Source organism: Comamonas sp. CMM02 (assembly GCF_014851485.1).
Classification (GTDB): domain Bacteria; phylum Pseudomonadota; class Gammaproteobacteria; order Burkholderiales; family Burkholderiaceae_C; genus Comamonas; species Comamonas avium.
The window spans coordinates 401288-457043 of record NZ_JACUZW010000001.1; the positions used below are offsets into that span (position 1 = coordinate 401288).

The following is a 55756-nucleotide window of genomic DNA, read 5'->3' on the forward strand; positions in this document are numbered from 1 at the left end:
GTCTCTGCCTGGTGGGCGCTGGTGGGGCTGGCCATCACCACGTTTGCCTTCCTGGGCGTGAACATGTTCCTGTCAGGTCTGCACAGCTACGGCGAACTGTAAGAAGCAGCAAATAAAAGAGCTGCCAGCGCTCGCGGGTATTGCGTTTCAGTATCAATAGATACTGAAGTGCTTACTCTGCCAGCGCTGGCAGCTTTTCTTTTGGTAGCTGTCTGGTGCTGGCAAGCGCGAACGCCGCACAGCCCATCCTTGATTTGCGTTGGAGACGAGGCGCAAAGCCACAGACAGTACAGCCCCGTGCGGCAGGGCAAAGAAACGACGTATTCCAGCGGGTCTGAAGCCAGGGGCCATTCATCCCTGCCTTGGTGCGTTGTTGCAGCGGATGGCTTTGCTTGGTGGGTGCTGCTTGCAGCCATCCTGCGCCGCTCAGGTCAGTGCGCCGCGCCCATCTACGGTCAGCACGCATTCCACCACCCCGCCATTCAGACCGCCGCGCACGCCCACCATGAGGCTGTGCAGGTTGACCGTAGGGTCGCAGTGGCCGGGAATCAGCCACAGTGTCTCGCCCAGCACAGGCAGCCAGCCGCTGGCATTGCCGGCGGATGCATCAGGGTGCAGTACGCCGTGTTCGTCGCCACCATTGGCAAAGCGCAGCGCATGCTCGGCAGGCAGGCCGTGCACAGTGGGCAGGCCAGAATCAATGGCGTGTGACTTGTGCCCGGCATCGCACACTGCGTGCGTGGCGCTGACCGACATCACCTGCGTTTTGACGAACAGTGCATGCTCAAACACGGGCTGTGCGGGGTCGCGCTCGTTGGCTGCGTAATCGGCATCCATGAACAGAAACGAGCCAGTCTGCAACTCGCCATACTCGCCGCTGGCCGCTTCGTGGATGAAGGTGCCTGTACCAGCACCGGTGACCAGGGGGATGTGCAGGCCTGCCGCATCGAATGCACGGCGCGTGGTGGCAATGTGCTGCAAAGCCTGAGCGATGGCCGCCTGACGTGCAGCCGCTGTGCGCATGTGCTGGGCTGCGCCGTGGTAGGCCTGCAAACCCGCAAACAGCAGCGTGGGCTGGGCCTGCACCGCCTGTGCCAGGCGTACGGCAGCCGGGCCGGGCTCTGCACCGCAGCGGTTTTGCCCGACGTTAATTTCCACCAGCACATCGATGCTGGCAGGGGCTGCCCCGGCGGCCTGCATGGCGTGGGCCAGACGCGCAATGCCTTCAAGGCTGTCTACCGCCAGTGCCAGACGGCCCCCCTGCGCATGCAGCTGCTGGCTGAGCTGGGCCACGCGCGCCAGTTTGGCAGGGGCAATGACTTCGTTGCTGATGTAGATGTTGCGGATGCCGCCTGCCGCCAGCGCCTGGGCTTCACTGGCCTTTTGCACGCAGTGCCCGTGGGCACCGGCCCGCTCTAGCCAGTGCGCAATCTGCACACTTTTGTGCAGCTTGGCATGCGGGCGCCACAGCAGCTGGTGCTGCTGCGCAAAGCCCGCCATGCGCGCCATGTTGCGTTCCATGGCATCCAGATCAATGACCAGAGTGGGTGTATCAATCAGCGCAGCGCTTTGGCCCACAAGGGCGGTGAGGGTGCAAGACATAGGGCGGTGGTGGTGCGAACAAAACCCACAGCGTACCAAAGCACAGAGCTGTGTCTGGGCCAAGTGTGGGCCAAGTGAGGTGGGCCAGTGAACGAGGAGTGCAGCCGCCGCTGGCGATAAGACTGCATGCCCTGCAGCGCAGGCACTGCCTGAGATGGAGGAGGGAGTGCGGCGGCGTGCTGCATTGCGGTGCATGCAGCCCCGCACAGGGCAGCTGCGCGCTGAAGACGTGGGGCAATGAAGCCGCAGTCCGCCCAGTCAGCAGCGCAAAGGCTGCATGCAAAGCCGCTGCGGTTGGTGCAGACGGCGCTTAGGCGGGTGCTTGTGAAGGTGCTGCCCAGACGCCCACCTGCGCCGCTTGCATGCAGGCATACAGCTGGGTGCCACCGTGGCTTGCGCCCGGCCAGATGTTGTGCTGGCACTGCAGGCCTTGCACCTGATTCAAGGCAGCAGACAGACTGGCGGCGTTGGTCAGCCCGTGGCTCTGTGCGCGTGCCTGGGCCTGTCTGGCTGCGGCTTCACGCTCGGGGTTGGGCGTGCGAGCGGGGTCGCGCCGGGCCGACATTTCTTCGCTGCCCTGGCTGACATAGACATTCAAGGCCGATGGCAGTGCACTCTGACCTGAGGCATAGCGGTGCATGAACTGCACGGCTTCCTCCAGCACAATGCCGCCGCCCCACCACAGCGAAGGGCTGGCCGCCACATAGCGCTGGAACATGGCTGTGCGCGTGAACAAGGTGTGCAAGGTCAGCAGGCCACCGTAGGAGTGGCCCACCAGCGTCTGTTGCTGGGCATTGAGCGGCAGCTGCGATTGCAGCAGGGGTTGCAGCTGCTGGGCGATCCAGTCCAGAAACACATCGGCACCGCCTTGTGCGCGGCCCTGACTGTCGGGGCCTACCCCCGCGTAAGGCAGGGTGTAGTCGTAGGTGCGGGCCGCACGGTCATGTACTTCATCGCTGTCCGGCGGCAGCGCATGGCCCAGACCCACCACCACGGCGCTGCGGCCGCGCATGTCTGCGCCGCGCCCACCCCGGTTGTGCACCAGCTGGGCCACGATGGGGAACATCAGATTGCCATCCAGCACATAAATCACCGGCCAGCCACCGGCTGGGGCGCTGCCCTGTGGTACGTAGACCATGACGCGGTGCTGGCGTGCTTTGCTTGTGCCCGGCAGCGTGGGTGCGGGCAGGTCCATGTAGCGCACGCCTGGCATGGGCCAGGGCTGGCCCAGTGCTGGGGTGGCAGCTGCAGGGCTGGCGGCCACTGTGGAGTCGACCGCAGCGCAACCCAGCATGCTCAGACTGGGGACTGCCAGTGCGCTGGCCAGCCAGTGGCGGCGAGAGGTGTCGGGGCTTGGAGTGGCGGGGCTGGCGGACATGGCAGTGCAAAAAACTAAGAAGTCATGTAGTGTAGATGAGATTCATTCTCAAACATATCTCGCTGGCTGAAGTCGGATCACCCGGACTTATTGCGCCAGCGTGCATACTGGTCAGCTTGTGATCAAGGAGATGTACGCAATGACTACGACTTTCACCCTCCACAGCCCTGACATTCCAGCTGGTGGCACGATTGCGCCGGAATTTGAATCGGACATGTTTGGCTGCGGTGGGCGCAACGAATCGCCTGTGCTGCGCTGGAGCGGTGCACCGCAAGGCACCAAAAGCCTGGCACTGACCGTGTTTGACCCGGATGCGCCCACGGGCTGCGGCTGGTGGCACTGGATTGTGGTGGACCTGCCCGCCAGCACCACCGAGCTGAACGCCAACGCGGGCACCAAAGGCAGCACCAGCCTGCCCGCAGGTGCGCGCCAGATGCGCAACGACTACGGTATTTTTGCCTGGGGTGGCATGTGCCCACCTCCGGGTGACAAGCCGCACCGCTACATCTTTACCGTGCATGCGCTGTCGGTGGACAAGCTGGACATTCCGGACGATGCGACGGCAGCCATCTGTGGCTACATGATTAACGCCCACACGATTGCGAAAGCGACGTTCACGTCCACTTACGCCCGCGCAGCGTAAAGAAAAATTAAAAAATAGCGGTCAACGCTTGATGGCATTGGTTTTCAGATAGAAAACTATCTGAAAGATAAGCCATACAAGCGATGACCGCTTCTTTTTTTGAAGCCGCTCACGCCAGCCCGGACAGGTCGTTGCTTTGCCTTGTCGAACGCCTGCACGGACTGTCTTGGCCTGTGACTTTGCGCATCATGTCCCACGCAATCCCAAGATGCGCTGGGTGGGGGCGGCGGCTCCTGGTGGGTCTTGATAGTTCTTAAGGACTATTGCTGACTGTTAATGGGTTGACAGGCCCAGAAACTGCCGAAGCTCTGGCGTTTGCGGGTGGCCAAACAGCTGCTCGGGTGCACCCACTTCGTGCACCTTGCCCCTGTGCATGAAGACGACCTTGTCGCTGACCTTGCGTGCAAAACTCATCTCGTGCGTGACCATCATCAGCGTCATGCCTTGCTCGGCCAGACCCTCGACCACGCTCAGCACTTCGCCCACCAGCTCGGGGTCCAGCGCAGAGGTGACCTCGTCGCAGAGCAAAATTTCGGGGTCCATGGCCAGCGCACGTGCAATCGCTACGCGCTGCTGCTGGCCGCCAGACAGCTGCTCGGGCATGGCGTCAAACTTTTCAGCCAGGCCTACGCGCTGCAGCAGGCGCTCGGCGTTGGCGCGGGCGACGGCTTTGGGCTGGTTCATGACCAGCGAGGGGGCCAGCATCACGTTGCGGCCCACGCTCAGGTGCGGGAACAGGTTGAAGTTCTGAAAAATCATGCCCACGTTTTTGCGCAGCTCGCGCATGGCTTGCGGGTCACTGGCCCGCAAGGGCTGACCGTGCACGGTCAGCTGGCCTTCCTGAAAGTTTTCCAGACCGTTGATACAGCGCAGCAGTGTGCTCTTGCCAGAGCCGCTTTTGCCAATGATGGCCACCACCTCGCCGCGGTTGACCTGCAGGTCCACGCCCTTGAGCACTTCGTTGTTGCCAAAGCTTTTGCGCAGGCCGGCAATGTCTACCAAAGGCAGCGTAGAGGAAGAAGAAACAGTAGAAGACATGGCAGATTCCAAAACAGCGTTCATCGGTTAGCGTTGGGGGCGCATGCGGCGCTCCAGCCGCTGGCTCCATAGCGACAGCGGAAAGCACAGCGCAAAGTACAAGGCTGCTACGCAGCCATAGACCATGAAAGGCTCGAAGGTGGCGTTGGCAATCAGTTGCCCGGCTTTGGTGATTTCAATAAAACCAATCACGCTGGTCAGTGCCGTGCCCTTGATGATTTGCACCATGAAGCCTGCCGTGGGCGCAATGCCCAGACGCATGGCTTGCGGCAAGATGACGTGGCGCAGCTGCTCGGCAAAGCTCATGGCCAGGCTGGAGGACGCTTCCCACTGCCCTTTGGGTACTGACTCCACACAGCCACGCCAGATATCGCACAGGTAGGCAGCGGAGTACAGCGTCAGGCACACGCAGGCGGCCACCATGGGCGAGGTGTCAAAGCCCATCAAGGCCAGACCAAAGTAGGTCAGGAAAATCTGCATCAGCAGCGGGGTGCCCTGAAACACTTGCACATACACAGAGACGGCTCGCACCGCGCCCGGCAGTTTGGACAGGCGCAGCACCAGCAAAGCCAGAGCCAGCAGGCCGCCGCAGACAAAGGCAATGATGGACAGGATGACGGTCCAGCGCAGCGCCAGCAGCAACTGGTAGGCAATGTCCCAGAAAGTAAATTCAACCATGGGTGTCTCTCCGGGCAATTAACGGTGGCGGCCAAAGATGAAGCGTGGCCCAGCCCACACCAGCAGCTGGCGCAGCAAGATGGCCAGACCCAGGTAGCACAGGGTGACCACGATGTACGACTCAAAGCTGCGGAAGGTGCGGCTGGAAATCAGATTGGCGGCGTAGGAGATTTCTTCGGTAGATATCTGGCTGCACACGGCAGAGCCCAGCATCACGATGATGATTTGCCCCGTCAGCGCAGGCCACACACGGCCCAGTGAGGGCGGTAGCACCACGCGGGTGAAGGTCTGCCAGCGGTTCAGTGCCAGGCACTGGGCGGCCTCCAGCTGGCCGCGTGGCGTGGCTTCAATGCCTGCGCGAATCTGCTCACAGGCATAGGCCCCTAAATTGAGCGTCATCGCCAAGATGCTGGCGCTTTCTGGCGACATGCGAACGCCCAGAGAGGGCAGTCCAAAAAACAGAAAGAACAGCTGGATGATGAACGGCGTGTTGCGAAAAATCTCTACGTAGGTGGCCACCACGGCGCGTACACCGGCGCCGGCATTCAGGCGCAGCCATGCGCAGGCAATACCCAGCAGCACACCCAGCGGTATGGCAATGCCGGTCAGCACGAAAGTGAGCATCAGCCCTTGAAGCAGCATGGGCCACTGGGCCAGCACGGGGGCGAAATCCATTTCCATGGGGACAGTCCAAATTCAAGGCAAAACAAAAAAGCGGTGGTGCATCAGCGAGCGCTGGGGTGTGCCACCGCCCGCAGCCAAGGCCGTCGTTGCCGCTGAGGAAACGACGTGCAGCGGCGCAGGGTGGGCCAGATCAATCTGGCAGATTGCCCATGCTGCGGCCCAGCCATTTTTGGGAGTAGCCCTCGATGGTTCCGTCTTGCTTGGCGGTGCGCAAAATTTCGTTGACCTTGCTGAGCAGCGTGGTCTCGCCCTTGCGCACGCCGATGTAGTTGGGCGAGTCTTTGATCAGCAGCTTGTACTCGGCCTGCACTTTGGGGTTCTTTTGCAGCGCAGCCGCTGCCACGGCGGCACCCACGGCCACAAACTGGGTTTGCTGCGTCATGAAGGCGGCCATGGTGGCGTTGTCATCTTCAAAGCGCTGAATCTTCAGCGTCCTGGGTGCCAGAGCCTGCAGGGCATCGTCCTGAATGGTGCCGCGTGTCACCGCCAGCGTCTTGCCTCCCAGATCGTCAAAGCTCTTGATGGCGATGTCTTTGGGGCCAAACACCGCCTGAAAGAACGGGGCGTAGGAGGCGGTGAAATCGATCACCTTGGCGCGCTCTTCGTTCTTGCCCAGCGCCGAGACGATCAGGTCAATCTTTCTCGATTGCAGGTAAGGAATGCGATTGGGGGTGCTGAGCGGCACAAACTCCGCTTTCACGCCCAGCTTGTCGGCAATCAGCTGTGCTACGGCCACATCCACGCCGGTGGGCTTGAAGTCGGGGCCCATGTAGCCGTACGGTGGGTAGTCGGTGGGAATGCCCAGTGCAATGGATTTCTTGCCCAGAATGTTCTGCAGCGACTTGTCCTCTTGTGCCCAGACACCGGAGGACAGAGACAGGGCCACCGTGGCAACAGCGCTGGCAGCAAAGAGGCGGCGAGACAGGGACATAGAACACTCCTGAGGAGAAAAAGTTGCGGGTACGCCTTTTCAGCACATACCGTGCCAATCTGTGAAACATCTGTTTCTGCTGCATCGCTCTGTATTTCAGTGGTGGTATGCAATCGCGTGCGCGGGTGGTGGTAATGGCGCTGCTTGCAAGCGCATATGTTCTTTGTGTGCTCCTGTAGCGCGCAGGCCTCGCAAACAGGCACTGCTTTTGCAAGCAGGGTGATGAATGTGAAACGCCAGTGCCTGAATTTCAAATATTTGGCACTAATGTTTCAAAGATTGGTGCATCGACTCCCCAAGCTGGTGCGGCATTTACCCAAATGGAGGCAAAGGCTGGCAATGACAGAAAACCCCCACACATCCACGATGGAATCACGCATACGCCAGAGCTATGCCAGCCTGTCGCAGGCAGAACGCAAGCTGGCCGATGTGGTGCTGTCGCGCCAGCGCGAGGTGCTGGGCTATTCGGCCACGGAGCTGGCCTCGCTGGCGGGTACCTCCAAGTCCAGCGCGGCGCGGTTTTTTCGCAGTCTGGGTTATGCCGGGTACGACGAATTTCGCCAGGCGCTGCGTCAGGCGCAACTGCAGCAGTCACCTCTGGGGCGCATGGCCGGTGTGCGCCGCAAAGACAGCGTGGCCCAGCAGTTTCACGGCCATTTGCAGCTCGATGCGCAGCGGCTGCAGGAATGGGGTCAGGCGGTGCCCGAGGCACAACTGGAGGCCGCTTTGGCCCTGCTGCGCAAAGCCCGCAGGCTGTGGGTGGTGGGCTACCGGCACAGTTATGTCACGGCGTTTTACGCGCAGTCGCTGCTGGCACAGGTGCGCAGCGATGTCTGCATGCTCAATGATGCCGCCGGGCGCGAGGCCGATGTGCTGGCCTGCGCCAGCCCCAAGGACGTGGTGCTGGCGGTGGACTTTCGCCGGCGCAGCGCCCATTTGCCGCAAGTGCTGGCTGCTGCGCGCAGTGCCGGTGCCAAGGTGCTTGTGCTGACCGATGCCCCAGCCTCGGCGCTGGCCATGCAGGCCCAGCTGGTGCTGCGCTGCGGCGCTTGCAGCCCGCAGGGGCTGTTTGATTCTTACGTTTGCGCCATGAGTGTTGTTAATTTTCTGGCGGCCACGCTGGCGCAGCAACTGCGTGCCGGGGCGCAAAGCCGACTGGAGCGTATCGAGCGCCTGCACGTGGCGCTCAAAGATCTGGAGCACCAGCTGTAACCCCGTGTCCGCTGTGTGAGATTTGCCTTGTTTGAACCTGTGAAAGTGCTTATGAATACCGCCGTGCTTGCCCCTCTTGCCGTGGAATGTTTTGCCAATCGTGCTGCCAACCGCATGACGCCGTATGGCGCACGGCGCAGTGAAATCCTCAGTGCCGACGCGCTGGCGCTGGCACAGCGTGAACTCTCGCAATGGCAAGGCTATGCGCCCACACCACTGCACAGCCTGCCCGCCTTGGCGCAGGCCCTGGGCGTGGCCAGCGTGCAATACAAAGACGAAGGGGGGCGTTTTGGTCTGGGCAGCTTCAAGGCGCTCGGTGGTGCGTATGCGGTGGCACGGCTGCTGTGCCGCCAGCTCGGCGAGCGCCTGGGCCGCAGCTTGAGCACGCAGGACCTGCTGACCCCCGAGGTCCGCGCTCTGTGCGCCGGTATCACGGTCACTTGCGCCACCGATGGCAACCACGGCCGTTCGGTGGCCTGGGGCGCACAGCGTTTTGGCTGCGGCTGTGTGATCTATATCCACGCCACCGTCAGTGAAGGCCGCAAGGACGCCATTGCCCATTACGGCGCTCAGGTGGTGCGTACCTCAGGCAACTATGACGATGCCGTGCGCCAGGCCGATGCTGATGCGCAGGCACAGGGCCGTTTTGTGATTTCAGACACCTCCTACCCCGGCTACATGGATGTGCCGCGCGATGTGATGCAGGGTTACCAGCTGATGGTGCAAGAGGCGGCAGAGCAACTGTCACAGCGGCCCACGCACATCTTTGTGCAAGCCGGTGTGGGCGGTCTGGCGGCGGCGGTGTGTGGCTACTTCTGGGAGCGTGATGGCGGTGACCGCCCAACCTTTGTGGTGGTTGAGCCTGACAAGGCCGACTGCCTGGCGCAAAGTGCCAAAGCTGGCCAGCTCAAGGCGGTGACCGGAGATATTGACACCCTGATGGCGGGGCTGGCCTGCGGCGAGGTCTCGCACCTGGCATGGGAAATTCTGGAAAAAGGCACGGATGCGTATTGCGTCATCAGCGATGCAGCCGCCGTGGCGGCCATGCGTCTGCTGGCCCAGCCTCTGGGTGGTGATCCGGTCATCGTTGCCGGTGAATCCGCGGTGGCGGGTGTGGCTGCGGCCATCGCATCCAGCCAGAGCGTGCAGGCCCGTCAGGTGCTGGGGCTCAACAGCGGCAGCCGCATTCTGTTTTTTGGTTCCGAGGCGGCTACAGACCCTGCGCTGTACGCACAACTGGTGGGCGAAAGCGCCCAAGCCGTGGCCGCACGCGCCAAGGAGCGCGCATGACTAAGGCCCCATGGAGCGCACTGCGCGTAGATGGTGTGCGACTGCTGCAGCGCCTGCAAGACCTGGGGCAGTTTGGCGCGCTGGAAGGCGGCGGCACCAACCGTCTGGCCTTGAGTGATGCCGACAAGGCTGGCCGCGACTGGACGGTGCAGCAAATGCGCGATCTGGGTATGGCTGTGCAGGTGGATGCGATTGGCAACGTGGTGGGTACCTTTGCCGGCATGCAAGACTTGCCCCCGGTGATGACGGGCAGCCACATTGACACCGTGCGAACGGGCGGCCTTTACGACGGCAACTACGGCGTCATGGCCGGGCTGGAGGTGGTGGCCACGCTGCGCGCTGCAGGTGTGCGCACGCGCCGCCCCATTCAGGTGGCGTTTTTTACCAATGAAGAAGGGGCGCGTTTTCAGCCCGACATGATGGGCAGCCTGGTCATGGTGGGCGGCATGCCGCTGCAAGCTGCGCTGGCAACGCAGGCGGTCGACAACGCAGCCACCGTGGGCGATGAGCTGGCCCGTATCGGCTACGCAGGCAGTGCCCCTGTGGGGGCGCCGGTGGTCGACAGCTTTGTGGAGCTGCACATCGAGCAGGGCCCTGTGCTGGAGCAGCAAGACCGGCTCATTGGCGTGGTGCAGGGGGTGCAGGGCATTTGCTGGATGCAGCTGCGCTTTACCGGCACCAGCAACCATGCAGGCACCACCCCCATGGCCTTGCGCCATGACGCAGGCATGTGTGCCATGCGCTGCGCGGCCTTTATTCACAACCTGGTGGTGCGCTACGGTGGCAGCCAGCTGGGTACGGTGGGGGGGCTGCAGCTCAAACCCAATTTGATCAACGTGATCGCACAGGAGGCCGTGATGACGGTGGACCTGCGCAACACACAGGCGGCACCCCTGCGCCAGGCGCAGGCCGAAGTGCTGGCCTTTGCCTACCGCATTGCCAGTGAAAACGGGGTGCAGTGCGAGCACCGCCAGCTGGCAGATTTTGAGCCTGTGGACTTTGATGCAGACCTGGTGGACTGTGTGGAGCAGCACGCGCATGCGCTGGGCTTGAGCACCTTGCGCATGCCCAGCGGCGCGGGCCACGACGCGCAGATGCTGGCGCGCGTTTGTCCCACCGCCATGGTGTTTGTGCCCAGCCGGCAAGGGCTGAGCCACAACGTGCACGAGCACACCGACCCAGACCAGCTGGTGCACGGTGCCAATGTGCTGCTGCAGGTGTTGCTGCATCAGGCCAACCGTTAAGTTTTCCGTGCAACGGGCTGCCGGCACTGGCCTGTCAAGCGCTGGCAGCTCCCCTTCTAGAGATGTGAGAGCGTGATGAGCCGTATTGTGAATGTCGCCCTGGGTCAGCTTGGCCCGGTGCAAAAAATAGATTCGCGCGCCAGCGTGGTGCAGCGTTTGTGCCAGATGATGCGCGAGGCAAAAAGTCTGGGCGCAGATGTGATCGTCTACCCCGAACTGGCGCTGACCACGTTCTTTCCGCGCTGGTACATCCAGGACCAGACCGAGCTGCACAGCTACTACGAGCGCGCCATGCCCAGCCGCGAAACGCAGCCGCTGTTCGATCTGGCACGCGAGCTGGGTATCGGGTTTTATTTGGGCTACGCCGAGCTGGCCCAAGAGGGCGAGCAGCTGATGCAGTACAACACCGCAATTTTGGTGGACAAGAGCGCCACCATCATCGGCAAGTACCGCAAGATTCATGTGCCCGGCCACTTCGAGCATGAGCCGTGGCGCAAATTTCAGCACCTGGAAAAACGCTATTTCACGCCGGGCCAGTCCTTTGGCGTGTACCAGGGCTTTGGCGGCACCATGGGCATGGCACTGTGCAACGACCGCCGCTGGGCCGAGAGCTACCGCGTGATGGCGCTGCAAGGCGCAGAGATGATCTTCATTGGCTACAACACGCCGGTGCACAACGCTCCTGCACCGCAGCACGATGACCTGTCACTGTTTCACAACCAGCTGTCCGTGCAGGCCGGGGCTTACCAAAATGGCTGCTGGGTGGCCAGTGTTGCCAAGGGGGGGCTGGAAGAGGGGGTGGACAGTATTGCGGGCAGCTTGCTGGTAGCCCCGTCTGGCGAGGTGGTGGCGCGCTGCACCACCAAAGACGATGAGGTGGTGCTGGGGCGTGCAGACCTTGATTTTTGCGCCGTGTACAAGCGCACCACGTTCAACTTTGATCTGCACCGCCACCCGGAGTGCTATGGCCTGATTGTGCAGAAAAAGGGCGAGCTGCTGGCAGCCGATGGGCAGCCTTGGACGTCGTAACGCACACGCCTGCTGTGGCTGATAGGAGTGTGGATATGGATGTTGAAGATGCGGTGCTTTCCATCACATCACAGCACCATGCCACCACGCAGCATCACACGCCTGCCATTGCGCAGTGGCTGGTCAGTGGCAGGACAGCACATCGACCTGCATAAAAAAGAGCAACAAACGCTTTACAGCTCTACGTTTCAGATAGAAAACTATCTGAAAAAAAGCGCTCATAAGCGCTGGCAGCTCTTTTTTTGTTTAACTGACAAATTCGTCGCGTGACGCATTGGCAAGGTGGGAGACATCGCCCCAGCCCACCAGCGTCAGGCCTTGCGGTGTCCACAGCAAGCGGTTGATGGCTGCGTTGCCCAGCTCCCAGGAGCGTGGTGCCTGCAAATCCTGGCGTGTGGCCAGACGGTAGAGAATGTCCATCACCCCGCCGTGGGCGACCAGCGCAATCTGGCCGCCAGTGTGCTGCGCCGCCAGCCGGTCAACGGTGTGCTGGATCCGGCCCCGCAGCATGTGCAGCGACTCACCCCCACCGTCGGGCACAAAGTCGGGGTCACGCTTGCGCCAGCGCAGCGCTTGTTCGGGATGCTCGGCCTCAATGTCCTTGAAGCTTCGGCCCTCAAAACTGCCAAAGCAGCGCTCGCGCAGGCCCGTGTCGGGCTGCACCGCACAGCCCGTGGTCTGGCTGACTGCCTGAGCGGTGCTCAGGGCGCGCTGCAAGTCGCTGCTGAAGATGGCATCCAGGTGCTCGTGGGCCAGCGCCTCGCCCGTGCGCTGGGCTTGCCACAGGCCGATGTCATTGAGAGGAATGTCCAGATGACCTTGAATGCGAGCGTCAACATTCCAGGAAGTTTCGCCATGGCGGATGGCGATGATGCGGGTAGCGTGCATGCGGCAGGGGCACCAATGGCGCCTGAATTCAACAAACAAAGCATCTGCCGACAGGCAGTGAAAGCCAGCATTGTCCGGCATTCTTTGCATAGCTTGTCTGTTTTAGGAAAACAAGGTTTTTTGCGTGAAGACAGATAAATGCATGAGCTTATTGCGTGAAGCTTGAAGGGTCGCGCTATAAACATGTACACAAAACAGTAGCGCCGATAAGCGGTCTGATTTTTGCTTGCCAAGGCAAACCCTAGGGCGGCATTCGCGCAGTCCGTGGCATACAGGCAACCTTTCACCTCGTTATGAAGATGGAGACAAACATGATTTTGAAGACCCTGGGCACCGCCCTGCTGGCCGCAGGCCTGCTTTCCACGGCCACGCTGGCGCAAGCTGAAACCGTTCGATGGACGCGATCGGCCGATGTGACCACGCTCGACCCGCATGTGTTCAATACAGGTACCAACTTTGTGCTGATGCACCAGATGTATGAGACGCTGCTGAACCGCTCCAACGACGGCAAGTTGCTGCCGCTGCTGGCCACCGAGTGGAAGCTGCTGCCCAGCGACCCCACGGTCTGGGAATTCAAAATCCGCCCGAATGTGAAGTTCCATGACGGCAAGCCGCTGACTGCCAAGGATGTGGTCTTCTCGCTCAACCGCGCCAAAGGCCCCAATGCGCAGGTCAAGTCGCTGCTGGCATCGGTGGACACCATCACAGCCGTGAATGACCTGACCGTGCAGGTCAAGACCAAAGGCCCCAACCCCATTTTCCCGAACAACCTGACCAACATCTTCATCATGAATGAAGAGTGGGCCAAGGCCAACGGCGCTGTGGACACCCAGGACGCCACCAGCAAGACTGAAAATGGTGCCACCCGTGCCGTCAACGGCACTGGCGCTTTCACACTGGCCAGCCGCGAGGTGGACAGCAAGACCGTCATGAAGCAAAACCCCAACTACTGGGGCAAGGGCAAAGACGCGCTGCAAGTAACAGAGCTGGTGTATCTGCCCATCAAGTCGCCAGCCACCCGCGTGGCCGCACTGCTGTCGGGTGAAGTGGACTTTGCACAGGACATTCCCGCGCAAGACGTAGCGCGCCTCAAGCAAGACAGCAAGCTGCGCATCAACGAAGGCCCGGAAAACCGCTCCATCTTTCTGGGGCTGAATGTGGGATCGCCAGAGCTCAAATCCAGCAACGTCAAGGGCAAGAACCCGCTGGCCGACCCCAAGGTGCGCCATGCCATGGAGCTGGCAATTGACCGCGACGCCATCAAGCGCTCGGTCATGCGTGGCCTGTCCAACCCCTCGGGCGTAATGGCCCCATCCTTTGTCAATGGCTACGACAAGTCCATGGCCGCCTACCCCAAGGCTGACGTTGCCAAAGCCAAGGCACTGCTGGCAGAAGCGGGTTACCCCAACGGCTTCACCATCACCTTGCACACCCCCAACGATCGTTATGTGAATGACGAGGCCATCAGTACCGCCATTGCCGGCTTCCTGGGCCGCGTAGGCATCAAGACCGAAGTGGCATCGCGCCCCATTGCGCAGCACAGCGTGTCCATCGTGAATGCCGACAGCGACTTTTACCTGTACGGCTGGGGCGTGCCAACGTACGACTCGGCATACATCTTTGACTTCCTGGTGGCCACCCGTGGCAAGGAAGGCCGTGGCGCACAAAACGCCACCCACTACAGCAATGCCGATCTGGACAACAAGATCATCTCGCTGTCTTCAGAAAGCGATGTGGGCAAGCGCAACGCCACCATCAAGCAAATCTGGGATGTGGTGCAGAAAGATCGTTTCTACATCCCGCTGCATGACCAGGTCATCCATTTCGCGTCCATCAAAGCCATCAACGTTCCCGTGCACCCGGACAACGTGGTGCACTTCAAGGACATGAAGCTCAACAAGAACGCGAAGTAACAACATGCTGGTCCATCTGCTGCGCAGACTGGGCCAGTCAGTTTTGGTACTGCTGGCCGTCTCGCTTATTTCCTTCATGGTGTTTCGCCATATTGGTGACCCCACCATCAGCTTGTTAGGCGAAGACGCCACGCTGGAAGAACGCACAGCCCTGGTTGAAGACCTGGGCTTTAACAAATCCGTCCCCATGCAATACCTGGCCTATGTGGGCAAGGTCGTGCAGGGGGATCTGGGTATCTCCTACCGCCTCAAGCGCCCCGTGGCCGAGGTGATTGCCGAGCGCCTGCCAGCCACTCTGGAGCTGGCAATGACTGCGGCCTTTTTTGCACTGCTCATTGGCGTGGTTCTGGGGGTCTATACCGCCATCAAGAAAGATGGCTGGCTCAGTCGCTCCATCATGACGGTCTCGCTGGTCGGGGTCTCACTGCCCACGTTTTTGATTGGTATCGGCCTGATTTACGTGTTTGCTGTCGAGCTGCGCTGGCTGCCTTCCTTTGGCCGGGGCGAGACGGTCGACATCGGGGGCTGGCAAACGGGTTTTCTCACTGCTTCGGGCTGGGCCGCACTCATCATGCCGGCCATCACGCTGGGCTTTTACAACATGACGCTGATCATGCGCCTGGTGCGTGCCGAGATGCTGGAGGTGCTGCGCTCGGACTACATCCGCTTTGGCCGCGCGCGCGGTCTGCATGAAAAGAGCCTGTACTTTGGCCACGCGCTGCGCAACACGCTCATTCCCGTCATCACCATTGCGGGTCTGCAAATTGGCTCGCTGATTGCCTTTGCCATCGTGACGGAAACCGTGTTCCAGTGGCCCGGCGTTGGCTTGCTGTTCATCTCCTCGGTGCAGGGTGTCGATGTGCCCTTGATTGCGGCTTATCTGATGTTCATTGCGCTGTTGTACGTGGTGATCAATCTGTTCGTGGACTTTTTGTATGTGCTGGTGGACCCCCGCCTGCGAAAGAAATAAGGGGGCAGCAATGACTGAATCTGTGAAACAAGACGTGGCGCTGCCCACGGGCTGGAAAGCCAGCGACTCGCCAGTCAAGCGCGCCTTTGCCAAGTCGCGCCTGGTGCAAGTGGCTGCCGCTGTGCTGGCTCTGCTGGTGCTGGCCACCATCTGCGCGCCGCTGCTGGCACTGCACAACCCGTTTGATCCGGGCAGCCTGGATTTGATGGATGCCTTCACCCCGCCCTGGAGCCAGGGCATGGGCGAGATGTTCTACCCGCTGGGCGCTGACGATCAGGGCCGCGACGTGTACTCGGCCATCCTGTATGGCCTGCGCATGTCGGTGTTTGTGGGTGTGGCTGCCGTGGCGCTGTCGCTCATCATTGGCGTGCCTCTGGGCCTGATTGCCGGTTATGCCGGTGGCTGGTTTGACACGCTGCTGATGCGCATTGCCGATGTGCAGCTGACTTTCCCGGTCATTTTGGTGGCGCTGCTGATCTTTGGCATTGCCCGTGGCTTGTTGCCCGAGGGCTACCGCGATGACATGGCCGTGTTTGTCATCATCGTCGCCATTGGCCTGTCTGACTGGGTGCAGTACGCGCGCACGGTGCGGGGTGCGGTCATGGTGGAAAAGCAGAAAGACTATGTGCTGGCCGCCCAGCTCATTGGCCGCTCGCAAACCGCCATCCTCACCAAGCACATCCTGCCCAATATGCTGGCCCCCATCCTAGTGATTGCCACCATCAGCTTTGCGCACGCCATCGTGGCCGAATCCACGCTGTCGTACCTGGGTGTGGGCCTGCCGCCCACTGCGCCGTCGCTGGGCACACTGATCCGTATCGGCCAGAGCTTCCTGTTCTCGGGTGAATGGTGGATTTTGCTGTTCCCCTCGCTGGTGCTGCTGGCACTGGCCCTGTCCGTAAACCTCGTCGGCGACTGGCTGCGCGACGCTTTGAACCCCAAGCTGCAATGAACATGACAACAGACACACACAACCCCGTGCCTGATGCGGTTGCCGTGCTGCGGGTGCGCAATCTCAGCGTCACGTTTGATACCTACAAAGGCCCCGTGCATGTGCTGCACGATGTCTCCTTTGACATCTGGCCCGGAGAAATTCTCGGCGTGGTGGGGGAGTCGGGCGCAGGCAAGTCCATGACGGGCTCTGCCGTCACCGGCTTGATTGAAGCGCCCGGTCGCATCTCCAGCGGCACGGTAGAGCTGCGCGGCCTGCGTATCGACAACTTGCAGGGGGAAGAGCTGCGCCGCATTCGTGGCAAGCGCATTGGCACCATCTTTCAAGATCCGCTGACCAGCCTGAACCCGGTCTACACCGTGGGCGACCATCTGGTAGAAACCATTCGCACGCACCTGCCCGTGTCAGAAAAAGAAGCCCAAGCCCGCGCCCTGGCGCTGCTGCAAGAGGTGGAAATTCCGCACGCCAAAGAGCGCATGGCCCAGTACCCGCACCAGTTCTCCGGTGGCATGCGCCAGCGCGTAGCCATTGCACTGGCCCTGTGTGCCGAGCCAGAACTCATCATTGCGGATGAGCCCACCACGGCGCTTGACGTCTCGGTGCAGGCACAAATCATTGCGCTGCTGCGCAAGGTCTGCAAAGAGCGCGGCGCAGCTGCCATGCTCATCACGCACGACATGGGTGTGATTGCCGAAACGGCCGATCGCGTCATGGTCATGTACCACGGCCGTGTGCTGGAAACCGGTGCGGTGCGCCAGGTGCTGGATGCCCCGCGTGACCCCTACACGCAGGTGCTGATGGCCGCCATTCCCAGCGTGCATCAGCGGGTAGAACGCCTGCCGGTACCCGAGGTTGGCGGTGGGCCAGTGGCTAAAGCGGTGCCGTGGACGCCGAAAGAAGCTGCAGCTGGTGCTAGCGACGCAAGCGTTCGGCCACTTGTAGAGGTCAAAGACCTGTGCAAGGACTATGACCTGTCCTCTGGCTGGCTGGCCCGCCTGCTGGCGCGCGAGGAAAAGAAAATCCTCAAGGCCGCTGACCACGTCAGCTTCAATATCCGCAAAGGCACCACCTTTGGGCTGGTGGGCGAGTCTGGCTCGGGTAAATCCACGGTGGCACGCATGGTGGCAGGCCTGACGCCGCCGACCAGCGGCACCATTTTGTTTGATGGCGTGGACAAGTGGAGCCCTGCGGCGCAAACCGTGGCCATGCGCCGCCGGTTTCAGATGATCTTTCAAGATCCGTATGCCAGCTTGAACCCGCGCTGGACGGTGGAGCAACTGATTGCAGAACCGCTGGTGGTGCTGGGCATCACGCAGACCAGGGAAGAAACCGCCGCCCGCGTCCAGGAAGCCCTGCGTCGTGTGCGCATGAAGCCCGACGACGTCACCAAGTACCCGCACCAGTTCTCTGGCGGCCAACGCCAGCGCATTGCCGTGGCGCGTGCTTTGGCCAGCCAGCCCGAGTTCATCATCTGTGATGAACCCACCTCAGCGCTGGACGTATCGGTGCAGGCACAGGTGCTGAACCTGATGCGTGATCTGCAGGACGAGTTTGGCCTGACCTATCTGCTCATCAGCCACAACCTCGCAGTGATTCGCCACATGTGTGATGACATTGGCGTCATGCAGCGGGGCAAGCTGGTGGAAGTAGGTGATGCACAGGTGGTGCTGGATGACCCGCAACACGCCTATACCAAGGATTTGATGGCGGCGATTCCGGATATTGCGCACGTGCATTGAGCGGGCTGCTTTTGGAAAGCTGGCTTTAAATCTTTCAGGTTTGGCTCGAAGGCCCACAGCTTAGGTTGTGGGCCTTTTTTATGGATGATTGCTTTTGGGCTCTAGCGCTTGTATGGCATGCGTTAGTAGTTATGGCTCGTGCTTCTTTTTAATTGTTTGTTGTTGCACTCTTGTCCGAGGCCGGTAGTCGACCAGCGGTGACCCGATTTCTTTTGCTTCGTCAAAAGAAAACGGGGAAAGAAAAGACGACGCTTGCAGAGGGCTTGTCAGGCGGAACTCGCGGCGTTCCTTCGTCACTCTGCTCAAACAACCGCCGCAAATATGAAGGACTTCTACAAAGCCAACGTGCGACGCATGCGCTTTGGTCATTGAAACGGAGATGTTCTAGAGACTGCTTACGACCGATTGCAGTCGTTCGTGCCTCGGCGGCAAATGTCTGCTGCGCATCGATTGCTGTCATTGATACAGGCAAGTCCACCAACCACCTCATGACACTCCTCGGCCCCTTGATCCTGCGAGCAGGATCAAGGGGCCGCGCTTATACCTTGGCGAGGAAGGCCGCCGCATCACCAGCTTCACACTTCCAGTCTGCGAAGACCCCAACCAGATTGCATTCCACGCAGTGGCAAGCGATGTAGTACCAGCGCACGTCATGTGTGCCCTTGTACACGGAGACGCCGGACATCAGCTCGAACACCTCGTTCTCGCACACGCACTGGTGCGCCTCGGGGGTGGCCTCTTCAACGTAGTCCGCGCTGTCGCCCATCAGGTGTTCTTGCCCGCAGTCGGAGCAGGTGCGGATAGCCACGCCGGCTTCTTCATCGGTCTGCAGCGCAAAAGTCCGGCACCCGCAATCGCATTTGGACGAGGCAAACCGGACGGCCTCATGGCGATTCGCAACGCTGTAGCTGCGCAGTTCGGCTTGCGTGTCGCCGGACGTCGTCCCGTACCAGAACTCGCCCTTCTTCGTCAGTGACATTGATGCTTTTCCATTCTTCAAGGTGGGCTTCCCGGCAGACCTGACGCCAGGCTTGGTCCAATCATCTGGATTTTGCCTGAAGGCACGGTGAATCGTCGTCAAGGCGGTGGGTCGGGGTCGCCTCCGACAAGGGCAGCGGAAAACCTTGAATGCCAATTCTTGGAGATTGCAGCCAGAGTCCATCAAGTTCAGCTGTTGATTGCCGCCAAGATTCGGAGTTGAAGCCCCTACGTCAGCGCTAGTCTAGATCTGCTGTTCGCGGTTAACTCCCGGACGACAGCTTCTGACCGTTTGCGGCAGTCGCTAACGACCCAAAGCGGACATACCTTCAGCACTTTTCTTGATGTCAAATGTCGCTGTGATGAACTCCGACAGAGGTCAACCGAATGACTCGTTAAGACTGGGTCTTATGTTGCGCTGAAGCGAACGCCACATGTGAACCTTGGCTTTGTAGCCATCTGGAGTAAGGATGGCCATAGGCTCAAGCCCAAACACTTGGAACCCCATGGATTGGTAGAGACTTATTGCAGGTTCATTGCCTTCGGTGACCGTAAGAGTGAGTTGACGGATGCTTTCCTTCGCTTCAGAGTAGGTTATGGCTGCTTCGAGTAAGGCACGGCCTATGCCCAATCCTCTGACTTTTGAGTCAACGAACATGCCAATGATCTTCGCTTTGTGCTTGGTTTTAGGCTTTTCCGAGAACTGCAGAGCAACCGTTCCAACGAGATCATGGTCATCGAATGCGCCAAACGCAGCTTCTAAACCCGTGGGATCAGCCACGCGCTTAATCCAAAAAGCATCGGGTTCTGCAGCTCTTTCTTCAGCGGTGGAAGTGAAAGCGTCTGCTGCAAGCTCATACGCTTGCAGCATCAGCCTTCGATACATCACCGCATCAGCTGCTTTGAGAAGCGTGACATGCATATCTTCTGAAATCTAAATAGTTTTAGGAGTGGGTATAACTGAAAACGCAAGTCAGCTAAACATCTCTGACAGCGAGTTAGCGCTTGTATTAAACAGCACCGCAGTGCAGATGTGCGGACGGGTGTAGAGGGCAACATCCTTATTCATGCGAAATAAATGTCTGCGTTCTTCTGAGATTCAGTAGTCCAAGCTCATGGACTGCTTCTGGCCGGACTGCGACAGTCGCAAATCCACCCAGCCATTGGTGCTCATCCTGTAGCAACCGAGCTAGCGTCAGTCTTTTAGTTGTGCAGCAAACATTGTGTTTCCGAGAAACCCTCTGCCAGCAACTCCAATCCGAAAGGCGATTTCTTGCCGAAGATGCTCTGCATTCTTGTTCTCGCCCTCTTTGGGTAACGAGATGAATGAAGACGCAGCATTTGAAGGGTTCAATTCAGCAACCAACAATGCTTCTCCCCCATTCTTGGTGACAAGCTCTACACGATTGATGGGGCTCCTTGCGTGCAGGATGTACGACTGATCTGAGCCAAACATCTCAAGAGCATAGGAGCGCTGCTTTGGCTTAAACAAGGCTGTGCCCCATCGAAATGGTCACTTGCCCACTGGCGGCATCCAGCTCTGGCCGCCGCTAAGCGGCCATCAGGGATTCTCGAAAGCTGCCGCTCAAAGTTCACTCTGGTGAAGACCGTGCCTCATCTGTCACGTAGCAGGTTTGCACACTTCGCGAAGTGCCTGAGCGAAAACCGCATCAGCCTCACGCAGGGACTCCTCGGCCCTGCGAAACAACGTGACAGGCGGCAGCGTCCAGCCAAAACGGTGTGCTGTTACGCCCACACCTACCAAGCGGGCCAATTCGTCAGCGACGTCTGCAGGGACGATGGAAACAGCCCGCTCATTGGCTGCAATCAACTCGCCAATAACTTTCGCGGAAAGACTCTCCACGATGGGAGCCGGAGGGGTTACGCCCGAGCGTAGAAAAAAGTCGGTGATCTGCTCGCGCATTGGGGTATCGCGCTGCCCTAGCACCCAGTCCAGTTGTGCCAGCTGCGGCCAAGATAGTGGGCTTCGGCCCAATCGAGTTGCCAAGCGCCGATGTGCCACCAGACGTGGCTCTTGTTGGTATAGCACTTCATGCACTAAACCATCCATCGATAGGATGGCCGATGTACGGCCAATCACGCAGTCCAGCTCATGTCCACGTAATAGTTCGAGCAGATGGTCACTTGTGCCTTCATGGATCGTCACCGTAATGCTGCGGTCCTGTGGTCGCGTGCGGGCAATGGCTGCAGCCAGTAGCCGGCCGGGGATGAACGGAATCACGCCCACATGCAAGTGGGCCGCGCGACCGACGCCAGCAGACTCCATGTCGCACACCCAGTGCCCAAGGTCCTTGAGCATGGACCGCGAGCGAGTGAGTGCCACCTCCCCAAGTGCCGTGGGTGTCATGCCGCGCGCAGAGCGTAAAAAAAGGGGGGCACCGAACATTGCTTCCAGTTCGGCCAGTGCGTGTGTTACTGCAGGTTGACTGGTCGCCATGTACTCTGCCACGCGAGTCAGCGAGCCATGTTGCGCGATCAGTTGCAGCAGTGTCAGGTGACGCATCTTGAGCCGTGAAGATAAACGCGCAAGCAGTTCATTGGAAGCAGTCATAGTCTCATTAGAAAATAGTTATGGAGCAATACTAAAACCAAATGATTTTGTTATTTAGCCTCTCCATAATTAATAGACGGAGTGGAAAAGCATGCATTCAATCTATTTTGTAGTAGCACTAGGCGCTGTGGTCGCGGGGTTCGTCCAAGGGCTGTCTGGCTTTGCTTTTGGTTTGGTCGCTATGTCATTTTGGGCTTGGACGCTTGAGCCGCGCTTGGCCGCTGTACTCGCGGTTTTCGGTGCATTGACCGGGCAGATTATTGCGGCCGTCACAGTGCGGCGAGGCTTCGAGATTCAGCGTTTACTGCCGTTCGTGCTGGGTGGTCTGGCAGGCGTACCCTTAGGTGTTCTGCTACTTCCTCAACTTGACGTGAACTGGTTCAAGGCGATATTGGGCATGCTGCTCGTTGTGTGGTGCCCGGCAATGTTGATGGCGAAGAATTTGCCTCACATCAAATCTGGGGGCCGGCTAGCCGATGGCGCTGTGGGTCTGGCAGGTGGCGTGATGGGGGGCATTGGCGGCTTCACGGGTACGCTGCCCACCCTTTGGTGCACGCTGCGTGGCTTCGACAAGGATGAGCAGCGTGCGGTGATCCAAAACTTCAACCTGTCGATGCTACTGGTGACGATGGGCTGCTATGGCGCCACAGGATTGGTGACCAAGGACATGCTCCCGTTATTTGCAGTGGTGGCACCGGCAATGCTGGTGCCCACGCTGCTCGGCGCTCGCCTGTATATCGGCATCAGTGAAGTCCGATTCCGGCAGGTTGTGCTGGGGCTCCTGACGGTATCGGGCATCGCATTGCTAGCATCAGCACTGCCACAGTTGCAGGGCCAGTTTTAAAGACGGCTGTTGGCCTGTCACTGCCATAAACCACAAGGCGTGAATCTCTGCCTACGAGTGCGTAAGCGTCGCGTGAGGTCAACATAAAAACCAAATCTCCGGCGGCTGTTTGAGCGGAGCGCTGCAAGCGCGCAGCGAGTTCCGCCGGAAGCCGTCGGCAGACGCGCTTGCTGGGTGCCTTTCTTGTCGCGGACAAGAAAGTTACTCGCCCGCCGGTGCGACAAACCGGCCTCTGTCAAAAGCATCCAGCAGAAAATCAAAAAAAGCACCAAAAAAGTCACCAAACAACGTGGATTGCCCAAGCCTATCTAGGCAAACTCTGGTCGATTCAACAAGGAGTGCACACCGTGGCTTATGAACACAGCTCTGGCTCCGCCGATGGACGCTTTGCATTGCTGCTCGAAGAATGGGAAGCCAGAAACACCCACTGGGTAGCGTCTCCACAGCTGTGCAATGCAAGCAACGCGAAGGTCTTGTTTCAGCCTGAGAGAACATGGTCGGTAGATGGCGCGGCTTGGGCGGGTGCGCAATTGCGCGTCGTGCTGAGCAAGTATCCCGGGGGGCAGACCCGGCCAACTTTGGTCACTTTCATTGACTGTGAACGCGAAGTTGCACGCGTGGAGGAGGGCTGTGAAGTGCCGCTCGGTGCGCTGGAACCAGAGTTGAACCGATTTCTTTTAAGAGCGAGGTGACCGCTGCTGCCAGTAACTGTCAATAGTTGCCAGCAGCGGTCACTGCAAAGCATGCTTGCGCTTGAGACTGCGAAAAGTCATTCAAGCCTAGGGCTGCAGTGACCACTGACCCGGCCATTATTTGGCCGGCAGCGCGGCCTCTTGGTCGATGGCGTTTTTTACCTCGCGGTAGAAGTTCTCGCGTGCTTCGCTGGCCACGGGGTCTCGCGCACCGCCTGCCCAGTTGGCGTTGGACACGATCACCAGTTTGCGCTGGGGATCGATGAAGATGCCCTGACCAAAAATGCCGCGTGCTGTGTAGCTGCCGTCGTCATAGGTCCACCACTGGTAGCCGTAGCCGCGCCCCGCAAGGCCAATATCGGCGTGCTTGGTGGTCGCTTCACTCCACCAGTCGTCTGGCACGATGCTCTGGCCGTTGACCTGCGAACCATTGAGTATGAACTGGCCCAGGCGGGCGTAGTCGCGTGGCGAGGCTTGCACGCAGCAGCCGCCAATCTCCTTGCCGGTTTTGCTCAGAAGCCAGGTGGCCTGCTGCTCCATGCCTGCAGGGCCCCACACTTTCTCTGCCAGATAAGTGGCCAAAGGCTTTTGGGTAGCCTGCTGTACCAGCGTGCCCACCAGATTGGTCTCGCCCGTGCTGTACAGCCAGCGGGTGCCGGGTGGCGCCTCGCGCGGAAGCTGGCGCATGTAGCTCACCAGTGCTTCCATGCCTTGCTCTGGCTGGTGGCTGTTGAACTTGGCTACGTCCGAGTTGGGGTCGGCATAGTCTTCATTCCACTTTACGCCCGAGGTCATGGTCAGCAACTGGCGTACGGTGACGTCGTCGTAGGCAGAGCCCTTGAGATCGGGAATGTAGATGCTGACATGGTCGTCCAGGCTTTTAATGAATCCGTCCTTCAGCGCTGCGCCCACCAGCGTAGAGGTGAACGATTTGGCAACGGAAAAGCTGGTCCAGCGGCCCGAGCCATCAAAGTCCAGGCCATAGCGTTCCAGGCGCAGCTTGCCGTCATGTAGCACCAGCAGTGCGGCACTGCGCTGGCCTGCCATGTAGGCGTCTATATCGCTTTTGAGCTTGAGAGGCTCGCCTTGCGGCAAGGGGGAGGGGGTGCCACTGACTGGCACTACATTCACCTTGGCCAGGAAGGGAATGCGGTCCAGCGCGCGAAAGGCGGCGTCGCGTTGCGGTTCGGTCCAGAACAGTACATCGCGATTAGTGGGCACTGTGGCCAGCAGCCCGCGTGTCTCTTTGTCCAGACTGAACCAGCCGCCCACGGCGGCAGCCCCTGAAATTGCCAAGATGCCCAGCACCACTTTTTTCAAAGCCATGTCCGTCTCCTTGTTGTTGGTGTCAATCAGCTACCCATAGCGTGGGCAGCGCGCTGTATAGCGATTTCACACAGTAGCGTCTGGGCGGATTTAAGCAATGGATGCAGGCCGTAAGAGGGTAACGTTCAAGACAGTTCTGCCTCTACATGCAGCCAATCCTTGGATGCTTTGGTGATGTTGACTTACCACAAGCGACAGGCGCTCATGCTTTTGCGTGAACCTGCTGGTTGTCATAGCGCGCAAGCCCCTGTTGCTGAGAACGCTTGTGTCCAGAAGCTGGCATCTGCAGGTGCGCCTTGCTATGGGGTTTCAGGCATGCCGTGGAGTCGGAATGACTTCAGTGCAGGAGCTAGAGATCTGAGCGACTTTTGCGGCGTCAATCGATGGATCCACTGGCGCTGCTTCTGCACTTAGGTCAAGCGAACCAAGTGAGTCAGTGCTGCCAATACTCATTGAGCCCGCCCAGCGGTCAACCGAGTCCCAGCGCAAGCTGCGATGGCACCTGCGACGCGGAGTCATCAGCCTGATCAACGGTCTGGCATTTCTTGCCACAACGTTGAGTGCCTCTCGAAGGCTGGGTGGCTGCTGTTTTGCGAGAACGTTGCACCATAGCCTGGAGATCAGTGGGTGGGTGTCTTTGTGGCGCCGTATGGAGATGTTTCTATACGATGGGCGGCCCATTTTTGGCGACAAGATTTTTTATCGACGCATTCGCCAGAGTGCCTGTGCAAATCAGATACTCAGCGTAATTTTGAATTTAAGGTGAGTTTTATAAATTCTCTTAGCTACACACAGTCTTCAAATTTTTAAAGCTGAAGATTAATGTGTGATGATTGGAGATTTATTTTTTTGTTAATTTTGATTTAAATTCAGCGGGTGCTGAAGGTCACCCGCTGAATAAGTTTACTTTGTTTTTAGTTGTCGTAAATTACAACGCTATCGAGTACTTTGCGAGCATCTTCTATAAACTGATCGTCTTTTTTTGAGTCAATATATCTATGGTAATAACGCATTTCGAAGCCTAGCCCCTTGCGCTTAAGCAGGCCGCAGGAGATGACGTATTGCTCACTCCATTTTTTTTCTTGAGTTGCTTGATCTGGTTGTATGGATTCTAATAGGGTATAAATTCTTGCGCATCTACTTTCCTTTGGATCTTGAACTACATCAAACGCACTCAGTTTAAATTCCTTGCTGTCTTTATAACCTTCCACAAGATTGCTTTTGATATTATTTAAATAAGTTGACATTGGTGAGATGGGGACATCCAGGCGTATTGAATATGCTTCGATTTCTCTACTGTCTTCAGCAGAATCTGCATTCTTTTCTAGTGAGACAGACAAGCCGGATCTTTTAGTAGTCCAACCTTCCTCCTCTGGTGGTGCGAAACTCAGTCCAAAAGTTGCGCCCGTTGAGTCTTTGATTCCGACCATCACCATTTTTTTGTCACCACCGGTATCAGCATGAGCGGCTGCACAGGTCAATAACAGTGGAAAAGTTAGCAAGGTAAGGTACTTCAAAGCTATCTCCCTAAAAGTCATAATTGGGTTGGGAAAAATAAAAGAGACATGTTCACTTCGGATAAGACTATAAAAATATAAATATTAAGAAGCAAGTTTCTGTGGTAATAATTAGACATGGTTAATTTGTTACAAAAAATGCTGTGCCAATGAGCACGTGCACAAGCCATGCGTGTTTCAAAAAATATCAAGTCTTCGGCTATCTTTATGATCGGAGCGATGAACCTATTTCAGTCAACTCATAGCAGCACTAAAAAACAAAAAATAAGTTCAACATTTTTAGGTATCTATTCCAGATTCCGAAAGCGCTGATAGTTATTGCTTGCCAACCATTCACGCTACGCTGGAGGCGTCGCTGCTGCGCTTTACCTGAACCGCCAAGCTTCGCTAGCTAGCGGTGGCTGCTCTCACAGATAAATAATTGCATTCTTACTGGCCCTGCGTGAGTCCATCCCATCCCGATACCCGCACAGTTATGCACAATCGCCTGCAAGGAGGTAGAGCCATGTGCGTAAACCGTCGTCAATTTTTTGTGGGAGTCATGGTCATGGTGGGAATATCTTCTGCTCATGCGAATGCCGGGGAGGCGCTGGATGGCCAATTGCTTGCAGCGGCCTTGCAAGGCGATGCGGCAGTGGTGCATGCACTGCTGGCGCAAGGGGCCAACAAAGAGGTGCGCGATGGCAGCGGTGCCACGGCGTTGCTGATTGCCACGCACAACAACCATGTGGCAGTGGCCAGGGTGCTGATAGAAGCCGGTGCCAATGTGAATGCCAAAGACCGCATGCAGGACAGCCCTTATCTCTACGCTGGGGCACGTGGGCACAACGAGATTTTGAAGCTGACACTGGCACATGGTGCTGATTTGAAAAGTACCAATCGCTATGGTGGCACGGCACTGATTCCGGCGGCAGAGCGTGGGCACGTGGAAACCGTGCGGATCTTGATTGCAGCAGGCGTGGATGTGAACCACGTCAACAACCTGCACTGGACGGCGTTGATGGAGGCCATTGTGCTGAGCAACGGTGGCCCGCAGCATGTGGACATCGTGCGCCAGCTGGTAGATGCCAAAGCCGATGTGCACTTGGCAGATGCCCAAGGCGTTACGCCGCTGCAACACGCACGCCAGCGTGGGTATCAGCAGATCGAAGAGATTTTGCTGCGTGCAGGCGCTCAACGCTGAATGAGCGCGGGTATCAGCGCATGCAGCCGGTCCTAGGCGCTAGAGCATGTGAAGTGTTTGCCCTTGCACGCCCACAGGCCTGCTGCGTGACTTTGCAACGCAATGCTGCCTCCAGCTGTGCGCAGCCAGGGCATACGGCGTTTCATGGGGTGCTGCTGCCCCTGCCAATGGTCAGCAGTCGCTAAGAGGGCATCAATAAAAAGGCTTGAAATCGTGTGAAGTTTCAAGCCTTTTGAGCGACTGGCGTTGATGTGGCCAGCGTGAGCCGCTTGATTTTTGAAGTGCCTGCCTGTGGCTTTAGTGCCCCAAGGGTGCACAGATAGCAGGGCCGCTGCAAAAGCCCATGCAAAGCCTTTGCAGCACTGGCCGCGCTATCACTTGGGCAGCAATACCTTGTCGATGACGTGAATCACGCCATTGGACTGGTACACATCAGCAATGGTCACGGTGGCCGTGCCGCCTTTTTCATCGGTCAGCATGATTTTTTTGCCGTTTGATTTGGCCGTCAGGGTGCCGCCGCTGACGGTTTTCACCATGGCCTTGCCTTTGCCGTCCTTGATCATTTTGCTCAGGGCTGCGGCATCCCACTTGCCCGGTACCACGTGGTAAGTGAGGATGGTGGTCAGCATGCCTTTGTTTTCGGGTTTGAGCAAAGTGTCAACCGTGCCTGCGGGCAGTGCGTCAAAGGCGGCGTTGGTTGGAGCAAAAACGGTGAATGGGCCCGGGCCTTTGAGGGTGTCAACCAGATCGGCAGCTTTGACGGCAGCGACCAGCGTGGTGTGGTCTTTGGAGTTGACAGCGTTGTCGATGATGTCTCTGGATGGCAGCATCGCTGCGCCTCCCACCATCACATCAGCCATAGCCGCAACGGATGTGGCTGACATTGCAATGGCCAGGCTGAACGAAGCCAATTTACGGGTAGTTTGAATCGAGACCATGGAGTGCTCCTTGATGGTTGCAAGCCGAAAAATGCCGGCTGATAGGAATACGCAGCAAATCCATGGCTGGATGCAAAGATTTTTTCTATTTCTGAGTTGCTGCATTGCATCACAAGGTGCATCCGGTGTATTGCACCAACTGGGTGCAGTAGCTGGCACGACACAGGATGTGGGCGCTGCGTGAGCGGGCCGGTCTTGGGTGTGTGGCACGCGAGCGTTGAAGCAAAGCCCACCATAAGAAAAGGCCTGCAATCTCGATTGCAGGCCGTTGTGTCTTGTAGCCCTTGCTGGGCAATTGATGGCAGTTACGTTTTATGGATCAAAGCAGTGACTTGGCGTTGTCCAGCACAAAATCACAGGCTTTTTCTTTCAGGTCACCTTTGAGCTTGTCCATGCTGAAGCTTTGCCCGTTGCTGCCGGTGATCATGCCGCCCAGCCCGTTCAGGTAGCCTTGGTCTTTGGGCGCTTCTTGCTTTTGCGTGCCCAAGCCCAGCTTGCCCAGCAACTGGTCTTTGACCTGCTGGGCTTTGTTGGCGTTCAGGTAGTTGTTCTTCATGCAGTAGGTAATAACGCCTGCTGCATTGCTGGCGGTGCCAGATGCCGGAACACCCAATGAAGAAAGCAGCCCGCCAGCGGCACCGCTGCCGCCCAGCAAGCCGCCCAGGGCTGAGGTTGTGCCGCTGTCACCGCTGGCGGTGGTGCTGCTGCCGCCCAGTTGCGAGGCTTGCTGGCGCAGGGTGTCGCCCCAGTTTGCGGCGTGTACCGACCAGGAAACTCCGCACAAAGTGCTCGCCATCAGGGCGGTGCTGATCCAGTGTTTCATCGTGAACTCCTAGCGTGCTGCAATGCCTCCAAGTTACCACGTGCGCCTGGTGTCGCTGTGTGCGGCAATGTGCTCATTTGCAAAAAAACACGTTGTAGATGGAGTTGCTGTACCCGGTAGAACACAGACGGTGTAGTGACTATCAACGCGCAATATTTGCAAAAAAATGCACAAGGGTAATTTCGGATTGCATAGTGTCTGACTGTCAGGCATCTATGCTGCGCCTGTGTCAAAATCGGCGCACTTTCACCCAGCAGGCGCTGCCCTGGCTGCCTGCGCATTACCCCCGCAGTTTCCATGTTCCGACGCATCTTTTTTTCTGCCGCCACGCTTGCGGCTGTTTCTGTTGCCTTGCCCCATGCGGCCCTTGCAGACAATGCGTGGCCAAAGCTCAAGCCCATTACGTTGATCGTGCCTTTTAGTGCCGGTGGCAATGTGGATTTTCAGGCCCGCCTCATTGGCCAGAAACTGAGCGAGCGTCTGGGGCAGTCTGTGGTGGTAGACAACGTGCCTGGTGCCGGCGGAGTCTTGGGGGTGAGCAAGGCGATCAATGCCAAGCCTGACGGTTACACCATCGTCATGGGTTTTGACGGCCCGGTCAGCGTAGCCCAGCTGGTGAACAAGGCGGTGAAATACGATGCGGAGCGCGATTTGCTGCCCATCGGGCAAGTCAGTGTGGCCCCCGTAGTGCTGATGGCACGCCCAGGTTTCCCGGCCCAGAACATGCAAGAGTTGATTGCGCTGGCCAAGGCCCAGCCGGGCAAGATTACCTATGGCACTTCGGGCGTGGGAACGGTGCTGCACCTGGCCATGGAAATGGTGCAGGAACGCGCCAAGGTGCAGATGGTGCATGTGCCTTACCGCGGTGGCGCGCAGATCATCAACGACGTGATGGGTGGGCAGGTGGACACGGGTTATCTGGTCACCACCAGTGCAACGCCGCTGGTGCAGCAGGGCAAACTGCATGCACTGGGTGTGACTTCGGCCCAGCGGATTGACTCTATTCCCAGCGTACCGGCATTCGCCGAGACACCTGTGCTCAAAGGCATGGAAATTAACACCTGGACTGGCCTGTTTGCCCCCAAGGGCACGCCAACTGCCGTGATCACCCGCCTGGCCTCTGAGCTGGATGCTGTGCTGAAGGCCCCGGATGTGCAGCAGCGTTTGAAGGATGGTGGTGCAACACCCGGCAGCGGTACGCCAGCGCAGTTTGCGGCTTTCCTGAAGAAGGAAAAAGCGGCCTATGCGGCCATCGTGACTTCGGCCAAGATTGAGCAGGAGTAAGCCATGGCTGCGCCCATCAATCCGGTCCACGCTGAGATACATCCACCCGTGATGCCAGAAATTGCAGCGATTGCTGCAGACATGCTGGCCTTGCGGCACGACTTGCACGCACACCCCGAACTGGCCTATCAGGAACACCGCACTGGCGACATCGTGGCCGCCAGGCTGACTGAGTGGGGTTATGAAGTGCACCGGGGCCTGGGTGACACCGGCGTGGTGGGCACGCTGCGCTGTGGCGATCACTTCAACGGCAAGCGTCTGGGGCTGCGTGCAGACATGGATGCGTTGCCGATCCGTGAGACCACAGGATTGCCTTACGCGAGCAGGCATGACGGGAAAATGCACGCCTGCGGGCATGACGGCCACACCGCAACGCTGCTTGCAGCGGCCAAGGTGATGGCTGAGCGCAAAGAACAGTTCAGCGGCACGCTGCACCTGATTTTTCAGCCCGCCGAAGAAGGCCATGGCGGCGCGCAGAAGATGGTGGACCAAGGGCTGTTTGAGCTGTTTCCCTGCGATGCGCTTTACGCTTTTCACAACGAACCCGGCTATCCGGCCGGCCAGTTCGGTTTTCGCTCGGGGGTGATGTATTCCAGCTCGGACACGGCCATCATCACCATCCACGGCAAAGGTGGTCATGGTGCGATGCCGCATGTGGCAGTAGACCCGATTGTGGTTGCTTCGCACCTGGTGCTGGCGCTGCAGACCATCCGTTCGCGCGAGATAGATCCCAACGACATGGCGGTGGTCACGGTCGGTGCCATCCATGCGGGGGATGCACCCAATGTGATTCCCGAGACCTGTGAGCTGCGCGTAACCATCCGCGCTCGCTGCCCGCAGGTGCGCCAGCAACTGCGTGAGCGCATCACGGCCATGGCCCATGCGCAGGCTGCGGTGCACCGTGCGACGGCACAAGTGGAGTACAAATGGCGCTATCCGCCCGTCATCAACGATGTGGCTGCCACGGATTTTGCGGTGAACGTCGCCCGTCATTTTCTGGGCGAGCAGTGGCTGATTCCCAATCTGCAGCCGCTGCAGGCCAGCGATGACTTCGCCATCATGCTCAACGCGGTGCCGGGCAACTACTTTATTGTGGGCAATGGTGTGGGTGAGGGCGGCTGCATGGTGCACAACGCAGGCTATGACTTCAACGACAACCTGCTGCCAGTGACTGCCAGCTACTGGGTGCAATTGGCACAGGCGTATCTGCGCCGTGATTGAGTTTTTTGTATGAACGTCACCGATCTTTCCAGCCAGAACCTGCCGGGTTTTGATGCCACCACCGACTATTGGCAGCGCACTGTCAGCGCCAGTGAGCTGACCCAGTCTCCACTGCCACCCTATGCCAGCAGCTACCCGGCCCGTTTGCCTGATGGGCGCTATCTGGTGCTGCCACTGCGCGGCATGCCCAGCCAGCCTGAGCGCTGTGTGGCCTCGCTGATTGCCAATCAGGCTTCTATCGACGTGGTGGAGCAACTGGCTGTGCACATGGCCCATGCAGCCAGGGAGCATGCGTTTGATGTGGTGGTGGGTCTGCCTACGCTGGGGCTGGCTTTTGCGCCACTGGTGGCCCGGCACCTGGGTCACAGCCGCTATGTACCACTGGGTTATTCGCGCAAGTACTGGTACAGCGAGGCGCTGTCCGAGCCGGTCAGCTCCATTACAACGCCGGGCAAGGGCAAACTGCTGTATGTGGACCCCAACCAGCTGCCATTGATTGCGGGTAAGCGTGTGCTGGTTGTGGACGATGCGGTCAGCTCTGGAACCACCATGGTTTCAGGCTTGAAACTGCTGGAGCGCTGTGGTGCTGATATTGCTGCAATTGCTGTGGCCATGCGCCAGGGCACACAGTGGCAGTCGCAACTGCGTCGCGCCGATGGCAGTGCCATTGCCGTGCTGGGGGCCTATGACTGCCCGCGCATGGAGCGGCGCGCCGATGGCTGGTGGCCTGAGCACACAGCTTGATCAACGACGCATAAAAAAACAGGCCCGCAGGCCTGTTTTTTTTAGGTACATCAGCACGCGCCAGTCAATCAGCGACCGCTAGAGCTGGTGGCTGCGGCAGGTGCTGGTGTGGGCGCTGCCTTGGCTGCTGCCGGCACAGGCTGCAGTAAGGTGCGCACCGTGCGTGTGCCTTGGCTTGGGTTGGGGAAGTCGGTCAACGCAGCATCAAACAAGACGTTCCAGATGACGTTGTCGTCCATCCACACCTCGTCGTAAGCCGCTGATGTCTCGTAGACGATTTTCTGGGTTTTCTGGTCACGCAGCACCAGTTTGACGCCACGGTAATAGACCATGGGGGGAGTGTCCATCCAGCCCATGCCCATTCCCATGCGAGGGCCGCCCCAGCCCATGCCCCAGCCAAAGCGGGGGCCATAGAACCAGTCGTCATAGGCTGGGTGGTAGGCACGCCCCTGGGTGGCGGTGGCACCCACTTGCACGACCAGTCGGGCCAGTTCAGGGCGGGGATCACGCGTCAGCCCCACGCGTTTGAGGGCGTTTTCTGCTGCTGCTTCAACCTTGGCGAAGCTTTGCTGCTGGGTTTGTGAGGGCAGCAGTTCCATGCGGTAGGTCGCTGGCAGCTGCACGTCCGCCATGCTGGAGTAGCTTTGCACGTTGGACGTAATCTCGCGTGGGCCGCTGGCGCAGCCTGCCAGTACGGCAGCACTGGCTAATAACGCAGTCATGGCCCATCGACGGGTGTGTGAGGTATATGTCATGAGAGTTACTCCTCTGAATCCTGTGCATACAACGCACAACAGTACCGTTTTGCTGACAAGTGGGTGCAAGCGGGGGAGCTTGCCAAACGTTGGTAGGAGGGACAATAACGCGGCCAAGTTCCCCGCCATGCAGGAAGGCAGCGCAGTACGTTGTCGCTCAAAGTAAAAAGCCCCGCAGAGCGGGGCTTGGATGGGGGCGCGCAGGCTTAGCTAATTTGTACCACCTGCACACCGCCGGGCAGTGCGGGTGTGGTGGGCAGCTCTTCATGGTCGAAAGCCATGTCACCGTTGGGATCGGCAATGCCAGTGGCCTTGGCGTCCTTGAAGTTGTGCAGCTCGGGGTCCATCATGTGGGTGGTCACTACGTTGCCCATGGCGCGGAACATGCTCTCGATGCGGCCGGGGAACTTCTTGTCCCACTCGCGCAGCATGTTGCCCACAGCCACGCGCTGCAGGCCGTCCTGGCTGCCGCACAGGTTGCAAGGAATGATGGGGAAGTTGTTGTACTGCGCCCAGCGGGTGGTGTCCTTCTCGGGCACATAGCACAGGGGGCGAATCACCACGTGCTTGCCGTCATCAGACACCAGCTTAGGGGGCATGCCCTTCATGCGGCCGCCGTAGAACATGTTCAGCATCAGTGTCTGCACGATATCGTCGCGGTGGTGGCCCAGTGCCACTTTGGTGCAGCCCAGACGGTCTGCCACCGAGTACAAAATGGCACGGCGCAGGCGCGAGCACAGGCCACAGGTGGTCTTGCCTTCTGGAATCACGCGCTTGACGACCGAGTAGGTGTCCTGCGTTTCGATGTGGTAGTCCACGCCGATGGACTGAAAGTACTCGGGCAGGATGTGATCGGGGAAACCGGGCTGCTTTTGGTCCAGATTGACGGCCACGATCTCGAACTTCACGGGCGCGCGCTTTTGCAGCTTGCGCAGAATGTCCAGCAGCGTGTAGCTGTCTTTGCCACCCGACATGCAGACCATGATCTTGTCGCCGTCTTCAATCATGTTGAAGTCCATCACGGCGCGGCCTACCTCGCGGCACAGGCGTTTTTCAAGCTTGATCTGCTCGCGCTCAATCTTGATCTTGCCGGGCTTGGCTTGGGCGTCAGTGTCGCCTTGGGGAGCTGCTTGCTCCGCATCTTCGGCAATCCAGGGGTTTTCAGTCACAGCGTTCATGGGGTTCACCATTGTCCGGTTTCGACGCGAATGGCAACTTCGCAGTCGTCAAAAATCTCAAGTTTGGTAATTTTTACGCGCACACCCTGTACACCGGGCAATGCCATCAATTGCTGTGCCAGCGTACCCGTCAGGCGCTCCAGCAGGTCGGTGTGACCGGCGGTGCACGTGCTGATGATGGTGTTGCGGGCCAGTCGGTAGTCCAGCACTTCGCTAATGTCGTCACTGGCGGGCAGCAAGGGCTGCACACCCATGTTCAGCTGTGCATCAACGCAGATGGGCTGGGCCGCCTCGCGCTCAAAGTCGAGGATGCCCAGACGCGCGTTCAGGCGCAGCCCTGTGAGCGAGATGGTGCGTTGACCTGTGGCGACAGACGACATGGTGGGTGCAAAGACACAGGCGTCAGGCCGGCATCCTTTGGCAATTTGCGTGTAAATTTTTGTGGGCGGGGACTGTCAAACTATCCCTTTTGCACGGTGCTTTCGCAGGTTTTACGAAGCCGGGGCTTTGCAAAGGCGACAATGCAGGGGTGATGACAGAACCCTCAAGTTTAACGAGCGCATTGCGTTCGCACATAGAAAAGGCCATTGCCCAAGCGGGTGGATGGATTGGTTTTGACCAGTTTATGGCCATGGCCCTCTATACGCCGGGCCTTGGTTACTACGCCAATGACACGGCCAAATTTGGCGTTTTGCCCACTTCGGGCAGCGATTTTGTCACTGCGCCAGAGATTTCGCCCGTGTTTGGGCAATTGCTGGCCGTACAAATCGCTGAGGCCTTGTCCAGGACCGGCACCCGCGAAGTCTGGGAGTTTGGCGCAGGCACGGGCGCGCTGGCGCTGCAAGTGCTCGATGAGCTGCAGCGTCTGGGCGTGCAGCTTGAGCGCTACACCATCGTGGACCTGTCTGGCACGTTGCGCGCACGCCAGCAAACCACGCTGGCTGGGCACGGCACCAAAGTGGTCTGGGCCAGCGAGCTGCCCGCTCAGATGCGCGGCGTGGTGATTGGCAACGAAGTGCTGGATGCCATGCCCGTGCAACTGCTTGCACGCAAGGGCGGCGTGTGGCACGAGCGCGGGGTAGCGCTGCAAGGCGGCGAGCTGGCATGGGCCGACCAGCCCACGCAACTGCGCCCGCCGATGGATGTGCAAGGCGAGCATGACTACGTGACCGAGATTCACCAGCAGGGCGAGGCCTTTATCCGCACGCTGGGCGCACACTTGGTGCAGGGCGCTGTGTTTTTGATTGACTATGGCTTTGGTGAGTCGGAGTACTACCACCCGCAGCGTCACATGGGCACCATGGTCTGCCACCGCCTGCACCAGATGGACGACAACCCGCTGGTGGAGCTGGGTCTGAAAGACATCACCGCTCACGTTAACTTCACTGGCACCGCCGTGGCCGCCCAAGACGCAGGCTTTGATGTGCTGGGCTACACCACGCAGGCGCACTTTCTCATCAACTGCGGGCTGCAGGCCAAGCTGGATGCGCTGGACACCGCTGGACGCGTGATGGCCGTCAAGCTGATGATGGAGCACGAAATGGGCGAGCTGTTCAAGGTGATTGGCCTGTCCAAGGGCGTAGATGCCTGGGACACGCTGGGCTTTGTGCATGGCGACCGCTCGCACAGGCTGTAAACCTCCGAAAGCGCTGGACCCATGATTCGCTGGATGTTGCTGGTTTTTATTGTGCTGGTGCTGATCAACAGCACCACGGACATCTTGCGCAGGGTGGGTCTGGGGCGACTGCCGGGGGATTTTTCATTCCGTTTGCTGGGGCGTGAGGTTTTTATTCCCTTTGCCAGCGCAGTGCTGGTTACGGTGCTGTTGTTCAGCATCATCAAGCTGATGGCCTGGTTGTTTTAATAAGTGAGCTGCCAAGGCTCTAAAACACTAGTTTTTAGATACTTTTGTACTTGAAATCATTGGTGTACAAGCGATGGATGCTTCTGTTTTTGAAATGCAGTTTGTCTGACTTGCAAACCCGAACGCTGGCACCATCTGCGCCAAGGCCACCTATTTAAGCTGCGTTTATGACCACCCAAGATCTCTTGCACGTCGTCTGCCCCCATTGCCACAAAACCAACCGCGTGGCACAGGCGCATTTGTTTTCACAACCTGCTTGCGGCAGTTGCCACCAGCCCCTGTTTACGGGCGAGCCCTTGCAGCTGGATGCAGAAAGCTTTGCCGCGCACATTGGCCGTAGCCATCTGCCTGTGGTGGTGGATTTCTGGGCTCCGTGGTGCGGGCCCTGCCGCATGATGGCCCCCGCTTTTGCGCAGGCTGCGCAGCAACTGGAGCCTCAGGTGCATTTGACCAAACTGGACACTGAGGCCTACCCGCATGTGGCAGCGCCTTATGGCATCCGCAGCATTCCTACCATGATTATTTTTCAGGGCGGCAACGAAATCGCCCGTATCTCAGGTGCGCTGCCTGCCGGCGAAATTGTGCGCTGGGTGAATTCGGTGGTCGCTTAAAAGCGCCATAGCCTGCACTGAACTCAGTGCAAGTTCTCGCCGCAATCGCTTGGCGGCCAGACTAGGGTAACGTGCCGAGCCCGCTGGCGATCATCGTCTTGGCGGCGTTGGGTAGCCGATCAAAGTACGGAAAGCAAAAGAATGATCGTGCCTGCCAGCACGCGGGCGGCTGCGTGCTGACGTGAATGATTGGTTGTGTGCGTCAAGCGGGCTGCAGGTGCTGGCCCAATGCCGACAAGGCCGCCTGCAATGCCTTGATTTCGGCTGGCGTGGTTTGCCAGCTCACGCTGGCGCGCACCACGCTGCCAAGGCTGCGGGCTTGCGTATCCAGCGGCGTAAAGCCCAGTGTATGCACGGCCACACTGATTTGCTGTTGTGCCAGGTGGTTTTGCACTTCAATGGCTGTGCAGCCATGTACCGTAAAGCTGGCGATGCCGCTGTGCGCAGCATGCGCATCGGCATCGTGCAGCTGCACATGGGGCAACGCTTGCAAAGCGCTGCGCAAGGATTGGCCGTTGTGCGCAATGGCTGCGTGGCGGGTGGCCCAGCCTGTGTGTTGTGCATGTTCCAGCGCCGCTTTCAGGCCCAGACGCAGCGCCAGCGCATGCTCTGACTGCTCCAGCACCAAGGTGTCGGCACGCAATTGGGGGCCCTGGGCGGTGATGGGGCAGGAGCGGTGGTCCACCACCATGGGGCGCAGCTGGGGCAGAAAGCTGCTGCGGATATACAGCACGCCAGTTCCGCGTGGCCCGCACAGCCATTTGCGGCCCGGTGCAGTCAGCGCATCGCATTGCAGCGCCTGTACATCGACAGGAATGTGACCCAGCGCCTGGGCTGCATCAATCACGTAGGTCACACCAAATTGTGCGCAGATGGCTCCCAAAGCGGCGGCGGGGTAAATGGTGGCACCGTTGGCGGGCACCCAGGTCAGCGCCACCAGTTTGATGCGAGGGTCTGCGGCCAGTTTGCGCTGCAGGCCTTCCAGATCCAGCGTGCCATGTACATCGCAAGGAATCTCTTCCAGCACTACCCCGGCACGTTGCTGCAGCTGGTGCAGCATGGCCACGTTGCCGCCCCATTCGCCGCGTGTAATGAGTATTTTGTCTCCAGCTTGCCAGGGCATGGCGGTGATCACCGAGTTCCAGCCGTGGCTGTTGCCGGTAGTCAGGGCAATTTCAGAGGGCTGGCAGTGCAGCAGGCTCGCTAGCAAGGTGTAGAGCTTTTGGGCCTCGGGCTGTGCTGCCTGCGCTGCGTAGTAGGCGCCTTGCTTCATTTCCTGGCGCAAGTGGGCGGTGATGGCGTCGATGGAAGATTCGGGCGCAAGGCCGCCTGCGGCCTGATTGAAATAGATCATGGGTGTGCAAAAGCCTGGGTAACAATCACTCCATCCTAGTGCTTGGCCCGCTCTTGTGCGCTGCGTCGATGGGCATCTTCTTGAACCAGCATGGCCAGTTCGGCATCGTCAAACAGCCGAGAGCGTGTGAGGAAGGCTTTGCCCTCTGGTCCTTCGAGTGACAAGGTGCCACCGCCGTGGCCGTCGATCACGTCGATGATGAGCTGGGTGTGTTTCCAGTACTCAAATTGCGAGGTGCTCATGTAAAACGGCAGCCCTCCAATATCGCCCATGTACTGGTCGCCGGGGCCGATGGTCAGCTCGCCCTCGATATAGCAATTGGCCGCACTGTTATCGCAGCAGCCGCCTGATTGGTGAAAGAACAGGCGCGGCCCGTGCTTGGCGCGCAGCACATCAATCAACGCCAGCGTGTCAGGCGTTGCGATCACGCGTTCGACCATGGTGTGCTCCTTGATGTGGTGTTTGAGAGCCTAACTTTTGCTAGGCAAGGTAAGCGCTAACGGTCAGTTGATTCTGAATTCAAGCAGGGCTTCAAGGTTGCCGCAGCACTCCGCAGGCGAGGCGCACCATCAAAGGCAGTAGCAGCGCTACGACGAGATGGTGCAACGAAGCATCCGGGGTGCTACGACAGCCGATCAGAAGAAGCCAAGTTTGGATTCGGAATAACTCACCAGCAAATTCTTGGTCTGCTGGTAGTGGTTGAGCATCATCTTGTGGTTCTCGCGCCCAATGCCCGATTCCTTGTAACCACCAAAAGCCGCGTGCGCCGGGTAGTGGTGGTAGCAGTTGGTCCATACACGGCCAGCCTTGATGGCGCGGCCCATGCGGTAGGCCACGTTGCCGTTGCGGCTCCACACACCGGCACCCAGTCCATACAGCGTGTCGTTGGCCAGCTCCAGTGCTTCGGCTTCGGTTTTGAAGGTGGTGACCGCCAGCACGGGGCCAAAGATTTCTTCCTGAAAAATGCGCATCTTGTTGTGGCCCTTGAAGATGGTGGGCTGCACGTAGTAGCCGCCTTCCAGCCCCTGGCCCAGTTGGGCCTGTGCGCCACCAATCAGTACCTGGGCACCTTCTTGCTTGCCCAGGTCCAGGTACGACAAGATTTTGGTCAGCTGCTCTTTGCTGGCCTGTGCGCCCATCATGGAGTTGGGGTCCAGTGGGTTGCCGTGCTTGATGGCCGCCACGCGCTGGAGCACCCGCTCCATGAACTTGTCGTAGATGGACTCGTGAATCAGTGCGCGGCTGGGGCAGGTGCAGACTTCGCCTTGGTTGAAGGCAAACAGCACCAGCCCTTCAATGGCCTTGTCGAGGAAGGAGTCGTCCTTGTCCATCACATCGGCAAAGAAGATGTTGGGCGACTTGCCCCCCAGCTCCAGCGTGGCGGGAATCAGGCTGTTGGCGGCGGCCTGCGCAATCACGCGGCCGGTGCTGGTAGAGCCGGTAAAGGCAATCTTGGCAATGCGCTTGCTCTGCGCCAGCGGCATGCCAGCCTCGCGGCCAAAACCGTTGACGATGTTGAGCACGCCCGGCGGCAGCAAATCGCCAATCAAGCCCGCCAGCACAAGAATGCTGATGGGGGTTTGCTCAGCTGGTTTGAGCACCACGCAGTTGCCTGCGGCCAGTGCGGGGGCCAGCTTCCAGGCGGCCATCAGGATGGGGAAGTTCCACGGAATGATCTGTCCGACCACGCCCAGTGGCTCGTGGTAGTGGTAGGCCACGGTGTCGGTGTCCACCTCGCTGATGCCGCCTTCCTGGGTGCGGATGGCCCCTGCAAAGTAGCGAAAGTGGTCAGCGGTCAGTGGAATGTCGGCATTGAGCGTCTCGCGGATGGCTTTGCCGTTGTCAATGGTTTCCACATAGGCCAGCAGCTCGCGGTTGGCGTCAATGCGGTCGGCAATCTGCAGCAAAATGTTGCTGCGTTCCGTGACCGATTTTTTGCCCCATGCATCGGCGGCGGCATGGGCTGCATCCAGTGCTTTTTCAATGTCGGCTGCCGTGCCGCGTGCAGCCTTGGTGTAGACGCTGCCGGTGATGGGTGTCACGACATCAAAATAAGTGCCAGTGGCGGGGGGGACCCACTGCCCGCCAATGTAGTTGTCGTACTGGGCTTGGTATTGGTGCAGCGCACCGGACTGGCCGGGAAGAACATAAGACATGGCAGCATTCCTGAACGTGAAGGGTTGCAGACAAAAGCCTGTACATGTTCGCTCTTCTGGCTGGCCTTGTGCCTGATGGAATTCCCTCGCCTTGTCTGGCTTTAGCGCTGCTTTGTGTAACAGCGGCTGGGTGGTTTCAACTGTCCAGCCACGCCGCCACGGCCTGCACTCTGACAGACGCTACGGCCTCACCAATTGCCTTGCCTTTGAGTCCCCGTTGTGCCGCCGTTTGGGCTGCTGTGGCGGTGTCTACCGTCAGCGCAGCCTGCAGGCCCTGCCACAGACGTTGGCGCTGCGGGTAGGGGCGCTCTTCAAAGCCCAGCCGCCCGCGTGCATCGCACTCGCAGGCCCACAGTGCTTGCGCAAAGCGTTCGGGCTTGCGGATGGCATCGCAGCGCTCGTACAGGCGCACTAAAGCAGCGGCATTCAAATCCTGACTGCGGTGGATGTTGCCGTGCTCGCGGGCCACCAGATCGGCCAGCTCTTTGCAGTCATTGGGTACGCGCCAGCGGTCGCACACGCCTTTGAGCAGCTGTGCACTGCGCTGCTCATGGCCAATGTGGCGCGGCAGCATGTCGGCGGGCGTGGTGCCTTTGCCAAAGTCGTGGCACAGGCAGGCAAAACGCACCGTGAGCGGGGCGTCCAGCTGGGCGGCCATGTCCAGCACCATCATGGCGTGCACGCCGCTGTCTACCTCGGGGTGGTACTCGGCGCGCTGGGGCACACCCCACAGGCGATCCAGCTCTGGCAGCAACACCTTCAAGGCCCCGCAGGCGCGCAGCACTTCAAACATGCGTGAGGGCTGGGCGGCCATCAGCCCGCGGCTGATTTCTTGCCAGACGCGCTCGGGCACCAGGTGGTCGGCCTCGCCGGCCTGCACCATCTCGCGCATCAGCTGCAAGGTTTCTGGCGCTACGGTGAAGTCATGAAACCGCGCCGCAAAGCGCGCTACGCGCAGAATGCGCACCGGGTCTTCGCGGAAGGCGTCGGTGACGTGGCGCAGCACTTTGGCCTGCAGATCGGCCTGGCCGTCATAGGGGTCAAATACGGCTTCAACGCCTGTCCAGTCTGCCGGAGCAGCCATGGCATTGACGGTCAAGTCGCGCCGGGCCAGGTCTTCCTGCAGCGTGACATCGGGCGAGGTATGCACCACAAAGCCCCGGTAGCCCATGCCGCTTTTGCGCTCGGTGCGCGCCAGTGCGTATTCCTCGTGGGTTCTGGGGTGCAAAAACACGGGAAAGTCGCGCCCCACGGGGGTGAAGCCGAGCGCGGTCATTTCTTGCGGTGTGGCGCCCACCACGACCCAGTCGGTATCGTGAAAAGGACGTTGCAACAAGCGGTCGCGCACTGCGCCGCCAACCTTGTAAATCTTCATGGCACTAAGTGTAGGCGCGGCAAGGCATGGCCGGGACGTGCTGTAATTTCTCCCTATGCATACCTCTGCGCTTGTAATGTTTTCGGGTGGACAGGACTCCACCACATGCTTGGCCCATGCGCTGTCGAAATACGACCGTGTGGAGACCTTGGGCTTCAACTATGGCCAGCGCCACAGCATTGAGATGCAGGTGCGCCTGCAAGTGCTGGAGAAGTTGCGTACGCAATTTGCGCAATGGGCGCACAAGCTGGGGCAAGACCACGTGCTGTCGCTGGATGTGCTGCAGCAAATTGGCGGCTCTTCGCTGACCGATGAGGTGGCTTTTGCCATGCAGGCCGATGGGTTGCCCAATACCTTTGTGCCGGGGCGCAATCTGCTGTTTCTGACTGTGGCCGGAGCACTGGCCTACCGCCGTGGTGTGCAGGTGATTGTGACGGGCGTGTGTGAAACGGATTTTTCAGGCTACCCCGATTGCCGCGATGACACCATGAAGGCCATGCAGCTGGCGCTGAATCTGGGGCTGGAACGCCGCCTGCGCATTGAAACTCCGTTGATGTGGATCGACAAAGCCGCCACCTGGCAGATGGCCCAGGATTTGGGCGGTGATGCGCTGGTAGAGCTGGTGGTGAACGACACCCACACCTGCTATCAGGGCACGCGCGATGTGCTGCACGACTGGGGCTACGGCTGTGGCAGCTGCCCCGCGTGCGAGCTGCGCGCCAGTGGCTGGCAGCGCTGGAAGCGCACGCAGTCCGCCTGAGCCATTGCGCAGCCAGTGTTTTGCTGGCTTTTATTGTTCATCTTTTGCCTGATTGGCTTGCCTGCCCATGTCTATTGCCGACGCTCTCACCATTGCCCAGATGAACCCCGACGGCAGCGTGCCCGTGCCTGAAGCACCGGACGCACAGGCCAATGCGGCAGCGGCCGCCTTGGAGCGTGAGGCGCAGCTGGAGGCCTTACAGACACAGATGGCGGACTTGCAGGAGGTGCTGTCCAAACCGCTGTCTGAGATTTTGGCCGACCACGAGCGCTTCAAGAAAGCCGCCGCCGCGTGGGATGCCTTTGGCGCGATGTGGATGCTGTCGCAGCGGGCCATGCGCCGTGTGGCACTGGACCTGGCCGAGCAGCAGGGCGTGAGCGAAGCCGATGTGGTGGCGCGTGCCATGGCCTATGGCAATGAGGTGCTCAATGGAGAGGACGTGGACCTCTGCGGCTCTATTGCCCCGGCGCAAATGGCGCACATTGCGCGGCACAAGCTGTTTTTACGCAACCAGTTCAGGCAAGGCTGAGCGTTATCGACATCGACACCTGAACCGGCTGCAGACCACCTGCGCCGGCTTTTAACCTGCCTTGGGCAAGACGCAGCCTAGCTGTGCGGCTTCAACGCTGTGTGCGGTAGGGCTCTTCAAAATCGCGAAAGTCCTGCTCGGCCAGCGCATCGGTGATCCAGGCCTGCACGGCTGGCAGTGCCCGCACCCGCTCAACATAGGCCGCGATGGCTGGCGGCAGGGGCAGCGCGTAGGTGTGCAGGCGCATGCACACAGGGGCAAAAAAAGCGTCAGCCATGCTGAAGCTGCCAAACAGCATGGGGCCGCCGTGGCTTTGCAGCAGCGTGCCCCACATCTCGATCAGGCGTGACACATTGGCGCGCACGGCGTCTTGCTCGGCCCAGATCCTGGCGCCCACTTCGGGCAAAGCGGCCTCGATGTTCATCGGGCAGTGGCTGCGCAGGGCGCCAAAGCCGCTGTGCATTTCTGCGCAGATGCTGCGTGCCCGTGCGCGGTCGGCAAAGGCTTTGGGCCAGATGCCTGCGTGGGGAAATTCTTCGGCCAGGTATTCCGCAATGGCAAGGGTGTCCCACACCGCCAGTCCGTCATGCACCAGCAGCGGCACATTGTGCGTGGGGGTCAGGGCGCGCATGGTTTGCTTGAACTGTGAACCGGGCGCAAAGCTGTCAAAGCGCACCATGACTTCTGTAAACGGAATGCCCAGCTGGCGCATGGCCACCCAGGGGCGCATTGACCATGACGAGTAGTTTTTGTTACCGATGTACAACTGCAGCATGAGTCACTCCTTATTGAAAAAAGTAGCTGTTAACGCTTTGTCCTATTGGTTTTAAGCATCTTTTCTATCTGAAAACAAGCAGGCGTAAGCGCTTTAAGCTTCTATTTTTGTACGCGGGCGCAGCCCAGCCTGAGCTGCATGGGTCTGGTGCACCATGTCAGACAGCCACGCGTGGCTTTCTGGCAGGTTGAATAAAAAGTCCCAGATGGCATCGTGCTGGCGTGGGGTCAGGCTGTGCGGGCCGTGCTTGCGCATGTGGGTTTGCAGGCGCTGTACCTCTTGACGCGTCAGGGGCGAGGCCATGGGCGTGAGCGGAGGGCGCTGCTGAATCAGACGCTGGGGAACAGATTTCTTTTTACGAATGGGCATACGGGAGCAAACAATCCATCAAACCGGCCAAATGACGCCGTTGTCGTTCAGGATGGCATCTAAAGGCAAGTCGTGCGATTGCGGCACGAAATCCTCAATGAAACCCTGGGTGAATCCAAGGCCGACGGTATGGGGCGCTGGGGTGAGCTTGGCCAGCGTGCGGTCGTAAAAACCGCCGCCGTAACCCAGCCGGTAGCCGCCCGGGCCGTAGCCTACGCAGGGCACAAACAGCAAAGTGGGGGTCAGAACCTCGGTGTCTTTGGGCTTGGGAATGCCGTAGGCGTCTTCTTCCATGGGGCAGCCGGGGTGCCAGGCATGAAAACGCATGGTTTTGGTGACCTTGTCGATCACGGGCAGGGCAATGCGGCGGCGCTGGGGCTTGTCCAGCAGTTCACCGTCTTCTTTCCAGCGATGCAGCACGGGCAGGGGGTCAAACTCGCCCTTGATGGGCCAGTAGGCGCCTATCACGAGATCGGGTCGGTCCACCAGCCAAATGCGCATCACGCGTTGTAAATCGTCTGCGCGCTGTAGGCGGTCGGCCATATTCAGGCGTTGCTGCACCAAGGTGCGTCGAAGGGCCACTTTGTCCATCACATAATTCCCCCATGCAATGGCACAAGATTCTGACACCGCTTTGCGCGGCCGTACTTTTAAGCGCTCCTGTTTCGTGGGCAACTGCCCAAACGGCAGGGGACAATGTTTTGCTGCAAATGCAGGAAGCGGCCCGCAAGGGCGATAAGGCCAGACTGGCCACGCTCCTGCCACAGACGGCAGGGCACCCCCTGGAGCCGTGGGCCGCATATTGGGAGCTCAAGAGCCGCCTCAATACGGCAGCGCCTTCTGAAGTTGAGGCATTTTTGCAACGCTGGCGCGGCACCTACCAGGAAGACCGCATGCGCAATGACTGGTTGCTGCTGCTGGGCCAGCGCCGTCAATGGGCAGACTTTGAGCGCCTGTTGCCCGAGTTCCGCATGCAGGACGACCGCGAGGTGCGCTGCTATGAGCTGGCGGTGCAGACCATTGAGCGCCGCCAGCCCGAGCATGCCCCGCAAGAAGTGGCTCGCCTGTGGCACGCACAGCGCGACGGCGACGACGGTTGCACCCAGGCGGCCAGCGAGCTGTATGCGATCAAGAAGCTCGATGAGGGTGAAGTGTGGAAGCGGGCCCGCCTTTCGGCAGAGCTCAATCGCCAGACCGCCGCTCGTCGCGCAGTCGATATCGTGGCGCCAGAGGCGCTGCAGCATGTGGCTGAAGTGTTCGCCTCACCGATCAAATACCTGGCAGGCACCAGCAAGGTGCGTGGCAATACCCGCCGTGAACTGGCTGCACTGGCGCTGATCCGCGTGGCCAGCAACGACCCGGAACAAGCCGCCAGCCTGATGGAAACCCGCTGGGGCAACCAGTTGCGCGCAGAAGAGCGTGACTGGGTCTGGGGTGTGATTGGCAAGGTAAGCGCACGCCGCCTGTCCAGCGATGCCGTGGGCTACTTTGCCAAAGTGGGCAAGCCAGAGCGCATGTCCGAAGAGGCGCAGGAGTGGATGGTGCGCGCCAACTTGCGCGCCGGTCAGTGGCATACGGTACGCAAAACCATTGATGACATGCCGCCTGCCATGCAGGCAGACAGCACATGGGTGTACTGGAAGGCGCGTGCCTTGCTCAACGACCGCCGCGTGAGCGAGGCCGAGCAGGCCGAAGCCAGACGCCTGCTGCAAAGCATTGCCAGCGTGAAAGGCTTTTACGAAAAACTGGCGCTGGAAGAACTGGGCCAGGCTGTCACCATGCCCCCCGCACCACCGCCACCGACTGCGCAAGAGCAGGCAGCCGTTGCAAGCAACCCCGGTCTGCAGCGTGCCCTGTATGCCATCCGCATCGGTCTGCGCAGCGAAGGAGTGCGCGAATGGAATTACAGCGTGGGCCTGCACGTGCCCGGTGGCATGAACGACCGCGAACTGCTGGCCGCTGCCGATCTGGCCTGCAAGGCGCAGATATGGGACCGCTGCATCAACACCAGCGAACGCACGCGCGATGTGATTGACTGGAACCAGCGCTTTCCCATGCCTTTCCATGACGCGGTGATTGCACGCTCCAAGAGCATTGGGCTGGACCCGGCGTATGTGTATGGGCTGATTCGCCAGGAAAGCCGGTTCATCATGGATGCGCGCTCGCATGTCGGGGCATCGGGCTTGATGCAGGTGATGCCTGCCACTGCCAGATGGACGGCCAAGAAGATCGGCATGACCGACTTTCAGCCCCACATGATCAACGACCGCGATGTGAACATCACGATTGGCACGTCCTACCTGAAGCTGGCGCTGGATGATTTTGATGGCTCCATGGCCTTGGCCGCTGCGGGCTACAACGCCGGGCCCGGTCGCCCGCGCAACTGGCGCAACGGCCCCGTTTTGGACGGTGCCATCTGGGCTGAAAATGTGCCGTTTGCAGAAACCCGCGACTACGTCAAGAAGGTGCTCTCCAACGCCACCAATTACGCAGCCATGATTACGGGCCAGCCCCAGTCGCTGAAGGCACGCTTAGGCACGATTGGCCCGAAGCTGACCTTGACGGAAGCGACGCCTGATTTGCCTTAAGGCCCGCCGACACCACTCTGGCATTTCGTTACAAAGCCTTGGCAATACCTTGGGGGTCTGCCAAGGCTTTGCAGCCGGTCGTAAGGCCAGCGTCAACCTGTGACTGGCTGGTGTGTGAGTGGCGCTTGCTGCGTGAAAGGTGTAAGCGGGGTCAAAGGCGTCAAAGGCGTCAGAGACTCAAGCCAACCTGTCAGCCGTCAGCGGTCAGCGGTTGCAAAGTACCAGCACGCCGTCTTGCTGCTCCACAGCGGCGGCTTTGCTGCTGACCAGCTCTTCAATCAGCGTGCCCAGCCAGTTTTCCAGGCTCTGTGCTGCAAAGTACCGCTCGTGCAGCATGCCCACGTACGGGGTGTTGACGCACCAGCCCTGCACCTGCTGCAGGGGCAGTTGCTGCCACTCCAGCAGTTTGTATTTGAGCAGCACCTTGGCGGCGTAACGGGCGTGGCGCAGCGGACTTTCCATGAAACCGTGCAAGCGCTTGCGTGCAATGGCCAAAGCCTGCGTCACATCGCTGAACTTGGGGCCGTGGCCTGGCAGCACCAGCGATGGCTGCAGCGCTTCAATCACATCCAGTGTGGCGGCCACTTCGGCAAACGCCTGCTCTCCCTCAATTTCCGGGAAAACCACCCCAAAGCCGTTCTCCCAAAGAGCGTCGGCTGAAATGAGGGTGCGCTGCTGCGGCTCAAACAGGATGATGGAGTGCGGGTCATGGCCCGGCGCTGCATGCACCTGCCAGCGCTGCTGACCGAGATTGATTTCGGTGCCTGGCTCCAGCACGTGATCGGCATGAAAGCGCGGGCATTCTTGCCCCGTGGGCGTGTAGCTCAGGGCGGCAGGGTCCCAGGCGCGTACATGTTGAAGCTGCCCGGGGGCTATCCACGTCTGCAGATGGGGCCAGCGGGCTTGCAAGGCAGCGTTGCCGCCGCAGTGGTCACTATGTAAGTGGGTGTTGAGAATGCGTGTGAGCGGGCGCGTGCCAATGCTGTTTTCAACCAGCGTCACGGTTTGCTCAGCGTGCACGCAGTAGCCGGTATCCACGATGGCTGCGCTGTCGTCGTCCACAAAAATGACGTTATTGGCTGACAGCCAGCCACGTTCCAGAAAAAACATACCGGGCCCAAGGCCCGGTGAGGAAAGGGCGTGATCCATGGTCAATGTGCTGCGGGCGCCTTGTCTGAAGCGCTGGGGCTGCGCAATTCGCGGCGCAAAATTTTGCCCACGTTGGTTTTGGGCAGCTCTTCGCGAAACTCAATGTACTTGGGGCGCTTGTAGCCGGTGAGGTTGTCGTGGCAGTAGCGCAGCAGGCGTTCTTCGGTAAGTGTGGGATCGTTCTTGACCACAAACACCTTGATGGCTTCGCCAGCATGTTCATCGGGTACACCGATGGCAGCACATTCCACCACGCCGGGGCACAGCGAGATGACGTTCTCCAGCTCATTGGGAAAGACGTTAAAGCCGCTGACCAAGATCATGTCTTTCTTGCGGTCAATGATCTTGATGAAGCCGCGCTCGTCCATCAGTCCTATATCGCCGGTGCGCATGAATCCGTCGGCCGTAAAGGCCTGGGCGGTTTCTTCGGGCTGGTTGTAGTAGCCACGCATCACGTTGGGGCCCTTGATGCAGATTTCACCGTTTTCTCCCTGAGGCACGGTGTTTCCTTCATCGTCCTTAATCGCAATGTCAATGCCGGGCAAGGGCAGGCCAATGTTGCCGCTAAAACTGGTGGCATTCACGGGGTTGTTGGTGCCAATGGCGCAGGTCTCGCTCATGCCCCAGCCTTCAATCATGACCTTGCCGGTCACTTTCTGCCACTGGCGCGCTGTGCCTTCGGAGGCCGCCATGCCCCCGGCCTGCGATACCGCCAGCTCTGAAAAATCAATGGTCCGGAATTTGTCGTTTTGCAGCAAGGCGTTGAACAAGGTGTTCACAGCTGGCAGCGTGTGAAAGGGGCGCTTGCGCAGCACTTCCACAAACTTGGGGATATCGCGCGGATTGGGGATCAGGCTCATGCTGGAGCCTTGGCGCAGCGACAGCAGCAGCAGCGTCAGCGCAAAGATGTGATAGAGCGGCAGTGCAGCAATGCTGTGCAGTTTGCGCAGGTCGGTCGTGCCAGCGTAAGCGGGGGCAAACCATGCCTCGGCCTGCAAGGTGGCGGCAATGATGTTGCGGTGGGTGAGCACCGCGCCTTTGGACAGGCCCGTGGTGCCGCCCGTGTATTGCAAGAAGGCAATGCTGTCGTGGTTGACCTGGGGCTTGCGCAGCGTTTTGCCAGCGCCTGTCGACAGTGCTTTATTAAAAGTTGTGACGGTGCGGCCATCCAGCGGCAGCTCGTAGGCGGGCACCATCTTGGCCAGATGGCGCACGGCAAAGGTGATCCAGCGGCCATACGCAAAACCCAGCAAGTCGCCCATGGAGGCCATGCACACATGCTTGATGGGTGTGTGCGTGATGACGTCCGACAGCGTGTGCGCGAAGTTCTCCAAAATAATGATGGCCGTCGCCCCGGAGTCCTTGAGCTGGTGCTCCAGCTCGCGCGCGGTGTACAGCGGGTTGACGTTGACACAGGTGTAGCCAGCGCGCAGCACCGCCGCCATGCTGACGGCAAACTGCGGAATATTGGGCAGCATGATGGCTACGCGGGCATCGGGCGCAAGGTTCAGGCTTTGCAGCCAGGCCGCCAGTTGCAGGGACAGTTTGTCCAGATCCCGGTACTTCATCCACACGTCCATGCACACCGTGAAGGGCTGATCGGCGTACTTGCTCAGCGAATCTTCCAGCATGTCGACCACGGAGGCGTAGATCTCTGGTTTGACTTCGTGGGGTACCCCTGCAGGGTAGTGGTTGAGCCACAGACGATCCATGTCAGCGCCTTTCTTCATTGGTGCGGCCTGCAGCAACAACGCTAGGCCCTGTCAGCATTCTTGAAGGGGACCCATGAATTGGGGAGGGGGCTTTTCCTAGGGAAAGAGCAAACCAAGGGTTTGATCGGGGGCACTGAAGTCAAAAAAATTGCGTTGAGCCAAGCTTGCTTGCAAAATTCATGGCGTTAACTTGGTCAATCACTGATTGCCTGCATAGAATCCGCTCACATGACTGCAGAACACACCCTCGATAAGCTGGACCGTTCCATCCTGCGCCGCTTGCAGGAAAACGGACGTGAAACCTATGACGTGATTGGCGAGCAGGTTGGCCTGTCCCCCAGCGCGGTGCTACGCCGCGTCAAGCGTCTGGAAGAGGCCGGTGTGATCGAGCGCTATGTGGCGCTGGTGCCACCCGAAAAAGTGGGCCTGGGTTTGACCGCCTACCTGAATGTGCGTCTGGAAAAAAGCACCGAAACGCACAAGCGCAATCCCATGGACGCATTCCGTCAGAGCGTGCAAAACTGGCCCGAAGTGGTGGAGTGCGCATCGCTGACCGGCGAGATGGACTATCTGCTGCGCGTGGTGGTGGCCGATATGCAGCACTACAGCCGCTTCATCATGGAAACCCTGCTCAAGCACCCCAGCGTGTCGGACTGCAAAACCAGCTTTGTGCTGGACCGCGTCAAAGCGACCACGTCGGTGCCTGTGTAAAAAGATAGCTAACAGCGCTTTGTTATCAAGTATTTCAGGTAGTTTTGTATCTGAAGTCATTGCTATATAAGCACTAGTAGCTACTTTTTTAATCATCGCTTCAAAAACAGCACCTGTGGGTGCTGTTTTTTTGTGGTGCAAAAGCACCGCTGTGCTGCCAAGAAGACAGCAAACAGAGGCCACCCCAATACCCAGCACACTTGATTTATGCTGCAATGCAGCAAATTAACGTAAACCCTAGGTTTTGCACCGTCTTAAAACAATGCTGTCGCTGCGGCGTGCGATGCCTGAAACAATGTGCCAAGCCTTCTGCACAGGACTTTGACCCATGACCGAGCCACTCCGTTGGATCTCTTCACCCTGGAAAGCCAGCAAGCAATGGCTGCGTAAAGCCTCGGCCAAACGCAGCGTGCCCACCATGGTGCCCATCCGGGAGCTGTCAGAACGCCACCGCGGACGCATCCGCACCCACTTGCTCAAGCTGGACGAGGGTGACCGTTACCTGCGCTTTGGCTACGCAGCCAATGACGAACAGGTGGTGCGCTATGCAGACAATCTGAATTTTGAGCGTGACGATATTTTTGGCATCTTCAACCGCCGACTCGAGCTGATCGCCATGGCGCACCTGGCCTATACCGATCTGGCGCACCACAGCAACTGTGCAGAATTCGGGGTGTCCGTGCTGAAGTCCGCACGCGGTCTGGGCCTGGGCACTCGTTTGTTTGCGCGTGCCGTGCTGCACTCGCGCAACAAGGGGGTAGAGATGATGTTCATCCACGCGCTCAGCGAGAACACCCCCATGCTCAAAATTGCACGCAATGCCGGTGCCCGTGTGCAGCGTGATGGCACCGAGTCAGAGGCTTATCTGAAATTGCCCGCAGCAGGTCTGGACACACAGGTCTCTGAGCTGTGGGACAACCAGGTCGCAGAAGTGGACTACCAGTTCAAGAAGCAGGCCAAGCAGTTCTGGTCCATCCTGGCCGACGTGCAGGCTATCCGTCAGGATGTGCGCGAAGGGCGGCACAAATCATCTCCATAAGTGCGCAGGCGGCGCGGGTTCGGCAAGCTATTTATTGTCTGAATGGCGGAATCCGCTATCCTTAGCCCCCTATCCACTACTGCACGTCCTGCACTGTAAGACTGTGTCCGACCCGCATCCTGCGCGCCATGCTGAGCGCGAAGACAAGCGCACTTTTCTGCAAAAAATTGTCGAATTTATTCATCCCGGACTCGACTCCAAGGATGAACTTATCGAAACCCTGGCTCAGGCCGAAGTCAACGAGGTTATCGGTACTGAAGCACGTGTCATGCTGGAAGGCGTCATCCGCATGGCAGACCGTACAGCCGCAGACATCATGGTGGCTGCAACGCGTATGGATGTGCTGGACATCGAGGCGCCCTATGACCAATTGCTGGGGCAAGTCATACGCACCGCGCATTCGCGCTTTCCCGTCTATGAGGGCGAGCGGGGCAACATCATCGGCATCTTGATGGCCAAAGACCTGCTCAAATTGCAGCGTTCACCGTCTTTGAATGTGCGCGCCTTGCTGCGGCCCGTGGCTTTTGTGCCCGAGACCAAGGGGTTGCACGACTTGCTGCGCGAATTCCGCGCCAACCGCAACCACATGAGCATTCTGATTGACGAGTTCGGCAATGTGGCTGGCCTGGTGACCATGGAAGACGTACTGGAACAAATCGTCGGTGAGATCGAAGATGAGTTCGATATCCCCGAGGAAGACGGCGATATTTTTGCGCTGGCGGACAACACCTACCGTGTGGCGGGCCACACACCGTTAGAACGCGTGCAAGAAGCATTTGGCGTGAGTTTTTCTCAAGAAGACGGCGCTGACGAATTTGACACGATCGGTGGCTGGATCAGCCACGTGATGGGGCGCTTGCCCAAGCGTGGCGAGTCCTGGGAGGGCGCAGGCCTTCACTTTGTGGTGCTGCATGCTAAGGGCGGTGCCGTGCGGTGGTTCCAGGTTACGCGTGTTGCCAGCGACATGCAGGAAAGCACGGGCAAATGAATGCTGCTGCAGTCACATCAGCGCGTCAGCGCAGCTGGCCGTGGTGGGTATGGCTGCTGCCCTTGATGGTGGCGGGCTGTTTGCAAGCGGCTTCATTGGCCTGGCCCCAGGGCGGCCAGCCTGTGTGGTGGCTGCAAATATTGTCACTGAGTGTGTTGTGCACCGCCGCCCAGCAGGCGCAAAGTGCCAAGCACGCAGCGTGGCTGGGCGGGGTGTTTGCCACGACGTGGCTGGCTGCTACTTTCTGGTGGCTGTTTATATCCATGCACACTTATGGCGGGTTGCCAGCACCTCTGGCGGTCATTGCTGTGCTGGCGCTGGCTGCTTTTTTAGGCAGCTATTACGCCTTGATGCTCTGGGTGTGGCGGCGCTGGTCGGTGCCAGGCTGGCAGGCGGTCTGGCTGTTTGCCGCGTGCTGGACACTGGCAGAGCTGGCCCGCGGCACGCTGTGGACAGGCTTTCCGTGGGGCGCTATCGGCTATGCCCATGTGGATGGGCCCTTGTCAGTGTGGCCAAGGTGGCTGGGGGTGTATGGCACAGGGGCGATTGCGGCCGCCATAGCCATGGCATTGGTGCAAGTCACGGTTTTGGCTCAGCGTAAAAAACTCTCGGTGAGCCTGCTGGCTGCAGGAGCGCTGCTCTGGCTGGGAGCTGCCTGGACTCAGCAGCAAGCGAAGGCACTAGCAGGGCGAGACCCTGTCAAGGTGGCATTGCTGCAGGGCAATATTGCGCAGGATGAAAAATTCGTACCCGGTGGCGGCATGGCCCAGGCATTGCAATGGTATGGAGAGCGTTTGCTGGAGGCGCCTGCCGCCTTGGTGGTCGCCCCCGAGACTGCGCTGCCATTGTTACCCCAGCAGCTTCCCAATGGTTATTTAGAAACAGTGACTGCTCCTTATCGCCAGCCGGGCAGTGCATCGGCAGCTTTGGTGGGTATGCCTTTGGGCAACGAAGTGCAGGGCTATAGCAACGCAGTGGTCGGCTGGATTCCCGGGGAAGTGCCAGAATATCGGTACGACAAGCACCACTTGGTACCTTTTGGGGAATTTGTTCCACCCTTGTTTCAGTGGTTTGTTCGCATGATGGACATCCCGCTGGGGGACTTCGCCCGAGCAAGCGTGGGCCAAGCCCCCATGGTGTGGCACGGAGAGCGCTGGGCACCCAATATTTGTTATGAAGACTTATTTGGTGAGGAGCTGGGGGTTCGCTTTGGCGATGCCTCTCAAGCGCCCACAGTGTTTGTCAATGTCAGCAACATTGCGTGGTTTGGTGACAGTATTGCCATCGATCAGCATTTGCAGATCAGCCGCATGCGCGCTCTGGAGTTTGAACGCCCCATGATCCGGGCCACCAATACGGGGGCAACAGCGGTGATTGACCACCGAGGCGCTGTGACGGCGTCCTTGCCTTCTATGACGCAAGCGGTGCTGCTGGCAGATGTCCAGGGACGCGATGGTCTGACACCATTTGCACGCTGGGTATCGCAATGGGGGCTATGGCCGCTGTGGCTGTTTTGCATTGCGCTCATAGCGTGGAGTGCTAAACAACGCAAGAAAAGTTGACAAAACAGGGTGTGATTGATGCGTTATGAGGATATTACAAGGGCTTTCTCCGACAAGCTGCCTGTGAACTTTCATAATGTGCGGCTGTGCGCAGCACATGGATAAACTGTCGCAATTACACATACACGAAAACCAAGTAGCGGCTCAAGCCGCTGCGGAGCAAGTTAGAAAATGGTTGAATCTTTTTCCTACGAACAGCTGATCGCTTCCGGTGAAGGCAAGTTGTTTAAGCCCGATAGCGGACGTCTGCCTTTGCCCCCCATGCTGATGTTTGATCGCATTACGCACATCAGTGATGAAGGCGGTACGCATGGTTTTGGCAAGATCGTCGCTGAGCTGGACGTGAACCCAGATCTGTGGTTTTTCAAATGCCACTTCCAGGGTGACCCTGTCATGCCCGGTTGCTTGGGTTTGGATGCCATGTGGCAGCTCATTGGTTTTTACCTGACCTGGCTGCAGTTGCCCGGTCGTGGCCGTGCTCTGGGCGCGGGAGAAGTCAAGTTCACGGGCGAAGTCGGCCCTGATGTGAAGCTGGTGACTTACGAAATCGACATCAAGCGCGTAATCAAGCGCAAGCTGAATATGGCGATTGGCGACGCTCGTTTGCTGGCTGACGGTAAAGAAATTTACGTAGCTAACGACTTGCGCGTGGGCTTGTTCCTGCGTGAAGGCGACGGTCAAGGGACTGCGGCATGAAAAAACGCGTAGTGATCACGGGCGCGGGCATTGTCTCGTGCATTGGTAACGACTTGGCAACCGTAGAGACTTCTTTGAGGGAAGGCCGCTCGGGCATCAAAGCCATGCCTCAGTTCACAGAACTGGGTATGCGCAGTCAAGTGGCTGGCATTCCCGAGATCGACGTTGAGGCGCGGATTGATCGCAAGCAGTTGCGGTTCATGGGCGATGCAGCCGCTTACGCGCAAATCGCTCTGGAAGATGCGATTGCGCAGGCTGCGCTGCCACCGGAAATGGTGAGCCACGCGCGCACCGGCCTGATCATGGGCTCTGGCGGTGGCTCTCCTGCCAACCAGATTGAAGCGGCAGATACGCTGCGCGAAAAAGGTATTCGCCGCGTTGGACCTTACCAGGTTACGCGCTGCATGAGCTCGACGGTGTCAGCATGTCTGGCCACCAACTTCAAGGTCAAAGGCATTAATTACTCCATCACCTCGGCGTGCTCTACTTCGGCGCATTGCATTGGTGCAGCTGCCCAGCAAATTGCCTGGGGCATGCAGGATGTGATGTTTGCTGGCGGTGGAGAAGAGCTGTCATGGGGCATGTCTTTGCTGTTTGACGGCATGGGTGCCATGTCCAGCAAGTACAACGCAACGCCTGAAAAAGCTGCGCGTGCTTACGATGCCAATCGTGATGGCTTCGTGATCGCTGGCGGCGGCGGTGCTGTGGTGCTGGAAAGCCTGGAGCATGCCTTGGCGCGTGGTGCCAATATCTTGGCTGAGGTGGTGGGCTTTGGCGCCACCAGCGACGGCGAAGACATGGTGGCACCTTCGGGTGATGGTGCTATTGCCTGCATGAAGCAGGCCATGGAAACTGTTGATGGTCCGATTGACTACATCAACACGCATGGCACATCGACCCCTGTTGGTGACATGCAGGAAGTGCGCGCCATGAAGGCGCTGTTTGGCGAGCAAGTGCCGCCTTTCTCGTCCACTAAGTCACTGACCGGCCACTCGCTGGGTGCTACGGGTGTGCAGGAAGCCATTTACTGCCTGATCATGCTGAACAAGGGCTTTATTGCCGGTTCGGTAAATGTTGAAACACCTGACGAGGCCTTGGGCGATATGCCACTGGTGACCCAGACCCGTGACGCACAGCTGAACACGGTCTTGAGCAACAGTTTTGGCTTTGGTGGCACCAACGCCAGCTTGGCACTGCGCCGCTGGACCGGCGCTTAAGAGCGCTGCGAAACTGCAAGAGCGGTGGTTACTTGGGCTTCAAATACCCTGGTGA

Annotated in this window: 55 protein-coding genes (1 of these 55 only partly in view); 28 read left to right on the forward strand and 27 right to left on the reverse strand. The window is 59.1% G+C overall.

Going from position 1 to position 55756, the window contains the following annotated elements:
* Positions 1 to 102, forward strand: the 3' end of a protein-coding gene (gene ccsB / locus IB213_RS01785; RefSeq protein WP_191722638.1) for a c-type cytochrome biogenesis protein CcsB. The gene continues 1236 nt to the left of window position 1, outside the view; the window shows 102 of its 1338 coding nt (coding positions 1237-1338); the start codon falls outside the window, past its left edge; its stop codon occupies positions 100 to 102.
* A 324-nt stretch (positions 103 to 426) separates the two neighbouring features.
* On the opposite strand, the gene IB213_RS01790 is transcribed toward ccsB, so the two are convergent.
* Positions 427 to 1602: a DSD1 family PLP-dependent enzyme gene (locus IB213_RS01790; RefSeq protein ID WP_192405203.1), complete on the reverse strand. Its 1176-nt coding sequence runs from the start codon at positions 1600 to 1602 to the stop codon at positions 427 to 429.
* 310 nt (positions 1603 to 1912) lie between these two features.
* Positions 1913 to 2980, reverse strand: coding sequence for an alpha/beta hydrolase (locus IB213_RS01795; RefSeq protein ID WP_192405204.1), 1068 nt, complete (start codon positions 2978 to 2980; stop codon positions 1913 to 1915).
* A gap of 139 nt (positions 2981 to 3119) precedes the next feature.
* On the opposite strand from IB213_RS01795, the gene IB213_RS01800 reads away from it, so the two are divergent.
* Positions 3120 to 3623 (forward strand): YbhB/YbcL family Raf kinase inhibitor-like protein, encoded by a 504-nt coding sequence (locus IB213_RS01800; protein ID WP_191722641.1) that lies wholly within the window; start codon positions 3120 to 3122, stop codon positions 3621 to 3623.
* A gap of 273 nt (positions 3624 to 3896) precedes the next feature.
* Here IB213_RS01800 and IB213_RS01805 read toward each other — a convergent pair whose 3' ends face one another.
* From IB213_RS01805 to IB213_RS01820, 4 genes are all read right to left on the reverse strand, one after another.
* A complete protein-coding gene (locus IB213_RS01805) occupies positions 3897 to 4685 on the reverse strand; it encodes an amino acid ABC transporter ATP-binding protein (protein ID WP_370551133.1) in 789 nt (262 codons plus the stop codon).
* A gap of 3 nt (positions 4686 to 4688) precedes the next feature.
* Positions 4689 to 5339, reverse strand: a complete 651-nt coding sequence (locus IB213_RS01810; protein ID WP_191722642.1) for an amino acid ABC transporter permease — start codon at positions 5337 to 5339, stop codon at positions 4689 to 4691.
* An 18-nt stretch (positions 5340 to 5357) separates the two neighbouring features.
* Positions 5358 to 6020 (reverse strand): amino acid ABC transporter permease, encoded by a 663-nt coding sequence (locus tag IB213_RS01815; RefSeq protein ID WP_191722643.1) that lies wholly within the window; start codon positions 6018 to 6020, stop codon positions 5358 to 5360.
* A gap of 133 nt (positions 6021 to 6153) precedes the next feature.
* Positions 6154 to 6954, reverse strand: a complete 801-nt coding sequence (locus IB213_RS01820) for a transporter substrate-binding domain-containing protein (RefSeq protein WP_192405205.1) — start codon at positions 6952 to 6954, stop codon at positions 6154 to 6156.
* Positions 6955 to 7293: 339 nt separating this feature from the next.
* Here IB213_RS01820 and IB213_RS01825 point away from each other — a divergent pair, with 339 nt between their 5' ends.
* From IB213_RS01825 to IB213_RS01840, 4 genes are all read left to right on the forward strand, one after another.
* Complete coding sequence (locus IB213_RS01825; RefSeq protein WP_192405206.1) at positions 7294 to 8166, forward strand: MurR/RpiR family transcriptional regulator; 873 nt, start codon at positions 7294 to 7296, stop codon at positions 8164 to 8166.
* A gap of 114 nt (positions 8167 to 8280) precedes the next feature.
* The gene (locus IB213_RS01830) at positions 8281 to 9456 is read left to right on the forward strand and encodes a diaminopropionate ammonia-lyase (RefSeq protein ID WP_370551169.1); all 1176 of its coding nucleotides are present in this window, start codon (positions 8281 to 8283) and stop codon (positions 9454 to 9456) included.
* Entirely contained in the window at positions 9453 to 10700 is a 1248-nt protein-coding gene (locus IB213_RS01835) for a Zn-dependent hydrolase (protein WP_192405208.1), read from the forward strand. The genes IB213_RS01830 and IB213_RS01835 overlap by 4 nt, the downstream gene beginning before the upstream one ends.
* A 75-nt stretch (positions 10701 to 10775) precedes the next feature.
* Positions 10776 to 11729, forward strand: coding sequence for an N-carbamoyl-D-amino-acid hydrolase (locus IB213_RS01840; protein WP_192405209.1), 954 nt, complete (start codon positions 10776 to 10778; stop codon positions 11727 to 11729).
* A gap of 246 nt (positions 11730 to 11975) precedes the next feature.
* On the opposite strand, the gene IB213_RS01845 is transcribed toward IB213_RS01840, so the two are convergent.
* Positions 11976 to 12617, reverse strand: a complete 642-nt coding sequence (locus IB213_RS01845; protein ID WP_192405210.1) for a histidine phosphatase family protein — start codon at positions 12615 to 12617, stop codon at positions 11976 to 11978.
* 311 nt (positions 12618 to 12928) lie between these two features.
* Here IB213_RS01845 and IB213_RS01850 point away from each other — a divergent pair, with 311 nt between their 5' ends.
* Genes IB213_RS01850 through IB213_RS01865 form a run of 4 tightly spaced genes read left to right on the forward strand, consistent with a single transcriptional unit; the run spans position 12929 to position 18191 of the window.
* Entirely contained in the window at positions 12929 to 14530 is a 1602-nt protein-coding gene (locus tag IB213_RS01850; protein WP_192405211.1) for an ABC transporter substrate-binding protein, read from the forward strand.
* 4 nt (positions 14531 to 14534) lie between these two features.
* On the forward strand, positions 14535 to 15500 hold the full coding sequence (locus tag IB213_RS01855; RefSeq protein ID WP_191722651.1) for an ABC transporter permease: 966 nt from the start codon (positions 14535 to 14537) through the stop codon (positions 15498 to 15500).
* A 10-nt stretch (positions 15501 to 15510) separates the two neighbouring features.
* Positions 15511 to 16452: an ABC transporter permease gene (locus tag IB213_RS01860; protein ID WP_191722652.1), complete on the forward strand. Its 942-nt coding sequence runs from the start codon at positions 15511 to 15513 to the stop codon at positions 16450 to 16452.
* 2 nt (positions 16453 to 16454) lie between these two features.
* Positions 16455 to 18191 carry an ABC transporter ATP-binding protein gene (locus IB213_RS01865; protein WP_192405212.1) on the forward strand — a complete coding sequence of 579 codons (1737 nt, stop codon included), beginning with the start codon at positions 16455 to 16457 and terminating at the stop codon, positions 18189 to 18191.
* Between the two features lie 538 nt (positions 18192 to 18729).
* Here the strand turns inward: IB213_RS01865 and IB213_RS01870 are convergent.
* The 4 genes from IB213_RS01870 to IB213_RS01885 all read right to left on the reverse strand — a co-directional run bounded on the left by IB213_RS01870 (position 18730) and on the right by IB213_RS01885 (position 21741).
* Positions 18730 to 19170: a hypothetical protein gene (locus tag IB213_RS01870; RefSeq protein WP_192405213.1), complete on the reverse strand. Its 441-nt coding sequence runs from the start codon at positions 19168 to 19170 to the stop codon at positions 18730 to 18732.
* A gap of 378 nt (positions 19171 to 19548) precedes the next feature.
* On the reverse strand, positions 19549 to 20091 hold the full coding sequence (locus IB213_RS01875; RefSeq protein ID WP_192405214.1) for a GNAT family N-acetyltransferase: 543 nt from the start codon (positions 20089 to 20091) through the stop codon (positions 19549 to 19551).
* Positions 20092 to 20364: 273 nt separating this feature from the next.
* Positions 20365 to 20661, reverse strand: coding sequence for a hypothetical protein (locus IB213_RS01880; RefSeq protein ID WP_192405215.1), 297 nt, complete (start codon positions 20659 to 20661; stop codon positions 20365 to 20367).
* Positions 20662 to 20790: 129 nt separating this feature from the next.
* Positions 20791 to 21741 carry a LysR substrate-binding domain-containing protein gene (locus tag IB213_RS01885; protein ID WP_192405216.1) on the reverse strand — a complete coding sequence of 317 codons (951 nt, stop codon included), beginning with the start codon at positions 21739 to 21741 and terminating at the stop codon, positions 20791 to 20793.
* Between the two features lie 91 nt (positions 21742 to 21832).
* Here IB213_RS01885 and IB213_RS01890 point away from each other — a divergent pair, with 91 nt between their 5' ends.
* Positions 21833 to 22585, forward strand: a complete 753-nt coding sequence (locus IB213_RS01890) for a sulfite exporter TauE/SafE family protein (RefSeq protein ID WP_192405217.1) — start codon at positions 21833 to 21835, stop codon at positions 22583 to 22585.
* 167 nt (positions 22586 to 22752) lie between these two features.
* Entirely contained in the window at positions 22753 to 23277 is a 525-nt protein-coding gene (locus IB213_RS01895; RefSeq protein ID WP_192405218.1) for a hypothetical protein, read from the forward strand.
* A 117-nt stretch (positions 23278 to 23394) separates the two neighbouring features.
* On the opposite strand, the gene IB213_RS01900 is transcribed toward IB213_RS01895, so the two are convergent.
* Positions 23395 to 24603, reverse strand: a complete 1209-nt coding sequence (locus tag IB213_RS01900; protein WP_192405219.1) for a serine hydrolase — start codon at positions 24601 to 24603, stop codon at positions 23395 to 23397.
* Between the two features lie 914 nt (positions 24604 to 25517).
* Positions 25518 to 26120, reverse strand: a complete 603-nt coding sequence (locus tag IB213_RS01905; RefSeq protein ID WP_192405220.1) for a hypothetical protein — start codon at positions 26118 to 26120, stop codon at positions 25518 to 25520.
* A 505-nt stretch (positions 26121 to 26625) separates the two neighbouring features.
* Between IB213_RS01905 and IB213_RS01910 the strand changes: the two genes are divergently transcribed.
* On the forward strand, positions 26626 to 27303 hold the full coding sequence (locus IB213_RS01910) for an ankyrin repeat domain-containing protein (protein WP_192405221.1): 678 nt from the start codon (positions 26626 to 26628) through the stop codon (positions 27301 to 27303).
* A gap of 374 nt (positions 27304 to 27677) precedes the next feature.
* Here the strand turns inward: IB213_RS01910 and IB213_RS01915 are convergent, their stop codons facing one another.
* Positions 27678 to 28241: a fasciclin domain-containing protein gene (locus IB213_RS01915; RefSeq protein WP_191722663.1), complete on the reverse strand. Its 564-nt coding sequence runs from the start codon at positions 28239 to 28241 to the stop codon at positions 27678 to 27680.
* 319 nt (positions 28242 to 28560) lie between these two features.
* Positions 28561 to 29064 carry a DUF2501 domain-containing protein gene (locus tag IB213_RS01920; protein WP_192405222.1) on the reverse strand — a complete coding sequence of 168 codons (504 nt, stop codon included), beginning with the start codon at positions 29062 to 29064 and terminating at the stop codon, positions 28561 to 28563.
* A 297-nt stretch (positions 29065 to 29361) separates the two neighbouring features.
* Between IB213_RS01920 and IB213_RS01925 the strand changes: the two genes are divergently transcribed.
* The 3 genes from IB213_RS01925 to IB213_RS01935 are packed head-to-tail and all read left to right on the forward strand — an operon-like array spanning position 29362 to position 32313.
* Positions 29362 to 30348: a tripartite tricarboxylate transporter substrate binding protein gene (locus tag IB213_RS01925; protein WP_191722665.1), complete on the forward strand. Its 987-nt coding sequence runs from the start codon at positions 29362 to 29364 to the stop codon at positions 30346 to 30348.
* A 3-nt stretch (positions 30349 to 30351) separates the two neighbouring features.
* On the forward strand, positions 30352 to 31569 hold the full coding sequence (locus IB213_RS01930; RefSeq protein WP_192405223.1) for a M20 aminoacylase family protein: 1218 nt from the start codon (positions 30352 to 30354) through the stop codon (positions 31567 to 31569).
* A gap of 9 nt (positions 31570 to 31578) precedes the next feature.
* Entirely contained in the window at positions 31579 to 32313 is a 735-nt protein-coding gene (locus tag IB213_RS01935) for a phosphoribosyltransferase (protein ID WP_191722667.1), read from the forward strand.
* A 68-nt stretch (positions 32314 to 32381) separates the two neighbouring features.
* Here IB213_RS01935 and IB213_RS01940 read toward each other — a convergent pair whose 3' ends face one another.
* From IB213_RS01940 to IB213_RS01950, 3 genes are all read right to left on the reverse strand, one after another.
* Positions 32382 to 33068, reverse strand: coding sequence for a DUF4136 domain-containing protein (locus tag IB213_RS01940; RefSeq protein ID WP_192405224.1), 687 nt, complete (start codon positions 33066 to 33068; stop codon positions 32382 to 32384).
* Between the two features lie 206 nt (positions 33069 to 33274).
* Positions 33275 to 34246, reverse strand: a complete 972-nt coding sequence (gene ttcA, locus IB213_RS01945; protein ID WP_370551135.1) for a tRNA 2-thiocytidine(32) synthetase TtcA — start codon at positions 34244 to 34246, stop codon at positions 33275 to 33277.
* A 5-nt stretch (positions 34247 to 34251) separates the two neighbouring features.
* Complete coding sequence (locus tag IB213_RS01950; RefSeq protein ID WP_192405226.1) at positions 34252 to 34626, reverse strand: dihydroneopterin aldolase; 375 nt, start codon at positions 34624 to 34626, stop codon at positions 34252 to 34254.
* A 152-nt stretch (positions 34627 to 34778) separates the two neighbouring features.
* Between IB213_RS01950 and IB213_RS01955 the strand changes: the two genes are divergently transcribed.
* The 3 genes from IB213_RS01955 to trxC all read left to right on the forward strand — a co-directional run bounded on the left by IB213_RS01955 (position 34779) and on the right by trxC (position 36721).
* Positions 34779 to 35882, forward strand: a complete 1104-nt coding sequence (locus IB213_RS01955) for a class I SAM-dependent methyltransferase (protein ID WP_225560922.1) — start codon at positions 34779 to 34781, stop codon at positions 35880 to 35882.
* 21 nt (positions 35883 to 35903) lie between these two features.
* Complete coding sequence (locus IB213_RS01960; protein WP_191722671.1) at positions 35904 to 36110, forward strand: DUF2905 family protein; 207 nt, start codon at positions 35904 to 35906, stop codon at positions 36108 to 36110.
* 167 nt (positions 36111 to 36277) lie between these two features.
* Positions 36278 to 36721 (forward strand): thioredoxin TrxC, encoded by a 444-nt coding sequence (trxC, locus tag IB213_RS01965; protein ID WP_192405227.1) that lies wholly within the window; start codon positions 36278 to 36280, stop codon positions 36719 to 36721.
* A 202-nt stretch (positions 36722 to 36923) separates the two neighbouring features.
* Here trxC and IB213_RS01970 read toward each other — a convergent pair whose 3' ends face one another.
* The 4 genes from IB213_RS01970 to IB213_RS01985 all read right to left on the reverse strand — a co-directional run bounded on the left by IB213_RS01970 (position 36924) and on the right by IB213_RS01985 (position 41606).
* Positions 36924 to 38075 (reverse strand): aminotransferase class V-fold PLP-dependent enzyme, encoded by a 1152-nt coding sequence (locus IB213_RS01970; protein ID WP_192405228.1) that lies wholly within the window; start codon positions 38073 to 38075, stop codon positions 36924 to 36926.
* Between the two features lie 35 nt (positions 38076 to 38110).
* Positions 38111 to 38515, reverse strand: coding sequence for a DUF779 domain-containing protein (locus IB213_RS01975; RefSeq protein WP_191722679.1), 405 nt, complete (start codon positions 38513 to 38515; stop codon positions 38111 to 38113).
* Positions 38516 to 38710: 195 nt separating this feature from the next.
* Positions 38711 to 40231, reverse strand: a complete 1521-nt coding sequence (locus tag IB213_RS01980) for an aldehyde dehydrogenase family protein (RefSeq protein ID WP_192405229.1) — start codon at positions 40229 to 40231, stop codon at positions 38711 to 38713.
* A gap of 136 nt (positions 40232 to 40367) precedes the next feature.
* Entirely contained in the window at positions 40368 to 41606 is a 1239-nt protein-coding gene (locus IB213_RS01985) for a multifunctional CCA addition/repair protein (protein WP_192405230.1), read from the reverse strand.
* Positions 41607 to 41661: 55 nt separating this feature from the next.
* Between IB213_RS01985 and queC the strand changes: the two genes are divergently transcribed.
* Both queC and IB213_RS01995 read left to right on the forward strand, forming a co-directional pair.
* The gene (queC, locus tag IB213_RS01990; RefSeq protein ID WP_192405231.1) at positions 41662 to 42366 is read left to right on the forward strand and encodes a 7-cyano-7-deazaguanine synthase QueC; all 705 of its coding nucleotides are present in this window, start codon (positions 41662 to 41664) and stop codon (positions 42364 to 42366) included.
* Between the two features lie 67 nt (positions 42367 to 42433).
* Complete coding sequence (locus tag IB213_RS01995) at positions 42434 to 42895, forward strand: hypothetical protein (RefSeq protein WP_192405232.1); 462 nt, start codon at positions 42434 to 42436, stop codon at positions 42893 to 42895.
* Between the two features lie 91 nt (positions 42896 to 42986).
* On the opposite strand, the gene IB213_RS02000 is transcribed toward IB213_RS01995, so the two are convergent.
* The 3 genes from IB213_RS02000 to IB213_RS02010 all read right to left on the reverse strand — a co-directional run bounded on the left by IB213_RS02000 (position 42987) and on the right by IB213_RS02010 (position 44630).
* Positions 42987 to 43670 (reverse strand): glutathione S-transferase family protein, encoded by a 684-nt coding sequence (locus IB213_RS02000; RefSeq protein ID WP_192405233.1) that lies wholly within the window; start codon positions 43668 to 43670, stop codon positions 42987 to 42989.
* A 93-nt stretch (positions 43671 to 43763) separates the two neighbouring features.
* Positions 43764 to 44039: a hypothetical protein gene (locus IB213_RS02005; protein ID WP_191722685.1), complete on the reverse strand. Its 276-nt coding sequence runs from the start codon at positions 44037 to 44039 to the stop codon at positions 43764 to 43766.
* 18 nt (positions 44040 to 44057) lie between these two features.
* Positions 44058 to 44630 (reverse strand): 5-formyltetrahydrofolate cyclo-ligase, encoded by a 573-nt coding sequence (locus IB213_RS02010; protein ID WP_191722686.1) that lies wholly within the window; start codon positions 44628 to 44630, stop codon positions 44058 to 44060.
* Positions 44631 to 44644: 14 nt separating this feature from the next.
* Between IB213_RS02010 and IB213_RS02015 the strand changes: the two genes are divergently transcribed.
* Positions 44645 to 46627, forward strand: a complete 1983-nt coding sequence (locus IB213_RS02015) for a lytic transglycosylase domain-containing protein (RefSeq protein WP_191722687.1) — start codon at positions 44645 to 44647, stop codon at positions 46625 to 46627.
* Between the two features lie 204 nt (positions 46628 to 46831).
* On the opposite strand, the gene IB213_RS02020 is transcribed toward IB213_RS02015, so the two are convergent.
* Positions 46832 to 47776 carry an MBL fold metallo-hydrolase gene (locus IB213_RS02020; protein ID WP_192405234.1) on the reverse strand — a complete coding sequence of 315 codons (945 nt, stop codon included), beginning with the start codon at positions 47774 to 47776 and terminating at the stop codon, positions 46832 to 46834.
* A gap of 2 nt (positions 47777 to 47778) precedes the next feature.
* On the reverse strand, positions 47779 to 49488 hold the full coding sequence (locus IB213_RS02025; protein ID WP_192405235.1) for an AMP-binding protein: 1710 nt from the start codon (positions 49486 to 49488) through the stop codon (positions 47779 to 47781).
* 228 nt (positions 49489 to 49716) lie between these two features.
* Here IB213_RS02025 and IB213_RS02030 point away from each other — a divergent pair, with 228 nt between their 5' ends.
* The 6 genes from IB213_RS02030 to fabB all read left to right on the forward strand — a co-directional run bounded on the left by IB213_RS02030 (position 49717) and on the right by fabB (position 55701).
* Positions 49717 to 50199 carry an Lrp/AsnC family transcriptional regulator gene (locus tag IB213_RS02030; RefSeq protein WP_191722689.1) on the forward strand — a complete coding sequence of 161 codons (483 nt, stop codon included), beginning with the start codon at positions 49717 to 49719 and terminating at the stop codon, positions 50197 to 50199.
* A 328-nt stretch (positions 50200 to 50527) separates the two neighbouring features.
* Positions 50528 to 51238, forward strand: a complete 711-nt coding sequence (locus IB213_RS02035) for a GNAT family N-acetyltransferase (RefSeq protein WP_191722690.1) — start codon at positions 50528 to 50530, stop codon at positions 51236 to 51238.
* A 103-nt stretch (positions 51239 to 51341) separates the two neighbouring features.
* Entirely contained in the window at positions 51342 to 52226 is an 885-nt protein-coding gene (locus tag IB213_RS02040) for an HlyC/CorC family transporter (RefSeq protein ID WP_191722691.1), read from the forward strand.
* The gene (gene lnt, locus IB213_RS02045; RefSeq protein ID WP_192405236.1) at positions 52223 to 53788 is read left to right on the forward strand and encodes an apolipoprotein N-acyltransferase; all 1566 of its coding nucleotides are present in this window, start codon (positions 52223 to 52225) and stop codon (positions 53786 to 53788) included. Before IB213_RS02040 ends, lnt begins: the two co-directional genes overlap by 4 nt.
* Positions 53789 to 53959: 171 nt before the next feature.
* Positions 53960 to 54484: a bifunctional 3-hydroxydecanoyl-ACP dehydratase/trans-2-decenoyl-ACP isomerase gene (gene fabA / locus IB213_RS02050; RefSeq protein ID WP_191722693.1), complete on the forward strand. Its 525-nt coding sequence runs from the start codon at positions 53960 to 53962 to the stop codon at positions 54482 to 54484.
* On the forward strand, positions 54481 to 55701 hold the full coding sequence (gene fabB / locus IB213_RS02055) for a beta-ketoacyl-ACP synthase I (protein WP_192405237.1): 1221 nt from the start codon (positions 54481 to 54483) through the stop codon (positions 55699 to 55701). The genes fabA and fabB overlap by 4 nt, the downstream gene beginning before the upstream one ends.
* The last annotated feature ends 55 nt before the right edge of the window (positions 55702 to 55756 follow it).

Bases quoted from the DNA above. Each gene is read 5' to 3' on its own strand.
- IB213_RS01790 (WP_192405203.1), bottom strand. From the start codon at position 1,602: ATGTCTTGCACCCTCACCGCCCTTGTGGGCCAAAGCGCTGCGCTGATT.
- IB213_RS01795 (WP_192405204.1), bottom strand. From the start codon at position 2,980: ATGTCCGCCAGCCCCGCCACTCCAAGCCCCGACACCTCTCGCCGCCAC.
- IB213_RS01800 (WP_191722641.1), top strand. From the start codon at position 3,120: ATGACTACGACTTTCACCCTCCACAGCCCTGACATTCCAGCTGGTGGC.
- IB213_RS01805 (WP_370551133.1), bottom strand. From the start codon at position 4,685: ATGAACGCTGTTTTGGAATCTGCCATGTCTTCTACTGTTTCTTCTTCC.
- IB213_RS01810 (WP_191722642.1), bottom strand. From the start codon at position 5,339: ATGGTTGAATTTACTTTCTGGGACATTGCCTACCAGTTGCTGCTGGCG.
- IB213_RS01815 (WP_191722643.1), bottom strand. From the start codon at position 6,020: ATGGAAATGGATTTCGCCCCCGTGCTGGCCCAGTGGCCCATGCTGCTT.
- IB213_RS01820 (WP_192405205.1), bottom strand. From the start codon at position 6,954: ATGTCCCTGTCTCGCCGCCTCTTTGCTGCCAGCGCTGTTGCCACGGTG.
- IB213_RS01825 (WP_192405206.1), top strand. From the start codon at position 7,294: ATGACAGAAAACCCCCACACATCCACGATGGAATCACGCATACGCCAG.
- IB213_RS01830 (WP_370551169.1), top strand. From the start codon at position 8,281: ATGACGCCGTATGGCGCACGGCGCAGTGAAATCCTCAGTGCCGACGCG.
- IB213_RS01835 (WP_192405208.1), top strand. From the start codon at position 9,453: ATGACTAAGGCCCCATGGAGCGCACTGCGCGTAGATGGTGTGCGACTG.
- IB213_RS01840 (WP_192405209.1), top strand. From the start codon at position 10,776: ATGAGCCGTATTGTGAATGTCGCCCTGGGTCAGCTTGGCCCGGTGCAA.
- IB213_RS01845 (WP_192405210.1), bottom strand. From the start codon at position 12,617: ATGCACGCTACCCGCATCATCGCCATCCGCCATGGCGAAACTTCCTGG.
- IB213_RS01850 (WP_192405211.1), top strand. From the start codon at position 12,929: ATGATTTTGAAGACCCTGGGCACCGCCCTGCTGGCCGCAGGCCTGCTT.
- IB213_RS01855 (WP_191722651.1), top strand. From the start codon at position 14,535: ATGCTGGTCCATCTGCTGCGCAGACTGGGCCAGTCAGTTTTGGTACTG.
- IB213_RS01860 (WP_191722652.1), top strand. From the start codon at position 15,511: ATGACTGAATCTGTGAAACAAGACGTGGCGCTGCCCACGGGCTGGAAA.
- IB213_RS01865 (WP_192405212.1), top strand. From the start codon at position 16,455: ATGACAACAGACACACACAACCCCGTGCCTGATGCGGTTGCCGTGCTG.
- IB213_RS01870 (WP_192405213.1), bottom strand. From the start codon at position 19,170: ATGTCACTGACGAAGAAGGGCGAGTTCTGGTACGGGACGACGTCCGGC.
- IB213_RS01875 (WP_192405214.1), bottom strand. From the start codon at position 20,091: ATGCATGTCACGCTTCTCAAAGCAGCTGATGCGGTGATGTATCGAAGG.
- IB213_RS01885 (WP_192405216.1), bottom strand. From the start codon at position 21,741: ATGACTGCTTCCAATGAACTGCTTGCGCGTTTATCTTCACGGCTCAAG.
- IB213_RS01890 (WP_192405217.1), top strand. From the start codon at position 21,833: ATGCATTCAATCTATTTTGTAGTAGCACTAGGCGCTGTGGTCGCGGGG.
- IB213_RS01900 (WP_192405219.1), bottom strand. From the start codon at position 24,603: ATGGCTTTGAAAAAAGTGGTGCTGGGCATCTTGGCAATTTCAGGGGCT.
- IB213_RS01910 (WP_192405221.1), top strand. From the start codon at position 26,626: ATGTGCGTAAACCGTCGTCAATTTTTTGTGGGAGTCATGGTCATGGTG.
- IB213_RS01915 (WP_191722663.1), bottom strand. From the start codon at position 28,241: ATGGTCTCGATTCAAACTACCCGTAAATTGGCTTCGTTCAGCCTGGCC.
- IB213_RS01920 (WP_192405222.1), bottom strand. From the start codon at position 29,064: ATGAAACACTGGATCAGCACCGCCCTGATGGCGAGCACTTTGTGCGGA.
- IB213_RS01925 (WP_191722665.1), top strand. From the start codon at position 29,362: ATGTTCCGACGCATCTTTTTTTCTGCCGCCACGCTTGCGGCTGTTTCT.
- IB213_RS01930 (WP_192405223.1), top strand. From the start codon at position 30,352: ATGGCTGCGCCCATCAATCCGGTCCACGCTGAGATACATCCACCCGTG.
- IB213_RS01935 (WP_191722667.1), top strand. From the start codon at position 31,579: ATGAACGTCACCGATCTTTCCAGCCAGAACCTGCCGGGTTTTGATGCC.
- IB213_RS01940 (WP_192405224.1), bottom strand. From the start codon at position 33,068: ATGACATATACCTCACACACCCGTCGATGGGCCATGACTGCGTTATTA.
- ttcA (WP_370551135.1), bottom strand. From the start codon at position 34,246: ATGAACGCTGTGACTGAAAACCCCTGGATTGCCGAAGATGCGGAGCAA.
- IB213_RS01950 (WP_192405226.1), bottom strand. From the start codon at position 34,626: ATGTCGTCTGTCGCCACAGGTCAACGCACCATCTCGCTCACAGGGCTG.
- IB213_RS01955 (WP_225560922.1), top strand. From the start codon at position 34,779: ATGACAGAACCCTCAAGTTTAACGAGCGCATTGCGTTCGCACATAGAA.
- IB213_RS01960 (WP_191722671.1), top strand. From the start codon at position 35,904: ATGATTCGCTGGATGTTGCTGGTTTTTATTGTGCTGGTGCTGATCAAC.
- trxC (WP_192405227.1), top strand. From the start codon at position 36,278: ATGACCACCCAAGATCTCTTGCACGTCGTCTGCCCCCATTGCCACAAA.
- IB213_RS01970 (WP_192405228.1), bottom strand. From the start codon at position 38,075: ATGATCTATTTCAATCAGGCCGCAGGCGGCCTTGCGCCCGAATCTTCC.
- IB213_RS01975 (WP_191722679.1), bottom strand. From the start codon at position 38,515: ATGGTCGAACGCGTGATCGCAACGCCTGACACGCTGGCGTTGATTGAT.
- IB213_RS01980 (WP_192405229.1), bottom strand. From the start codon at position 40,231: ATGTCTTATGTTCTTCCCGGCCAGTCCGGTGCGCTGCACCAATACCAA.
- IB213_RS01985 (WP_192405230.1), bottom strand. From the start codon at position 41,606: ATGAAGATTTACAAGGTTGGCGGCGCAGTGCGCGACCGCTTGTTGCAA.
- queC (WP_192405231.1), top strand. From the start codon at position 41,662: ATGCATACCTCTGCGCTTGTAATGTTTTCGGGTGGACAGGACTCCACC.
- IB213_RS01995 (WP_192405232.1), top strand. From the start codon at position 42,434: ATGTCTATTGCCGACGCTCTCACCATTGCCCAGATGAACCCCGACGGC.
- IB213_RS02000 (WP_192405233.1), bottom strand. From the start codon at position 43,670: ATGCTGCAGTTGTACATCGGTAACAAAAACTACTCGTCATGGTCAATG.
- IB213_RS02005 (WP_191722685.1), bottom strand. From the start codon at position 44,039: ATGCCCATTCGTAAAAAGAAATCTGTTCCCCAGCGTCTGATTCAGCAG.
- IB213_RS02010 (WP_191722686.1), bottom strand. From the start codon at position 44,630: ATGGACAAAGTGGCCCTTCGACGCACCTTGGTGCAGCAACGCCTGAAT.
- IB213_RS02015 (WP_191722687.1), top strand. From the start codon at position 44,645: ATGCAATGGCACAAGATTCTGACACCGCTTTGCGCGGCCGTACTTTTA.
- IB213_RS02020 (WP_192405234.1), bottom strand. From the start codon at position 47,776: ATGGATCACGCCCTTTCCTCACCGGGCCTTGGGCCCGGTATGTTTTTT.
- IB213_RS02025 (WP_192405235.1), bottom strand. From the start codon at position 49,488: ATGGATCGTCTGTGGCTCAACCACTACCCTGCAGGGGTACCCCACGAA.
- IB213_RS02030 (WP_191722689.1), top strand. From the start codon at position 49,717: ATGACTGCAGAACACACCCTCGATAAGCTGGACCGTTCCATCCTGCGC.
- IB213_RS02035 (WP_191722690.1), top strand. From the start codon at position 50,528: ATGACCGAGCCACTCCGTTGGATCTCTTCACCCTGGAAAGCCAGCAAG.
- lnt (WP_192405236.1), top strand. From the start codon at position 52,223: ATGAATGCTGCTGCAGTCACATCAGCGCGTCAGCGCAGCTGGCCGTGG.
- fabA (WP_191722693.1), top strand. From the start codon at position 53,960: ATGGTTGAATCTTTTTCCTACGAACAGCTGATCGCTTCCGGTGAAGGC.
- fabB (WP_192405237.1), top strand. From the start codon at position 54,481: ATGAAAAAACGCGTAGTGATCACGGGCGCGGGCATTGTCTCGTGCATT.